Origin of the sequence: Thermus sp. (assembly GCF_037444525.1) — a bacterium.
Taxonomy (GTDB): domain Bacteria; phylum Deinococcota; class Deinococci; order Deinococcales; family Thermaceae; genus Thermus.
In genome coordinates this window covers 1-52624 of the sequence record NZ_JBBIMD010000005.1, presented here as the reverse complement: position 1 = coordinate 52624, position 52624 = coordinate 1, and the positions used below count along the sequence as shown (strand labels likewise).

The following is a 52624-nucleotide window of genomic DNA, read 5'->3' as shown; positions in this document are numbered from 1 at the left end:
CATACCCCCCTGTGCCCTATCTGCTAAAGGCACTTACCCACTTTTAGTATACACCCCCTGTATAGCCTAGGCGCAAGGAAGCTTTCTTGGCTGCTTCCACCACCTGGGGGGCCAGGCGGTGGGCCTCCTTTAGGGTGAGGCGGCTTGCGGGGGCGGAGAGGGAAAGGGCGGCCACCACCCGCCCGTTGGGGCCAAACAGGGGGGCGGCCACGCAACGCACGCCAAGCTCCCGCTCCTCATTGTCCAGGGCGTAGCCCTGTTCCCGCACCGCGCCAAGCTCTGCCATGAGCTCCTCCCAGCGGGTGAGGGTGTGGGGGGTATAGGGGGTGAGGGGAAGCCCCTCCGGCACCCCCCGGAAGGCCAGGAACACCTTCCCCACCCCCGTGGCGTGGAGGGGGGCCCGGGAGCCCGGGGCGGTGAAGAGGCGGACCAGCTTGGGGCCCTCCACCTGATCCACATAAAGGGCTTCCAGCCCCGCGGGCACCGCCAGGTTCACGCTCTCCCCCGTCTCCCGGGCCAGGGCCTCCATCTCCGGGCGCGCGGCCAGGAGGAGGTTCTGGCTCAGGTAGGCCTGGCCCACGGCGAAGGCCTTGGGGCCCACCCGGTACACCCCCTTTTCCTCCTCCACGAACCCGCGCCGCACCAGGGTCTGTAGGAGGCGGTAAAGGGTGCTCTTGGAAAAGCCAAGCCGCTCCGCCAAGGGGGTGAGGCCCATGGCCCTCTCCTCGGCCAGGGCCTCCAGGACCTTAAGGCCCCGCTCCAGGGTGCGCACCTCCTCGGGGCCTTCCTTGCGCCTGCGGGCCATGGCTCCTAGGGTAGCCCATCCCTTCGGGTTTTTCAATATCCGAAAAAAGATTTTGTTTATTGACAAACCCACCCCAACCCCGTAGGCTGAGGCCACCATGAAGGGCGTGGAGATCAGGAAGGACCACCCCCTCTTAGGGGAGGTGCTCACGGAGGAGGCGCTTGGGTTCGTGGTGGCCCTGCACCGGGAGTTCAACCCCGTGCGCAAAGGGCTTTTGGCCCGCCGGCAGGAGCTTTGGGCGCGGTATAAGGCCGGGGAAAAGCCAGACTTTTTGGCGTCCACCCGCTTCGTGCGGGGGGGGAGCTGGCGGGTGGCCGAGGCCCCGAAGGACCTCGAGGACCGTCGGGTGGAGATCACGGGCCCCGTGGACCGGAAGATGATCGTGAACGCCTTAAACTCCGGGGCCAAGGTCTTCATGGCGGACTTCGAGGACGCCCTCTCCCCCACCTGGGACAACGTCATCCGCGGCCAAAAGAACCTCATGGACGCGGTGCGCCGCCAGATTGACTTCGTCTCCCCGGAGGGGAAGGAGTACCGGCTGAAGGAAAAGGTGGCCACCCTGGTGGTGCGCCCAAGGGGCTGGCACCTCCATGAAAAGCACGTGTACGTGGACGGGGAGCCCATCTCCGCAAGCCTCTTTGACTTCGGCCTCTACTTCTTCCACAACGCCCGCGAGCTCTTAGAAAGGGGGAGCGGACCCTACTTCTACCTGCCCAAGCTGGAAAGCCACCTGGAGGCAAGGCTTTGGAACGAGGTCTTCAACTTCGCCCAGGACTACCTGGGCCTCCCCCGGGGAACCATCCGGGCCACGGTCCTCATTGAAACCATCCTGGCGGCCTTTGAGATGGAGGAGATCCTCTACGAGCTCAAAGAGCACGCCGCCGGGCTCAACGCCGGCCGGTGGGACTACATCTTCAGCTGCATCAAGAAGTTCGCCACCACCGCCCCCATCTTCCCCGACCGGGCCCAGGTCACCATGACCGTGCCCTTCATGAAGGCCTACACCGAGCTTTTGGTGAAGAGTTGCCACCTCCATGAGGCCCACGCCATCGGGGGGATGGCGGCCTTCATCCCAAGCCGCAAGGACCCCGAGGTGAACGAGCGCGCCCTAAAGCAGGTGCGGGCGGACAAAGAGCGGGAGGCGGGGCAGGGGTTTGACGGCACCTGGGTGGCCCACCCTGACCTGGTGCCCGTGGCCATGGAGGTCTTTGACCGCTTCCTGGGGGATAAGCCCCACCAAAAAGAGGTGAAGCGGGAGGACGTGAAGGTGGGGGCGGAGGACCTCCTAAACTTCCAGGTCCCCGGGGGGAGGGTGACGGAAGCGGGCTTTAGAAACAACGTTTCCGTGGCCCTCCAGTACCTGAACCAGTGGCTTCTCGGCAACGGGGCCGCGGCCATCTTCAACCTCATGGAGGACGCGGCCACAGCGGAGATCGCAAGGGCCCAGCTTTGGCAGTGGATCCACCGGGAGGCCACCTTAGAGGACGGCCGTCTTGTGACCCCTGAGCTCTACCAGAAGGTGAAGGAGGAGGAGCTCGCCAAGCTTGGGGGCCGGGAAGCGGGCCGGTATCGGGAGGCCGAGGAGATCCTGGACAAGCTCGTGCTTTCCGAGGCGTTCATTGAGTTCCTCACCCTGGTGGCCTACGAGTACATAGACTGATGGCGGGCGTCCTCCTCCTCCACGGCCTTTCCTCCCACCCGGTGCTCACCCTAGGGCCCCTGCCCAGGGCGCTAAGGGGGGCGGGGTACACCCTAGCCCAGCCCGCCCTCCCCGGCCATGGGACCCGGCCCGAGGACCTTAGGGGGGTGCGCTGGGGGGACTGGTACCGGGCGGCCCTCGAGGCCTACCGGGCCCTCCCCAAGCCCAAGGGGGTGGTGGGGCTTTCCATGGGGGCGCTTCTTGCCGCAATGCTCGCCGCGGAGGAGGAGGCCTCCTTCCTGGTGGCCTTAGCCCCTGCCCTGGCCCTCAAGAACCCCCTGGCGGGCCTTGCGCCCTACCTCCACCCCCTGATCCCCAAGGCCCCCCCCACCCGTTCCGTCTCCGACCCCGCAAGGCGGAAGAAGAGCCCCAACTACCCCTGGATCCCCACCTCCGCGGTGGCGGAGCTCATAAGGCTCCAGAAGGCCACAGACCCCCTCCTCCCCAAGGTGAAGGCCCCCGCCTTGGTGGTCCAGGCCCTAGGGGACACCACCGTCTCCCCCAAGGGGGTCCGGCGCTTTTACGAGCGCCTGGGGAGCGAACGGAAGGACCTCATGGCCTACGAGAGCGAGCACGACCTTCTCCTGGACCTAAGGGCGGAGGAGGTGGCGCGGGACGTGACCCTTTGGATACAGGGGGTCCTCCCCCCGTAGACTGGAGGGAAATGGAAGTCCTTAGGGAACTTAAGGCCCTCTTCGGCCCCCGCCTCCTAACGCGGGAGGCGGAGCTTGCCCCTTACGAGTCCGACGCCCTCACCGCCTACCGGGAAAGGCCCTTGGCGGTGGTCCTCCCCGAGCGCAAGGAGGAGGTGGTGGAGGCGGTGAGGATCTGCCGGCGCCACAGGGTGCCCTTCGTGGCCCGGGGAAGCGGCACCAGCCTCTCCGGAGGGTCTTTGCCCGTCCGGGGGGGCGTGGTCATCGCCCTAAACCGCCTGAACCGCATCCTGAGGCTGGACCCGGGGAGGCGCATCGCCGTGGTGGAGCCCGGGGTGGTGAACCTGGAGGTGTCCCGCCGGGCAGCCCCCTTCGGCCTCTACTACGCCCCCGACCCCTCCAGCCAGCCCGTCTCCACCATCGGGGGGAACGTGGCCTTCAACTCCGGAGGGGCCCACTGCCTGCGCTACGGCATGACCGCCAACCACGTGCTGGGCCTCGAGGTGGTGACCCCGGAAGGGGAGGTGGTGCGGCTTGGAGGGGAGGGCCTGGAGGGGGTGGGGCCGGACCTCCACGGCTTCTTCGTGGGGACGGAGGGCCTTTTGGGCATCGCCCTGGAGATCACCTTACGCCTCCTCCCGCGCCCCGAGGCCTACCACACCCTGCTTGCGGCCTACCCGAGCCTCGAGGCCGCCGGAGAGGCGGTGGCCCGGGTGCTGCGCTCGGGCCTCCTCCCGGGGGCCATGGAGATCATGGACCGCCTGGCCATCGAGGCCGCGGAGGCCGCGGTACGGGCGGGCTACCCCAGAGCGGAGGCCCTCCTCATCGTGGAGCTGGAAGGGGAGAAGGAGGAGGTGGCCGAGGGGGCGAGGCGCCTGGCCCAGGTCATCGCGGAAAGCGGGGCGGAGGAGGTGCGCGTGGCCCAGAACGAGACCGAGCGCCAGGCCATCTGGAAGGGCCGGAAGGCGGCCTTCAGCGCCGTGGGCCGGCTCTCCCCGGACTACCTGGTCCAGGACGGGGTGGTGCCGAGGACCCACCTGGCGGAGGCCCTGAAGGAGATCGGAAGGCTCTCCCTGGCCTATGGCCTCCGGGTGGCCAACGTCTTCCACGCGGGGGACGGCAACCTCCACCCCCTCGTGCTCTACGACGGCAAGCGGCCTGGGGAGCTGGAGCGGGCGGAGGCGTTGGCGGGGGAGATCCTGAGGCTTTGCCTGCGCCTTGGGGGCTCCATCACCGGGGAGCACGGGGTGGGGATGGAGAAAAGGGCCTTCCTGGCGGAGATGTTTAGCCCTCTGGACATCGCCGCCATGGAGGAGGTGAAGGCTAGGCTAGACCCCATGGGCCTGGCCAACCGGGGCAAGGTCTTCCCCCCCAAGGAGGAGGCCCATGCTTAGGCCGAGGACCCCGGAGGAAGTGGGGGAGGCTGTCCTCGCCCACCCTAGGCTTCGGGTCCGGGGGGGCGGGAGCAAGCCCGCCCTCTCAAAGCCCGAGGAGGGGGAGGCCCTCCTGGACCTCTCCGAGCTTAGGGGCGTGGTGGAGTACGACCCCGAGGAGCTCGTCCTGGTGGCCCTGGCCGGGACCCCGGTGGCGGAGGTGGAGGCCCTCCTCAAGGCCCACGGCCAGCACCTCCCCTTCCACCCGCCCCTCTTGGGCCAAGGGGCCACCTTGGGGGGCACGGTGGCCGCGGGGCTTTCCGGCCCCCTGGCCCAGCGCTTCGGGGGGGTGAGGGACTTCCTCCTGGGGGTGCGCTTCGTAGATGGCCAGGGCCGCCTCCTAAGGGGCGGGGGCAAGGTGGTGAAAAACGCCGCCGGCTTCCCCTTCCACCGGCTCATGGTGGGGGCCTTGGGGGCCTTCGGGGTCCTGGTGGAGCTCGCCTTCAAGGTCTTCCCCCACCCCCCCGCCACCCGCACCCTCCAGGTGGCCTTCCCCTCCCTGGAGGAAGCCCTTCCTGCCCTGGAAAGGCTCCTCCTTGCCCCCCTGGACCTCATGGCCCTAGATCTCCTTCCCCCGGGAACCCTAGAGATCCGCATCGGGGGCTTCCCGGAGGCCCTCGGCCCCAGGCTGGAAAAGCTGAAGCGCCTCCTCGGGCGGGAAGGGGAGGTGCTGGAGGAGGACGAGGCCCACTGGGAGGGGGTGCGGAACCTGGCCTTCCTGGAAGGCCCCCTCCTCCTCAAAATCCCTAGCCGCCTGGACCTCATCCCCCTCCTGGAGGGCCTCCCCTTGGGCAGGCGGCGCTACCTCATGGGGGGTAGCGTCCTCTACGCGGAAGGGGACAAGGAGGCCCTAAAGGCCCTAAAGGCGGCGGGCCTTGCCCACCTGGTCCTAAAAGGGGCGGAAGACCCCCTCTTTCCCAAGCCCCAAGACCCTTTCTTCCGGAAGGTCAAGGCGGCCCTGGACCCTTTGGGGCGCTTCCCCTTAAGGTGAGACCATGCAACATCGGATCCCCGTGGAAACCCTAGGCCCCTTGGGCGAGCCCATGGCCCACGCCATCGAGGCCTGCGTCCACTGCGGCTTCTGCCTCCCCACCTGCCCCACCTACCAGGTCCTGGGGGAGGAGATGGACTCCCCTCGAGGCCGCATCTTCCTCATGAAGGAGGTGCTGGAAGGGGCCCTCCCCCTGGAGGAGGCCCTCCCCTACCTGGACCGGTGCCTGGCCTGCCAGGCTTGCGTCACCGCCTGCCCGAGCGGGGTGCCCTATGGGGAGCTCATCGGGGCCTTCCGCCTCTACAGCGAGGAGAAGCGCCACCGCTACCCCCTGGAGCGAGCCTACCGCCTGGCCCTCCTCCAGGTCCTGCCCCACCCCGGGCGCTTCCGCCCCCTGGCGGAGCTCGGGGTGCGGCTCAAGCCCCTCCTCGAGCCCCTCCCCTTGCCCGAGCCCCTCAAAGCCCCCCTGAGGCTCCTCCCCCACCGCCTGGAGCGGGAGGAGGCCTACGGGGAGGTCTACCCCGCCAAGGGAGCACGCCGGGCCCGGGTGGGCCTCCTCCTGGGCTGCGCCCAAAGGGCCTTAAGGCCCTCCATCAACCGGGCCACCATCCAGGTGCTCCAGGAAAACGGGGTGGAGGTGGTCATCCCCAAGGCGCAGGGCTGCTGCGGGGCCTTAAGCCTCCACGCGGGGGACAAGGAGGGGGCCAGGGCCTTCGCCCGGGCCACCATGAAAGCCTTCCGGGAGGTGGACGTGGTCCTCTCCAACGCCGCGGGGTGCGGCTCGGGGATGAAGGAGTACCCCCTCCTCCTGGGGGAGGAGGAGGAAGAGGAGGCAAGGACCTTCGGGAAGAAGGTCCAGGACCTAACCAGCTTCCTGGACGGGCTCGGCTTCCTCCCGCCCCCACCCCCCAAGACCCCCCTCCGGGTGGCCTACCACGACGCCTGCCACCTGGCCCACGCCCAAGGGGTGCGGGAGGCCCCCAGGCGCCTCCTTAAGGCCGCTGGGGTGGAGGTCCTGGAGCCAGGGGAGTGGGAGCTCTGCTGCGGGAGCGCGGGCACCTACAACCTCTTCCAGCCGGAGCTGGCCGAGGCCTTGGGGCGAAGAAAGGCGGAGAACCTTAAGGCCACGGGGGCCGAGCTGGTGGTCACGGCCAACATCGGCTGCCTTACCCAGCTCCAGGCCTATCTGGACCGGCCCGTTCTCCACATGGCCGAGCTCCTGGCCCTCCTCTACCAGGGGGAAACCCCCCTGTAGGAGGCCGGGCATGGAAACCCTTCTGGAGGAAGCCTTCTTCCGGGCCCTGAAGGCCACGGACCCCTACCGCCTCACCCTGAAGGCTCTCCCCAGGGAGAGACCCGACCTCATCCTAGCGGTAGGCAAGGGGGCGGCGGCTATGCTGAAGGCGGCCCTGGAGCGCTACGGGCCCGTGCCCTACCACCTCACCCTCCCCTTAGGGCAGGACCCTTTGGGCCTAAAGGCCCGCTTCGCCCCCCACCCCCTGCCGGACAAAAGGAGCGTGCAGGCGGCGGAGGAGGCTTTGGAGCTTCTGCGGGGGCTTTCCCCCAAAGCCCACCTCCTCGCCCTCCTCTCCGGTGGGGGAAGCGCCCTCTGGTGCGCTCCCCTTGGGGTTTCCCTGGAGGAGAAGCGGGCCCTCACCGAGGCCCTTCTCCGAAGCGGGGCCAGCATCGGGGAGGTGAATGCCGTGCGCAAGCACCTCTCCCGCCTCAAGGGGGGGAGGCTCCTCCTCGCCACAAAGGCCCGGGTCACCGCCTCTCTCCTCTCCGACGTGCCAGGGGACGACCCTGCGGTGGTGGCCTCCGGCCCCTTCAGCCCCGACCCCAGCACCTACGCCGAGGCCATGGCCGTCCTAGACCGCTACGGCCTGAACTTCCCCGGGGCGCGGCGGGTCCTGGAGGAGGGGCTAAGGGGGAAGCTCCCCGAGACCCTAAAGCCAGGGGACCCGGCCCTGAAGCGCCTCCGCCTGAGGATCATCGGCAAAAACCTGGACCTCCTCCGTGCGGCCCAGGCCTTCCTGAGGGGGGAAGGGCACCGGGCGGTGATCCTCTCGGACCGCTTTGGGGGGGAGGCGAGGGCCTTAGCCCGCTTCCACGCGGAGCTGGTGGAGGGCATCCGGGTCCATGGGGTGCCCTTCAAAGGGCCCCTTTTCCTCCTCTCCGGGGGAGAGGCCCAGGTGCGGGTCAGGGGACGGGGAAGGGGCGGGCGGAACCTGGAGTTCCTCCTTGCCCTCTACGCCCACCTGAAGGCTCCCCTCTACGCCCTGGCCGCGGACTCCGACGGCCTGGACGGCACAGGCGGGGCCGCGGGGGCCCTCCTCACCCCTGGGGTCTGGGCCCTGGGCCTGGACCCCAGGCCCTACCTGGAGGAAAACGACAGCCTGGGTTTCTTCGCCCAGGCGGGGACCCTCCTCCAAACCGGCCCCACGGGCACCAACCTCAACGATTTCCGCCTCCTCTTTGTAGACTGAGGGGCGCGGCGGCGCCTTCATGCAAAGCCTTTACGTCCACGTCCCCTTTTGCCCCACCCTCTGCCCCTACTGCGACTTCCACGTGGTTCGGCGGGGGCCGGGCTGGGTGGAGGCCTACCTCAGGCGGCTTAGGGAGGAGGCGGAAGCCCTTCACCAAAGGTACCCTGGGCCCCTCACCACCCTTTACCTGGGCGGGGGCACCCCGAGCTACCTCCGGGACCAGGAGCTTTTGGCCCTTTTCGGAAGCCTCCCCTGGGCGCTACAGGAAGGGGCGGAGGTGACCCTCGAGGCCAACCCCGGCACCCTGAACCGAAAGAGGCTCGCCCTCCTCAAGGACCTGGGGGTGAACCGCCTTTCCCTGGGGGTGCAGAGCTTCCAGGACCCCGTCCTGCGCTTCCTAGGCCGGGCCCACGGGCGGAAAGGGGCCCTTAAGGCGGTGGAGGAGGCCCTGGAGGCAGGCTTTAGGGTTTCCGTGGACCTTATCCTGGGCCTACCCATGCAGGAGGTGGAAAAGGACCTTAAGGAGGCTGCGGATCTCGGGGTAGGGCACGTTTCCGCCTACACCCTGCAGGTGGAAAAGGGCACCCCCTTCGCCCTCCTAGGCCTGGAGGAAGACCCGGAAGAAGCGGCCTCGGCCATGGCGCGGGCGGAGGAGGTGCTGGGGGAGGCGGGGCTTTTGCGCTACGAGGTCTCCAACTTCGCCCGCCCTGGGGAGGAGGCCCGGCACAACCTGGTCTACTGGCGGGCCGGCTTCTGGCTCGCCCTGGGCCCTGCGGCCACAGGCCAGTACCCCGAAGGGCCCTTCGCCCTCCGACGCACCAACCCCCCCCTCCCCCGCTGGCTCGCCGGGGAGGCCCCCCGGGAGGAGGCCATCCCCCCCCTGGAGTACGCCAAGGAGGCGCTGATGCTGGGCCTGAGGCTCAGGGAGGGGGTGGACCTGGAGGCCCTTTCCGCCCGCACCGGCCTGCCCCTCCGCCCCCTCCTCTGGGAGCGGGCGGGCACCCTGGAGGCCAAGGGCCTGTTGCGGCGGGAGGGGGCGCGGATCCGGCCCACCCCTAGGGCCTTCGCCCTCCTCCACCGGATTATCCTGGAGCTCTGGGAAGTCCTTGACGGAGCGGCTTTGGGGGATTAAACTTCAACTCAGTATAAAAGGAGGCCCCATGGACCTTAAAGCCCTGGCCCAGACCGTCTTGGAACGCCAGCCCTTCAACCGGCTCCTAGGGATGGAGCTCTTGGAGGCCCAGCCGGGCTCCGTGGCCTTCCGGCTTCCCCTGAAGGAAGCGTTTTACCAACACCTGGGGGCGGTGCACGGGGGGGTGGTGGCCACCCTCCTGGACAACGCCCTCACCTACGCCGCAGGAAGCCTCCTGGGCCCGGGGGTGCTCACCGTGGAGTTCAAGGTGAACTTCCTCAAACCCGGCAAGGGGGAAGCCCTCCTCGCACGGGGCTACGCGGTGAGCCAGGGCAAGCGGCTTGCCGTGGCCCGGAGCGAGGTCTACGCCCTGGAAGGGGGCGCGGAAACCCTGGTGGCCCTGGGCCAGGGCACCATCCTCCGGATCAGCGGGTGAAGGCCAAGGCCGCCCGAGCCCGGTCCGCCAGGGCGAAAAACCGCTCCCGGGTAAGGGGGAGCTTCTCCAGCACCAGCCCCTTCCCCTCCTCGTAATGGGCGTGAAGGTGGGTGTGGGCCCGGGGAAGCCTGAGGCCGATGCGCTTCAAGCGGGCGTGCCGGGGGGAGACATCCGCCAGGAGGAAGGGCTCCCCGAGACCATCGGATAAGGAGGCGGTCATGACGGTGGTGGGGAGGTCGTAGGGGCGCTCCATGCGGTAGATGAAGTCGGGGAAGTCCGCTTCCTTCTCAAAGCGAACGCCCTTCTCCGCCGCGTAGGCCCGCATCCACCCGAGAAGCTCCACCCAGGCCTCGTACAGCTTGGCTTCGTGCGCCGCGCTCATGGGCCCAGTATAAGGGATAAGGCCCGCCTTTCGGCGGGCCCCTTGGTGGGCGCGAGTGGACTTGAACCACCGACCCCTACCGTGTCAAGGTAGTGCTCTGGCCACCTGAGCTACGCGCCCTTGCCTTTGGAGGCGCCGGCCGGATTCGAACCGGCGAATGGAGGTTTTGCAGACCTCTGCCTTACCACTTGGCTACGGCGCCAAGCCGGAAAATATAGTAGCACGCCCCAAGGGTGATGTCAAGAAAAGCCTTTCCCATCGCAAAGGTGCTATCATGCCCTTAGTGGATGAGGTCTTCGTACGCCTGAAAAAGGGGCGCTGGCCCTTTTCCAAGGGGCTTTTGCTGGAAGCCCTTCTCCCCTTGGGCGTGCCCCCGGAGACCGCCCAGGCCCTGGCCCACAGCGTGGAGGAGCGGCTTAGGGCAGAGGGGCGGAGGGAGGTGACGCCCAGGACGCTCAGGCGCCTCTTCCTGGAGGAGGCGGCCAAGGTCCTGGATGGGAGGACCCTCGAGGCCCTCGCCAAGGAAACCCTCCCCTTTGAGGAAATCCTAGTGATGGAGGGCAGGCGAGCCCGGCCCTTTTCCAAGGGCCTCCTCGCCCGGAGCCTGGAGGATGCAGGCTTTTCCCTCAAGGAGGCCCACGAGTTGGCCAAGGGGGTGGAGCGCCGCTTAAGGGCCCAGGGCATCCGGCGCATCACCGCCCGCAGGCTGGAAAACCTGGTGGCCGAGGAGGTCCGGGCCCGCTACGGCAAGGCCGCGGGCCGCCGCTACCGGGAAAGGCTTTTCTACGCTGGGGAGCTCTTCGTGGAGGAGGAGGAAGGGGAGCCTAGGGTGCCTTTCTCCAAGGGTATCCTGGCCCAGTCCCTCATGTCCATCGGCCTTTCCCCCGACCGGGCCTACCGCCTGGCCCGGGAGGTGGAGGCGGGCCTTAGGGAGGAGCGGATCAAGGTCATCCGCCGGGACGAGCTGAGGCGGCGGGTCTACGAAACCCTCCTCAAGGAGGCAGGGGAGGAAATGGCCCGGCGCTACCTCCTCTTAAGGGGCCTCCGCCGGAGCCGCCGCCCGGTGCACATCCTCATCGGAGGGGTTACGGGGGTGGGGAAAAGCGTCCTGGCCTCGGCCCTGGCCTACCGGCTGGGCATCACCCACATCATCCCCTCGGACGCGGTGCGGGAGGTCTTCCGGGCCTCCCTCTCCCCGGGCCTCCTCCCCACCCTGCACCTCTCCAGCTTTGAAGCCTGGAAGGCCCTCCTGGCGGAGGAGAAGGAGTGGGCCCACGAGGAAAGGGTCATGCGGGGCTTTCTGGACCAGGTGGCCCGGGTGGCGGTGGGGCTTAGGGCCATCCAGGAGCGGAGCGCCCTGGAGGGCACCTCCTTGGTGCTGGAGGGGGTGCACGTGGTGCCCCGCTTCCTGGACCACCCCCACAAGGACAGGGTCCTCACCGTGCCCATGCTGGTGGTCCTTCAAGACGAGAAGCTCCACCGGGATCGGTTCCTCCTAAGGGACCGGGAGACGGGCCACGCCCGTCCTCAGGAGAAGTACCTGGCCCACTTCCCGGAGATCCGCCTCATCCAGGAACGCCTCCTCCACTTCGCGGAGGAGGAGGGGGTGCCGGTAATCCCGGGGGAGGACCTGGACGAGGCCGTGGAGAAGGCCCTGGAGGTGCTGGTGAGCTACCTCGAGGCCCAAGGCCGGCTTGCCGCCCATGCCTGACCTCCTCCCCTTCTTCCTCCTCCTCTTCCTGGCCTTCCGCCTTAGGGGGTGGGCCCCCCTCTGGGCCCTGGGGGTTTGGGCAAACCTCCTCTGGTTCCTCTTCCAAACGGAGGTGGGCTCAGGGTGGCTGGCCTACCTCCGGGGCCTGGGGGCGGGGCTTTTCCTGGCCGCGGGCTACGGGGAGGCGGGGCTTGCCTGGGCCCTCCTCCCCTGGCCCCTTCTCCTCTACCTGCACCTGGACCTTAGGGCGCTCCTCCCCTACCTCCCCGCCCTGGGAGAGGGGATGTTCTTCGGCCTCCTCCTCTATCTATTGGGCCTACGGAAGCGGTAGAGGAGGTAGGGCAGGGGGTGGCCGAAGATGAACTGGATCACAGCCAAAACAAGGGCAATCCCCGCGAAAAGGGGCACCACGAAGGGCTTTTCCCCATAGGCCAAGACCGCGCTCCCCAAGATGACGCCGATGGCGAAGGCCATGATCCCCTGGTCCGGCCGGAAGAGGAAGAGGTAAACGTAAAGCGCCGCCCCAAGCAGGGTAAGCCCCTGGGAAAAGCGGCCAGGCTCCATCAGGACCGGACAAAGCGGAGAACGAGAAGCTCCGCCAGTACCAACGCCACCCCACCCCAGGCCACCTGGGGCTCCCGGTCCAGAAACCCCATGGCCGCGGAGAAGACCCCCGCCAGCAAAAAGGCCTTGGCGTACTTGGGGCTCACCGTAAGGCCCAGGACAAAGGCCACCAAAAACCCCGCCACCCCCGGGGGGAGGCTCGCCCCCAAGGCGATGAAGAGGAGCATGAGGGCGAGGGTGATGGCCCCCGCCAGGTAGTAGGCCCCGGGGAAAGGTTCCTTGCGCCGCTTGGTCCGCTCGGCCATGGCCCAAGCCTATCACGAAAGCCCCGCGGCCCGGGCCACCGCCTCCAGGTCTGGGGGCACAGGGGGCGGGAGCTCGGCCACCCTCTCCGCGGTGGCCGGGTCCTTGAGGCCGTGGCCGGTGAGGGTGAGGACCACCGTGCTCCCCTCCTCCAACCTGCCTTCCCTGAGGAGCTTCCAGACCCCCGCCAAGGCGGCGGCGCTGGCGGGCTCGCAGAAAATCCCCTCCTCCCGGGCCAAATAGCGGTAGGCCTCGAGGATCTCCCCGTCCGTCACCGCCTCTATCACCCCCCCCGACTCCTCCTTGGCCCGTATGGCCCCTTCCCAGCTTGCGGGGTTGCCGATGCGGATGGCGGTGGCCAGGGTCTCGGGCCGCTCCACGGGCCGCCCCAGGACCAGGGGGGCCGCCCCTGCCGCCTGGAAGCCCAGCATCTTGGGAAGCCTTTTCGCCTTCCCCAAGGCGTGGTACTCCTTATACCCCATCCAGTGGGCGGTGATGTTCCCCGCGTTCCCCACGGGCAGGGCGTGGTAGTGGGGGGCCTCCGAAAGCTCGTCCACCACCTCAAAGGCCAGGGTCTTCTGGCCCTCCAGGCGGTAGGGGTTTAGGGAGTTCACCAGGGCCACGGGGTAACGCTCCGTAAGGGCCTGGGTGAGGCGGAGGGCCTGGTCAAAGTTCCCCTCCACCTGGACGATGCGGGCCCCGTGGACCAGGCTCTGGGCCACCTTGCCCAGGGCCACATACCCCGCGGGGAGGATCACGATGGAGAGGATCCCCGCCCGCGCGGCGTAGGCCGCGGCGGAGGCCGCGGTGTTCCCGGTGCTGGCGCAGGCCACCGCCTTGGCCCCCGCCTCCACCGCCTTGGAAACAGCCAGGGTCATCCCCCGGTCCTTGAAGCTCCCCGTGGGGTTTAAGCCCTCAAACTTGGCGTAAAGCCGCACCCCCCGCTCCCTGGCCTCTTTGGGCCCCTTCAGGGGGATGAGGGGGGTGGAGCCCTCCAGCAGGGAGACCACGGGGGTGCTGAGGGTAACGGGCAAATGGGCGCGGTAGCGCTCTATGAGGGGCAGGCGCATGGGCTTATGCTCCGGGAAACCCCCGCTTTGGGTCAAGCCTCGGGGAAGGGGCACCCCTCCCCCAAAGGCCCCTTGGCCAGGGGTGCGGGCCGGTGGCCGGGGGCGCCGGAGAGGAAGCGGAAAAGGTCCGCGAGGAGGCCGCTCGCCGTGGCCCCGCCCCCGGCCCCCGGACCAGCGACGAAGACCTCCCCCAAGGGGGCGGCGCGCACCCAAAGGGCGTTCCCCTTGGCCTGGACCAGGGGATGGTCCTGGGGAAGGCGGGCTGGGGCCACCCTAGCCCGCCACCTTCCCCCCTCCCCGTAGAGGCTCGCGAGGAGGCGCACCCGCTCGCCCCTCTCCTGAGCGGCCTCCAGTTCCCCTGGGGTAAGGCCAACGATCCCCCTCACCTCCACCCCCTCAAAGGGGAAGGCGGGGTCCACCAGGAGGCGGGCGAGGAGGGTAAGCTTGTGGGCGGCATCTATGCCCTCCACGTCCAGGGTGGGGTCGGCCTCCGCGTAGCCCAGGTGCTGGGCCTCCTCTAGGGCCTCCCCGTAGGTCTTCCCCCCCTCCATCGCCTGGAGGATATAGAGGGTGGTGCCGTTCAGGATGCCGTAAAGCTCCAAAAGCTCGCTGCCCCTTAGGGTCTCCAGGAGGCTTAGGGCGGGGGTCCCGGCCATGACGCTGGCCTCGTGGTAGATGAGCCCCTCCTCAGCGAAGGGGCGAAGCTCGTTCCAGGCCTCGGCCAGGAGGGCCTTATTGGCGGTGATGAGGGGGATGCCCGCCTCGAGGGCCGGGAGGACAAGCCTCAAGGGCACCTCCACCCCCCCTAGGGCCTCCACCACGAGGTCGGCCTCCAGGAGGTCAAAGGGCTCGGTGCGGAGGAGCTTTTCGGGGATAGCCCGGGGCTTCCCCTTGTCCCGCACCAGGACCCCCAGGAACTCGGGCTCCACCCCCAGGGCTTGGAAGTCCGCCCGGCGCTCCTGGACCAGGGCGTAGAAGGCGCTCCCCACGGTGCCCCCGCCGAGAAGAGCGATCCTCAAGGGCTCCATGGGGGGATTATACGATGGGGGTGTGGAAAGGGCGAGGCGGCTTCTGGAGGAGGCGGCCCTGGAGGAGGGGCTTTTCCCGGCCTGGGCCCCCCTGGACCTCCCGGAGGGGGCCAAAGCCCGCTACCGGGCTTGGATAGGGGCCGGCCGCCACGCGGGGATGGCTTACTTGGCCCGGGGAGTAGAGGAAAGGCTCACCCCCAGGAGGCGCTTTCCCCAAGCGGAAAGCGCCCTCCTCCTCTTCGCCCCCTACGCCCACGAGGATCCCGGGACCCCCCGGGGGGGGCTCAGGGTGGGCCGGGTGGCCCGCTACGCCTGGAGCCGGGACTACCACCTGGTCCTGGGGGAAAGCCTCGCCCGCCTGGAGGGGGTGGCCCGGGGCCTGGGGGTCTGGGCCAAGGGGTACGTGGACCATGGGCCCCTCCCCGAGCGGGCTCTAGCCGCCCTCTCGGGGGCGGGGTGGATCGGGAAAAGCGGGATGTTTCTCTCTTCCCTTTTCGGGGTCCACGCGTTTATAGGGGTCCTCCTCACCGCCTTGGAGGTGGAACCCCCACCCCCCCACCCGAACCGGTGCGGGCGGTGCGCCCGCTGCCTTCCCGCCTGCCCCACGGGGGCCCTCCTCGGGGAGGGGACCCTGGAGGCGGGGCGGTGCGTGAGCTACCTCACCATTGAGCACAAGGGCCTCATCCCGGAGGCCTTCTGGGAGGGCATGGGGGACTGGCTTTTCGGGTGCGACCTCTGCCAGGCGGTCTGCCCCTGGGGACGGTTCGGGAAGGCCTGGGAAAGGCTCCGCCCCGAGCCCGAGCTGGCCCACCCGGACCTTTTGGACTTCTTCCGCCTCTCGGGGCGGGCCTTTGGGCGGAAGTACCGGGGCACCGCCTTTCTCCGGGCAGGCCGGGCCCGCATGGCGAGAAACGCCCTCATCGTCCTCGCAAACCTGGGGCTGGGGGAGAAGCTCATGGAGGAGGCCCTAAGGGACCCCCACCCCCTGGTGCGGCGCACCGCCCTAAGGGCCCTCCACCGCCTGGGGCGAGAGGTGGAAGGGTTTTCCGCCTCCCCCGACGAGGCCCTAAACCTCTTGGGGGAAGCGGCCGGTGCGGTAGACGACCTCCAGGACGGGGGGCAGGTCCCAGGCCCTTAGGTCAAAGAGGAGGGGGCCCAGGTCGTAGGGCACCTTTAGGGCCTTGACCTCCAGGGTCTCCGTGTCCACCAGGAGCGCATCCGCCCCTGGCTCCCCGGAAAGGGAAAGCCCCACGCTGCCGGGGTCAGCCACAAGCCCTAGCCCCACCCGCCGGGAAAGGGGCAGGTGCCGTCCCCCGAGAAGGAGGATTTGGGCCCCGTAGCGGTCCATGAGGCGCTGGAAAACCCGGGCTGGGCCCTGGAAGTCCAGCTGCTCCTCGGGCCGGCCCGGGGTGCCATGGAAGGCCACCAAGCGCCTCTCCCCGTAGGTGCGGCGGTGGGAGGTGCGGAGGGTGCGCAGATAGGCAAGCTCCTTTCCCGAAAGCTGGGCGCGGGTCCACTCCAAGGTGGCCCGGCCCACCCCCTCGGGCAGGGTTCCCGGCAGGGGGTAGGCCACCCGCAGGTCCCAGGCCCCGGCGATGGCGGAAAGCCCCTCGTCCAGGACCTTGCGGATCACCTGCTTGGGGTGGGGGCCGTAGCCCACCAGGTCCCCCAGGAGGAGGATCTCGTCCACGCCCTCCTTTCTCAGGGCCTCGAGGACCGCCTCCAGGGCTGGTAGGTTGGCGTGCACATCCGAGATGACCCCCAGGCGCATGGCCCCATTCTGCCATGCCTCCGGCGAAACCCCTGTGAAAAGGGGGCGGGCGGCCCTTATGGTATAGGGGTGCGCGCCCTGGCCCTCGGCCTCCTCCTGGCCCTAAGCCTCCCCCCCTTTCCCCTAGGGCCCCTGGCCCCCCTCTTCCTGGCCCCCCTCCTCCAGGGGGGATTCCGGGTGGGCTTCCTGGCAGGGCTTGGGTTTTGGGGGCTCCACCTCCTTTGGCTCCCCTGGAGCTTCGCGGAGAACTTTGGGCCCTGGGGGGCGGTGCCTTTCCTCCCCCTGGTGCTCTTTAAGGCCCTCTCCTTTGGCCTCCTCTTCGCCCTCACCCCCACGCCCCTGGCCCGGGTGGGGGGGTGGGTGGTTCTGGAATGGCTCACGGAGCAAGGGGAACTGGCCTTCCCCTGGGGGTTCCTGGGGTACAGCCTCCTCGAGGCCCCAGGCCGCCTCCTGGCGGCCTTTGGAGGGGTCTACCTCCTCTCCCTCCTGGCCCTCCTGGTGGCCTTAGGGCTTAGGCACCGCTTCTACGCCCTCCTCCTTCCCTGGGCGGTGCTCTGGCTTTTCCCCTTGCCCCAAGGCCCCACTCCCCCTGAAAGGGCCCTCCTGGTCCAGGGGAACGTGAACCCCTTGAGGAAGACCCTGGGGGAGCTGGACGAGGCGGTCTACCTGAGGCTCACGGCGGAAGGGCTCATGGCCCACCCCGAAGCCCGGCTTGTGGTCTGGCCCGAGACCGCGGTCTGGCAGATCCCAAAAGGGGTGGACGCCCTCTTGGAAGACCGTTTCCTCCTCACGGGCCTGAACCTCTACGGCCCCAACCGGGCGGTGCTCTACGGGGGCGGGAAGGTCCTGGCCCACTACGACAAGACCCGGCTTGTGTCCTTCGGGGAGCGCTTCCCCTTCCGGGAGGCCTTAGGGGGGGTCTACCGCTTCTTCTTCCAGGCCTTCGGCCTGGGGGAGCTTGCGGACCGCACCCCAGGAGAGGCCCTAAAGCCCCTCGGGCCCTACGGGGCCATGATCTGCTACGAGTCTGCCTTTCCCAGCGTGGCCCGGGGGCTTGTGCGCCAGGGGGCTAAGGTCCTCGTCCTCCTCACCAACGACGCCTGGTTCGGGCCAAGCTTTGGGGGGCTTCAGCACTTCGCCCTGGGACGCCTAAGGGCAGTGGAGACGGGAAGGTGGCTCCTCCGGGCAGGAAACGACGGGGTCACGGCGGCCATAGACCCCTTAGGCCGGGTAGCCGCCCGGCTCCCCCCCAAGGCGGAGGGCTTCCTCCTTGCGCCCTACGCCCATAGGGAAGGGGAAACCCCCTATGTGCGCCTCGGGAACTGGGCGGTGGGGGTGGCGTTGACCTTATTTCTCCTCGGCCTTATCCTTAGGGTGCGCCCGCCGGGGTGGCGGAACCGGTAGACGCGGCAGACTCAAAATCTGTTGCCCGATGAGGGCGTGCGGGTTCGAGTCCCGCCCCCGGCACCACAAGGCCCCTTAACGGGGGCCTTGGCCTTTCTCCCACCGCCCCAGGTAGAGGGCGGGGCGGTTCCCGGCCCTTCGGCCCGCCCGGTCCGCCTCGGGAAAGGGGGGGTGGGCCCCTGGGGCCAGGAAGACCGCCTCTTTCTCGGCCACAGGAGGGTCCAGGAGGGCCTGGAGGTCTTCCCGGGTAAGGAAGCGGGCTCCGTGCCAAGGGGCCACGCCCTTCTCCCCTAGGCGCCGGTAGAGGGCGGCCCAAGGGGAGAGGGCCTCCAGGATCCCCACCACCAGGCCCCCCCTGGCCTCAACACCCGCCGGGCCTCTTCCAGGGCCTTCTCCACGTCCTCCACGAACTCCAAAACGGCAAAGAGGAGGACCCGGTCAAAGCTATTCCCGGGAAAGGGCAGGGCCTCCGCACGCCCCAGGACCCACCCCGCCCCGGGGGTTCGCGCCTGCCCCACGCGGAGCATGGCGGGGGAAGGCTCCAGCCCCACCCTCTTGGGGTAAGGAAGGCGCCTGAGCCACCACCCCGTGCCTGCGCCCACCTCCAAAAGGTTTTCCCCTGAGGGTAAAAGGGCCCTCAGGGCCCGCTCCTCCTCCCCGATGACGAAGGCCCCCAAGGGGTCCCGTACCAGGCCTCGTAGGCCTCCGCCAGGCCGGCGAAGGGGTCCATCACCCCCTCAGTCTAGGCGGAGGACCACCCCCTCGTCGGGCCTCAGGAGGAGCCTTCCCCCCAGCCCCTCCTCCCGGTCCAGGTGGGTGGAGAGGACCACCCGGCCCCCCCGGGGAAGGTCCAGGGCCTTCTCCTTGTCCGTGAAGTTGAGGGCCACAAGCCACCCCTCCCCCCGGAAGTAGGCGTAGACCCCCCCTTCCGCCCGGTGGGTGCGGTAGGCCCCGTAGAGGAGCTCTTTATCCTTCCTTAAGGCGATGAGCCGCCGCACCAGGTTCAGCATGGAGCGGGGGTCTTGTTCCTGAAGGGCCACGTTCCTCTGGGGGTAGTCGGGGTTCACGGGAAGCCAGGGCTCGGCCGTGGAAAACCCGGCGTAGGGGGAAGCGTCCCACTGCATGGGGGTGCGGCAGGGGTCCCGGCCTGGGGGAAGGCCGTGCTCCCCCTTACGGCCCTTTTGCCTAAGGGCAGCCGGGTCCTGCACCTTCTCCCAGGGGATCTCCCCGTTCACCATCCCAAGCTCGTCCCCGTAGTACCAGGTGGGGGTGCCCCGCAGGGTGAAGAGGAGGACCGCCGCCACCCGGGCCTGGGCCTCACCGATCCGGGAAACAAGCCTCGGCTGGTCGTGGTTCCCCAGGACCCAGTTGGGCCAGTCCCAAGGAGTGAGGAGGCTCTCGTACTCCTCCACGATGCGGGCAATGTTTTCGGGCCGCCAGTCGGGCAGGCCCCGGAAGATGAGGTGAAAGTTGAAGGGCAGGTGGCAACCCGCCTGGTAGTACCGCACCAGCTGGGGGAAGGGGAGGTAGATCTCCCCTACCATGACCCGCTCCCGCCCCGGCTCGGAGAACTCGTCCAGAACGTAGCGCATCTCCCGCACATAGGCGTGGGTCTCAGGCTGGTCCTCCATGTGGATGTGGAGGTGGCGGCCCCGGTCCCACATCCCGGGGCGCCAGCCGGGGTTGCCGGGCTCATCCCGGAGGAGGAGGTCTTCGGCGAGGAGCCAAAGGGTGTCCACCCGGAAGCCGTCCACCCCCATCCGGAGCCAAAAGCGCATGACCTGGTGGATGGCCGCCCGCACCTCGGGGTTGCGCCAGTTGAGGTCGGGCTGTTCGGGGAGGAACTGGTGGAGGTAGTACTGGCCCGTCTTCTCGTCCAAGGTCCAGGCGGGGCCGCCGAAGAAGCTCTGCCAGTTGTTGGGGGGGCCGCCATGGGGGCCGGGGTCGGCCCAGATGTACCAGTTCCGCTTGGGGCTTTCCCGGGAGACGCGGGATTCCAAGAACCAGGGGTGCTGGTCCGAGGTGTGGTTGGGGACGAGGTCTATGAGGACCCTAAGCCCAAGGCCGTGGGCCTCTTGCAGGAGGCGCTTAAAGTCCTCCAGGGTCCCGAAGATGGGATCCACTTCGCAGTAATCGGCCACATCGTAGCCGAAGTCCTTCATGGGGCTTTTGTAGAAGGGGGAAAGCCAAAGGGCGTCCACCCCAAGGCCCTTGAGGTAGGGTAGCCGCCTCCTGATCCCCTCGAGGTCCCCGATGCCGTCCCCGTTGGAGTCCTGGAAGCTCCGGGGGTAGATCTGGTAGATCACCGCCTCCTTCCACCACATGCCCGGAGTTTACACCCCGGGGTGGAAACCTTTCCAGCCCTAAGGCTCCTTCCCCACCCGAAACGGGGCCAGGAAGAAGATATCCCCCTTGTAAGGGGGGCATACCCCGGGCCTAAGCTAAGCTCCCCGGCGGGGCACCACCTGGGGGCGGAACTGGGCCTTTTCGGGAAGGAGGCGGCGCTTCTTGGCCTTCCTGTAGACCCCCTCCCACATGCGGCAGAAGGAGCAAACCCCCCCGGTGGTGGGGTAGCCGCAGCGCTCGCACTCCCGGAGAAGGGGCTCCTCCCCCTTAAGGCGGGGCTGGATCTTCTCCAAAAAACCCTCCAGGAAGCGCAGCTTGGCCCCGGGGAGGTTCTTCTCCACCAGGTTCAGGGCCTCCTTATAGAGGAGGCTCTTGGCCCCTTTGGCGTTGGGGCACTCCTCGTGCAGGAAGGGGATGCCCCTTAGGAGGGTGTAGGAGAGGACTTCCCGCTCGGAGAAGCGGTAGAAGGGCTTGACCCGGGCAGCCAGGCCCGGCTTCTCGGGAAGGACCGGCCCCTGGCGCACCAGGGCGTCCTCCTGGGGGTTCAGGAGGTTGCCGAAGAGGACCGCGGCCTCGTCGTCCAGGTTGTGGCCTGTGGCCACCACCCTAAACCCCTCCTCCACGGCCACTTGGTTGATGAGGTAGCGCTTGGAAAGCCCGCAGGCCGAGCAGGCCACCCGGCCCGAGAGCTCCGCAAGCTCCGGCACCCCAAAGCCGAAGGCCTCCTTGAGGTCCACCACCAAAAGGGGTAGGCCCCGCTCCTCCGCGAAGCGGCGGGTGACCTCGAGGCTCCTTTGGGAGTACTCCCCGATGCCGAGCTCCAGGTGGAGCCCCACCGCCTGGTAGCCCAGCCGGTGGAGGACATCCCAAAGGGCCAGGGAGTCCTTCCCCCCCGAGACCGCCACCAAGACCTTTTCCCCAGGGCTTAGCATCCGGTGGCGGCGGATGGCCCGTTCCGTCTCCTTAAGGAACCACTCCAGGTAGTGCTCCCGGCAAAGGGCAAGCCCCCGCCCCTTCAGCTCCACCTGGGCCTTGGCCTCGCAGAACTTGCAGCGCACCTAGCCCCCCGAGATGGCGGAGAGGACCTCCACCGTCTCCCCTTCCCCCACCCAGTCCTCCAGGGTGAGGAGCTCCTCGTTCCGGATGGCCACCACGGTCTCAGGGTTTATCCCCGCCTCTTCCAAAATGGCCCTAAGGGGCCGTCCCCCAGGAAGCTCCACCTCCTTGCGCTCGGGGAGGCGCAGAATAAGCCTCATCCCCCTAGTCTACCAGGTGGGGGGTGGCAAGCTCCAGGAGGCGGCGCAGGGTGAGGCGGTTCCGCTCGGCGATCTCCGCCTTCCTGGGAATCACCGGGTAGGGGCCCTCAGGGTCGTGGAGGGTGGGGGTGAGGGAAACGCCGAGCCGCGCCTCCCAGGTCCGAAGCCAACCTGCGGGCAGGCGCTCAGGCAGGGGGAGGCCGTGGAAGAGGTGGTAAAGAAGGGCCCAGACCCGCACCGTGGCGTCCAGGCTGTACCCACCCCCCAGGGTGACGAGGACCCTCCCCCCCGCGTAAGCCTCGGCATAGTCCAGGATGAGGCGGAAGAGGGCCTCGTAGGCCCGGGTGGTGAGGAGGAGGTCGGCCAAGGGGTCCTGGTAGTGGGCATCCGCCCCCGCCTGGACCACCAGGACCTCGGGGCGGAAGGCCTCCAGGGCCCAGGGGAGGAGGGTCTGGAAGACCTCGAGGTAACTCTCGTCCTCGGTGAAGGGCTCCAGGGGAAGGTTGAGCTTCCGCCCAAGCCCCGCCCCCCGGCCCAGTTCGTGGATATGCCCGGTGCCGGGGAAGAGGTAGCGGCCCGACTCGTGGAGGCTTAGGGTGAGGACCTCGGCCTCCTCGTAGTGGATCCACTGCACCCCGTCCCCGTGGTGGACGTCTATGTCCAGGTAGGCCACCCTGAGCCCCGCCCGGGTGAGGTGGCGGATGGCCACGGAAAGGTCGTTGTAGACGCAAAACCCCGAGGCTCGGTCGTACTGGGCATGGTGGAGGCCACCCCCAAGCTGCAAAACCCTCTTTTCCCCGGAAAGGATCCTCCTCGCCCCCTCCAAAGTACCCCCCACCAGGATCCGGGCCGCCCGGTCCATGCCCGGGAAGACGGGGGTATCCCCCGTGCCCAGGCCGTAGTGCTCCAGATCCTCCACCCACTCCCCCTGGCCCGCCGCCTCCACCCGCCGCACCAGCCGCTCGGAGTGGACCGTAAGGACCTCCTCTCGGGTGGCCTCCGGGGGGGCAAGGGGGGGGCGCCACACCCCCAGGGCCTCTAGGAGGGAGGTGAGCATCTCCAGGCGCACGGGGCTAAAGGGGTGCTGGGGGCCGAAGTCGTAGAGGCGGTACTCGTCCCGGTAGATCACCATGGCTTCTTGGGAGGCCAGACCACCTCGTACCCCGCTTCCCTCAAGGCCTGGGCTAGGCGGTGGGTTTCCAAGGTGTTCACCCGCACCACCGCCCGCACAAAGTCCCTGTCCTCCGGGTAGGAGAGGAGGGAGTGGATGTTCACCCCCTGCCCCGCCAGGAAGCCGGTGAGCCGGGCCAGCTCCCCCACCCTATCGGGCAGGCGGACCTCGAGGCGCCCCGAGGGCTCCGTCACCCCTGTGAGCTTGAGAAGGGCATCCAGGAGGTCAATCCCCGTGACGATCCCCACCACCGCCTCCCCTTCCAGCACGGGCAGGCAGCCGATCTTCCGCTCCCGCATGACCCGGGCCGCCTCCTCCACGGGGTCCAGGGGATGGGCGGTGACCACCCCCTTGGTCATCACCTCCCCCACCTGGGTGCACCCCGGGCAGGGGCCCTTGGGGTTCAAGTGGCTGGTGGCGAGGCGGAGGTCCCGGTCGGTGACGATGCCCACCAGCCTCCCCCCCTCCACCACGGGCAGGTGGCGGATGCCCCGCTCCAAAAGAAGCCGGTAGGCCTCCTCCAAAGTGGTCTCTGGCCCCACGGTGAGGACCGGAGCTTTCATCACGTCCTTCACCAGCATGGCCTAAGCCTAACACCAAACCCCCCGGGGGATTCCCCGAAAGGGTAGGTGCCGCCCACTTCCTTTTGGGGCGAAAGCCGGGGTGGAGCCCTCAGAGGATGTCGTCCCGGATGCAGGCCTTGTAGTGGCCGGGGGCCACTTCCTTAAGCTCGGGCACGATGTGGGCGCACTCCGGGAGGGCGTAGCGGCAGCGGGTTCGGAAGACGCACCCCGAGGGGGGGTTGATGGGAGAGGGGATGTCCCCTTGCAGGACGATGCGCTCCCGCTTCACCGTGGGGTCGGGGATGGGCACGGCGGAGAGAAGGGCCTCGGTGTAGGGGTGCTTGGGGTTGCGGTAAAGCTCCTGGGCAGGGGCGAGCTCCATCACCTTGCCCAGGTACATCACCGCCACCCGGTCGGAGATGTACTCCACCACCGCCAGGTCGTGGGCGATGAAGAGAAGGGTGAGCCCAAGCTCCTCCTTCAGGTCCTGGAGGAGGTTCACCACCTGGGCCTGGATGGAGACGTCCAGGGCAGAGACGGGCTCGTCGGCCACGATGAACTCCGGGGCCACCGCCAGGGCGCGGGCGATGCCGATGCGCTGGCGCTGCCCGCCGGAGAACTCGTGGGGGTAGCGGCGCATGTGGTCGGGGGAGAGGCCCACCAGCTTCAAAAGCTCCGCCACCCTTTCTGTGCGCTCCTTCGGGTCCTTGGCCAGGCCGTGGATGATGAGGGGCTCGGCGATGATGTCCCCCACGGTCATCCGGGGGTTGAGGGAGCTGAAGGGGTCCTGGAAGATGATCTGCATCCGGCGCCGGTAGGGGCGGAGCTTGTCCTTGGGCAGCTCGGTGATGTCCTCCCCCCCGAAGAGGATCCTCCCCCCCGTGGGCTCAATAAGACGGAGAAGGGTCCGGCCCACGGTGGTCTTACCGCTTCCCGACTCCCCCACGAGGCCCAGGACCTCGCCCTTTTTGATGGCAAAGGACACCCCGTCCACCGCTTTCACGCTCCCCACCACCCGGGAGAGGATGCCCCCGCGGATGGGGAAGTGCTTTTTGAGATCCTGGACCTCCACCAGGACAGCGTTATCCTTCATGCCCTAACCTCCCGGATCTCCCGCCAGCGCACGCACCGCACCTGGCGGCCATCCCCCGTGTCCTCCAAGGGGGGCACCTCCCGGTCGCAGAGCCCCGCCACGTAGTGCTTGCACCGGGGGTGGAAGGCGCACCCCGGGGGGAGGTAGAGGGGGTTGGGAACGTTGCCGGGGATGGCCTCGAGGCGCTCCTTGTGCTCCGCGGCCAGGTCCAGCCGAGGCACGGAGTGGAGGAGGCCCTGGGTGTAGGGGTGGAGGGGATCCTTGAAGAGGGGCACCACGTCGGCCTCCTCCACTGCCCGGCCGGCGTACATCACCACCACCCGGTCGGCCATCTCCGCCACCACCCCCAGGTTGTGGGTGATGAAGAGGATGCTCATCCTGAGCTCCTCCTGGAGCTTCTTCATGAGCTCCAGGATCTGGGCCTGGATGGTCACGTCCAAGGCGGTGGTGGGCTCGTCGGCGATGAGGAGGGAGGGGTTACAGGAAAGGGCCATGGCGATCATCACCCGCTGCCGCATCCCCCCGGACATCTGGTGGGGGTAGTTGGAAAGGCGCTTTTTGGGCTCGGGAATCCCCACCAGGTTCAGCATCTCCGCGGCGAGCTCCATGGCCTCCTTGCGGCTTTTCCCCTGGTGGAGCATGATGGCCTCGGCGATCTGGTCCCCCACCGTGTACACCGGGTTCAGGGAGGTCATGGGCTCCTGGAAGATCATGGCGATGTCGTTGCCCCGGATCCTCCGCATCTCCGCCTCGGAGAGCCTGGTGAGGTCTTTGACCTGCCCATCCTTCCCCCGGAAGAGGATCTCCCCGCCCACGATGCGCCCCGGAGGGGTAGGGATGAGGCGCATGATGGCCAAAGAGGTCACGCTCTTCCCCGAGCCCGACTCCCCCACCACGGCCAGGGTCTCCCCCCGGTTGATGTGGAAGGAAACCCCATCCACCGCCTTCACCACGCCGTCGTCGGTGAAGAAGTGGACCTTGAGGTCCTTCACCTCTAAAAGCCGGTTTTCGTCCATGCCTACTCCTTGCCTCTCATGGGCCTAGGCCCCCAAAAACACCTCAACCGTTATACGGCATACCCGGTCAAAAGAGAAGGCCTACTGCCGACGCCTGGGGTCAAAGGCGTCCCGGAGCCCATCGCCCAGGAAGTTCCAGGACAAGATGGAAAGAAAGATAAAGAACCCCGGCCACAAGACCCAGGGGCGGTCGGTGAAGGAGGCAAACCCCCCCTGCTGAGCCGCCTGGAGGAGAAGCCCCCAGCTGGTGTAGGGCTCGGTGACCCCAAGGCCCAGGAAGGAAAGCCCCGACTCCCCCAGGATAAACCCGGGGATGGTAAGGGAAAGGCTCACGATGACGTAGCTGGCGGTGGCGGGAAGCACGTGGCGGGCGATGATGCGGCCATCCGAGGCACCTAGGGCCTTCGCCGCCTGCACGTAGTCCATCTCCCGCACGGAAAGGACGATGCCCCGCACCACCCGGGCAAGCCCCCCCCAGCCGATGAAGCCCAAAAGGCCCACCACCAGGTAGAAGGTGAGGAGAGGGTCAATGTTGGTGGGGAAGACCGCCCTCAAGGAGATGAGGAGGAAGAGGCCGGGGATGGCGGCAATGATCTCCACCGTGCGCATGATGAGGTCGTCGGGGTCTAGGCGGATGGGCTCGAGGAACACCCTCCGCAGCACAGCGTAGGCCCCAAGGAGACCCAGAAGGAGGACCGCCCCGTCCACCCCATAGCTCCAAAGCCCCCGCACCGGGGTGATGCGCACGAAGATCCAGGCCAGGTGCACCATCCCAAGGGCCACCCCCACCCAAAGGAGGAGGCTCAAAGGGCCAAGGAAAGCCCCCACCCCCCGCCAAAGCCTGGGGGGCAGGGAAAGGGCGAAGGGCCGCCCGGAGAAGTAACCCGCTATACCTCCAAGGAGAAGGCCCAGGAAGAAGGACACCACCGCGGAGAGGATGCCGATGGTGAGGGAGACCTGGGCGCCGTAGACGATGCGGCTATAGAGGTCGCGGCCAAAGTTATCGGTGCCCATGAGGAAGATCCGCCCTGGAGGGTCCACCCCGAAGAGGCGGAGGTCCGCCTTGAAGATGCGGAAGACCGTGTAGGGCTGTTCCGGGGTGCGGACGAGGAAGCGGAGGTAAAACTTCCCCTGGGAGGGGTCCTCCTGGTAGCGGGGCTGGAGGGTAACGGGGTCAATGGTGCGCACCGTGGCGTAGACGAAGGGCCAGGTGAGGCGGCCCGTATCCGGGTCTATGAAGTGGATCCGGGTGGGGGGATGGTGGCCCTTGGGGGGGTAGAGCTCGTAGTGGTTGGGGTCGTAGGGGCTGAAGAAGCCGGCGAAGGCGGCCATCAGGTAGAGGACGAGGAGGACCCTCCCCCCCCAGACCGCCAGACGGTGCTTGCGGAACTGGTGCCAGACCAACTGGGCGCGGCTAGCGGCGGGCTTCGCGGTCACAGAGCACCTCCTACTCGTAGCGGATCCTGGGGTCCACCCAGGCGAGAAGCAGGTCCGAAAGCAGGTTGCCCACCATGAGGAGCACCAGGCTCACGGTGAGGAAGCCGGCGATGACGTAAAGGTCCTGGTTGGCCACCGCGTCCAGGAAGAAGGGGGTGATGCCCGGCCAGGCCATGACCACCTCCACAAACCCCGCCCCCGAGATGAGGTTGGGGAGAAGCCCCCCCAGGGTGGCTACAAAGGGGATGACCGCGTTGCGGAAGGCGTGCTTGTAGATGACCACCCGCTCGGAAAGGCCCTTGGCCCGGGCGGTGCGGATGTAGTCCTGGGAGAGGACCTCCAGCATCTGGCCCCGCATGAGGCGGGAAAATCCAGCAATGTCGTTGGCCGTGGCCACGAGAATGGGCACCACCGCGTGCCAGGCGATGTCCAACACCTGGCGCAAGGGAGGCATCTGCTCAAAGCCGCTGCTGGTCATGCCGGACACCGGGAAGATGAGGGCGCCGGTGGCGAACTTGATCTGGAGGAGGATGTAGATGGCGATGAGGGCCAGGAAGAAGCTGGGCACGGAGAGGCCCACGTAGGCCAGGAAGGAGAGAACCCGGTCCCCCAGGGTGTACAGGCGGAGGGCTCCATAGACCCCCACGGGGATGGCCACCAGGTAGAGGAGGAGGGTGGAAGGAATGACGATGACCATGGAGTTCACCACCCGGGGCCAGATGATGTCCAGGACAGGGGCCTGGTACGCAAAGGAGTAGCCCAGGTTGAGGTGAAAGAGGTTGTTCATCCAAAGGAGGTACTGCTCGTAGATGGGGCGGTCCAGGCCGAACTGGGCCCTTAGGCGGGCGATGGTCTCCGGGGTGATTTTGGGGTCCAGCTCCAGCTGGGTGAGGTAATCCCCCGGGGCCATCTGGATGATGAGGAAGGCGAGGAAGGTGGCCCCGAAAAAGGTGGGGATAAGGTAAAGGATGCGGCGGAGGATGTAGGCGGTCATGGCGTCTAAAGGGCCCCCGGGGCCTTTAGGCCCCGGGGATATCCATAGGCTAGATCATTTCTTGATGAAGGTCAGTTCCAGCTCCCGCTGGCCCCAGATGCTGGAGATGATGGCATCCGGGTGCTCCCCGCCCAAGCGGTTATTCCAGGCGGGGTGGTAGTTGGGCCCGGCGATGTAGATGACAGGCAGGAGCTGGGCCTCAATCTCCTGCATCCGGTAGCCAATCTCCACCCGCTTCTTGAAGTCCAGCTCCGTGCGGCCGCGGGAGTAGAGGGCATCCAGCTGGGTCTCCCGGGGGTCCAGGCACTGGCCGGACTTGTTCCACATGTGAAGGTTCCCCTTGCAGGGCACCACGTTGGACCCAAAGGGCCAGTCCAGACCGCCCCCGGTAAGGCCGATGATGATGGCATCAAAGGGCCGGTCAGGCCCCGAGGAGAGGAGCTGGCCCACCAGGGTGTTGAAGTCTATAGCCTGGAAGTTGACCTTCACCCCCACCTTCTTGGCCTCGTCCACGAAGAGCTTGGCGATCTGCTCCCGCTGGTTGTTCCCGGCGTTGGTGGCCAGGTTGAACTCCAGGCGGCGGCCCTTGGAGTCCACCAGGTAGCCCTCCCGGTCCTTCTTGGTGAAGCCAAGCTCGGCCAGGAGCTTGGCCGCCTGCTTCGGGTCGTACTCGTACTTGGGCACCTTGGGGTTCACCCACTGGGTGAGGACAGGGTAGACGCTGGAGTACATGGGGGTGCCGAGGCCCCCATAGACGATGTCAATCACCGCCTGGCGGTTCACCAGGTGGCTCATGGCCCGGCGGAACTTGTCCGAGCGGAAGAGGCTTTGCTTGAAGGGGTCCGAGGCCTTGTTCCAGTTGAAGACCAGGAACTGGCTACTGGCCACGGGGGAGGCGTTCAGCTTGAGGGTGGCGTCCAAGCGGCCCTGCTGAATGGCCTGGCGGATCTGGGAGATGTGGTCCACGGTGGAGGGGGCCATGAGGTCAATGTTCCCCGCCAGGAATTCCGCCAGCTGGGCGTTCACGTCCTTCACGATCTTGATCTCGTACCGGTCCAGGTAGGGGAGGGGGTTCCCCGCCTCGTCCTTGTTCCACTCGCCAAAGGCAGGGTTCCGCTTGAGGACGAGCCTTTCCCCAGGCCGGTAGCTCTCAATGAGCCAGGGGCCGCCGGAGACGATCTTATTAGGGTCCTCATTGAGGCCCCACATCTTCTTGATGCCCTCCGCCCCCTCCTTCTGATACACGGGGCCGAAGACGTGGGCCGGCCAGGGCTCAAAGGCGGCCACGGCAAAGGCCTCGGCGTCCGTCTTGGGGTAGATGAAGCGGATGGTGTAGTCGTCAATCTTCTTCAGGGTGATGGGCTTACCGTCAATGAAGAAGGAATCGTAGCTGTTGGAGCCCACGGCCTTGTCGGTGTGGATGCGCCAGGTGGTGATCCAGTCGTCCGCGGTGATGGGCTGGCCGTCGGACCACTTCATCCCCTTGCGGATCTTGAAGGTGATCTCCAGCTTGTTGGGGCTCACCGTCCAAGATTCCGCCATGTAGGGGATCCAGTCCCCGGTGGTGGGATCGCGCATGACCAGACCCCGCGCACCCGAAATGATATCGGGCACGCTGCCAGCCTCCGCGGTGATGAAGGGGTTGAAGGTGCGGTAGTCGCTGATCACCGCAGCCCGCAGGGTGCCGCCCCGCTTGACCTCGGAGGGCTTGGCCACCGTCCACTTCTGGGGCCAGACAACGGGTTGGGCGCTGGCCAAGCCGCAGAGGGCGATAAGACCGACAAGCCACCACGCTTTTCTCATATCTTGACCTCCTAAGAAAGGGCCTACGTTTGAGAGGCTAAGGGGAAAGGGCAGGGGTTGTCAAGAGAAGTAGCCCCGTGGGAAAATCCCCCCATAAAGGAGGTCCCATGCGCGCGGTGGTCATGGAGGCAAGGGGCGGCCCGGAGGTGCTCAAGGTGAGGGAGGTGGAAACCCCCACCCCTGGCCCCAAGGAGGTCCTCCTTCGGGTGAAGGCCGCAGGGCTCAACCACCTGGACATCTGGGTGCGCAAAGGGGTGGCAAGCCCCAGGCTTCCCCTCCCCCACGTCCTGGGGGCGGACGCGGCCGGGGTGGTGGAGGCGGTGGGGCCCGGGGTCACCGCCTTCAGGCCGGGGGACGAGGTGGTGGTGAACCCAGGGATCTCCTGTGGGCTTTGCGAACGCTGCTTGAGGGGCGAGGACAACCTCTGCCCCCGCTACGAGATCCTGGGGGAGCACCGCTGGGGGAGCTACGCGGAAGGCCTGGTGGTGCCCGAGGCCAACCTCCTTCCTAAACCCCAAGGGCTTTCCTTCGCCGAGGCCGCGGCCATCCCCCTCACCTTCCTCACCGCCTGGCAGATGGTGGTGGACAAGCTGCAGGTGAGCCCAGGGGAGGACGTGCTGGTGATGGCCGCAGGGAGCGGGGTAAGCGTGGCCGCCATCCAGATCGCCAAGCTCTTCGGGGCCCGGGTCATCGCCACCGCAGGCTCAGAGGAGAAGCTGAGAAAGGCCTTGGAGCTAGGCGCGGACGAGGGGGTGAACTACACCCACCCCGACTGGTTCAAGGAGGTGCGCCGCCTCACGGGGGGCAAGGGAGCGGACAAGGTGGTGGACCACACCGGGGCCCTCTACTTTGAAGGGGTCATCAAGGCCACGGCTAACGGGGGCCGGATCGCCATCGCCGGGGCCTCCTCGGGGTACGAGGGCACCCTCCCCTTCGCCCACGTCTTCTTCCGCCAGCTTTCCATCCTAGGCTCCACCATGGCCTCCAAAAGCCGCCTCTTCCCCATCCTGCGCCACGTGGAGGCGGGAAGGCTTAGGCCCGTGGTGGGCCAGGTCCTCCCCCTCGAGGCCGCCGCCGAGGGCCACCGGCTTTTAGAGGAGCGGCGGGTGTTTGGGAAGGTGGTGTTGGAGGTGGCCTAAGGGGGTCGAGCGTCCCTGACGAAAACCCCAGGAGGACAAAGCCCGGGATGTGCGTAGAATGCAAGGGAGGTGAGGGCATGGAGCACACGGATGTGATCGTCATCGGCGCAGGGCCGGCGGGGCTTTTCGCGGGGTTTTACGTGGGTATGCGGGGGCTCTCCTTCCGCTTCATAGACCCCCTGCCCGAGCCTGGGGGGCAGCTATCCGCCCTTTACCCGGAAAAGTACATCTACGATGTGGCGGGCTTCCCCAAGGTCTACGCCAAGGACCTGGTCAAGGGGCTGGTGGAGCAGGTGGCCCCCTTTAACCCCATCTACACCTTGGGGGAGCGGGCGGAGACCCTGGAGCGGGAGGGGGAGGTCTTCAAGGTGACCACCTCCGCCGGCAAGGCCTACACCGCCAAGGCGGTGATCATCGCCGCTGGGGTGGGCGCCTTTGAGCCGAGGAGGATCGGGGCCCCAGGGGAGCGGGAGTTTGAGGGGAAGGGCGTCTTCTACGCCGTGCGCTCCAAGGCCGAGTTCACCGGGAAGAGGGTCCTCATCGTGGGCGGGGGGGATAGCGCCGTGGACTGGGCCCTAAACCTCCTGGGCACCGCGGCCTCCATCACCCTCATCCACCGCCGCCCCCAGTTCCGGGCCCACGAGGCCAGCGTGAAAGCGCTCCTCCAAGCCCACGAGGAGGGGCGGCTACAGGTCCTCACCCCCTACGAGGTGCGCCGGATAGAGGGGGACACCTGGGTGCGGAAGGCGGTGATCTTCCACAACGGCACCCAGGAGGAGAGGGAGCTGGAGGTGGACGCTGTTCTCATCCTCGCGGGCTACCTCACCAAGCTCGGCCCCCTGGCCAACTGGGGCCTGGAGCTTGAGAAGAACAAGATCAAGGTGGACACCACCATGGCCACCAGCATCCCCGGGGTCTACGCCTGTGGGGACATCGTCACCTACCCCGGGAAGCTGCCCCTCATCGTGCTGGGGTTCGGGGAGGCGGCCATCGCCGCCAACCACGCGGCGGCCTACGCCAACCCCGCTCTCAAGGTGAACCCCGGCCACTCCTCGGAAAAGGCGGAGGAGAAGGCCCCTTCCTGAACCGAAGGCACCCGCCTTTATGGACCTGGGCGCGGCTGCTCCTTTAGGATAAGGGCATATGCGGATTGCCCTTTTCATTGACGGTTCCTACATGTACCAGGCGGCCAAGCGCCTGGGCTGGAACGTGGACCACCGCCGGGTCCTCACCCAGTTCGCCACGTCCGAACAGCTTTACAACGCCTTCTACTACGCCCCCATCACCGACCCCGAGGACGAGCGGCAGCAGCGCTTCATAGATGCCCTGGTCTTCATGGGCTACACGGTGCGGAGCCGCATGGTGCGGGGGGAGGCCCGCTTTGAGGCTATGATGGCCACCGATCTCCTCACCACCGCCCCCCGCTGGGACCGGGCGGTGGTGGCCAGCGGCTCCGGCGACCTGGCCTACACCTTCGGGGTCTTGCGGAACCTGGGCAAGGAGATCCACCTCCTCGGGGCCCATGAGCTCGTGGACCTGGAGCTTAGGAACCAGGCGGACCGCTTTCTGAACCTGTCGGAGTGGCGCGAGGTCCTAGAAAGGACCCCGGGAGGGCGCCGCACCTACGCGGGCTACCCCGTGGAGGCCACGGTGGAGGTCCCTGCCCCAACGGTGGAAGACGCGGGCGAGTAGGCCCATGCTCCGGGGCCCCTGGGTCCTTCTCCTCCTCGTGGGGGCCCTTTTCCTCCTTTTGCCCGAACCCAACGCACCCCCTAAGGCCCCCTCCCTTAGGGCCCTCCTCCCCTACCCGCCCACCAGGCGGGAAGCCCTGGTGGCCCTGCACCTGGCCAACAAGGCCAGCCTGCACCTCCTTTTGGGCGAAAAGGCCGCCCGGGCCTACGACCGCCTCCTGCGGCTGGAACTCCTCAACCAGGCCACGGGCCGGCGCTCGGCCTACCAGGATGGGGAGAAGGCCCTTCTGGACGCCAGGAGGTGGATCCTGGCCTTGGGGCAGGCGGTGCGCAGGGGGCCCGTCTCCTTAGAGGGCCTTCCCACCGCTCCCTGGCACGTCCTGCCCCACCGGGAGGCCATCCGGGCCGCGGGGTACGCCCTCAGGATCCCCCCAGGGGTGCTGGCGGCCATCGTGGACAACGAGCAGTACGGGGGGGATAAGGCCCTGGGGCTTTCCCGGGGGGTGCGGGAAGCGGCGGACGGGCTGGCCCTGGGGCTTTCGGAACTGCGGGGAGAGGCCCCCTTAAGCCGCACCCTGGGCCTGGCCCAGATGAGCTGGGAGGATGCCCTCAAACAGGAGGTGCGCCTCCGCCTCTTTGGGGCCTGGGACCCGGCAAGACCCTTTCCCAAAACGGAGGCCGAGGCCAGGAAGGCCCTGGAGGACCCCTATCTGAACCTCCTCTTCACCGCAAGCCGCCTCCGGGGCTACTTCAATGCCCTCCTGGGTCTTCCCCGGGAGGACACCCGGCCCCTGGAAGACCCTTGGCTGTACCACCTGGGCCCCGCCTGGCACAACTACCCCTTGAGGGCACAGAGCCTCGAGACCTGGGAGGACAGCTTCCACGGCTTTTTCAAGGGGCTTCTCTACAGCGTGGTGCTGGAAGGGCGCTGGTGGGTGAAGGGGAAGAGGCTTTACCCCTTGAAGGCCTCGGGACCGGGGCTTTCCCCCGGAAGGGGACAGGAGCCCGCCTTTTTCCCCTAGACCCGCTCCATCCAGGGCAGGGGCTCCCCTGGGGGTAGGACGGGCCAGCGCCTTTCTTCCATGTGCTGGAAGATGGCCTCCACCGCCCGCTCCGCCTCCTCCACCCAGGAGGCCGGGTAAAGGGAGCGCTTGAGGAGGAACTCCTCCCGGTCAAAGACTTGGCAGGTGTGGTCGGCCCGGCACTTCACGTCCAGCTCGAGGTCGTACTGGCGGAAGCCCCGGCCCGTCCACTCCGCAGGGGTCTGGACGTTCCAGTAGTACTCCAGGACCCGGCCCGCCCGTACATCCGGCCCCCCAGAGTACCAGGCCCCCGGGAAGAAGGCCACGTAGGCCTCGTGGTCTAGGACCACCCGCCGCCCCTTGGCCACGTGGTGGAAAACCCCCCCTTGGGGCAGGAGGGTGAGCACCCCTTCGGGCCGCACCTCCACCACCTCCGCCTCCCAGAAGTAGTGGAGGCGCTCCTCGGGGTATTTCCAGAACTCTATCCGGACCCGCTGGCCAGGGGTGGGGTTCACCGCTTGGTGCTAATGCCGAGGAGCTTGTATAGGGCGCAGAAGCCCGTGAGGGCGGTGAAGAGGAGGACTACCCCCACCACGATGAGCACCCAGTTCCAGGGGCTGGCCGCCTGAGCCCCGAAGTAGAAGAGGAGAAGGGCCAGGATAAAGCGGATGATCCGGTCAGCAGTGCTCTCGTTCACCGTCATGCTTTCACCTCCGCACCCATCTTACCACCTTACCCCGGGGACCTATGTCTTTTCCCTTAGCATGAGGGGCATGCGCCTGGCGGTGCTCCTTTCCGGGGTGGCCTTCTACGGCGCCCTTTACGCGGTGGTGCCCCTCCTGCCCCTTTTGGAAGGGCTTTTTAGGGCTCCTCCGGGGGCCGCAGGGCCGGGGATGGGCCTGCCCCTTCTCCTCCTGGTCCTCCTCTCCCCCCTGGTGCCCCGCCTGCCCTGGCCCCCAGGGGTCCTCCTGGGGAGCGGCCTCCTCCTGGTGGGCCTGGGCGGGGTGCTGGGGGCTGTCGCCCCAAGCCTACCCTTCTGGACCCTGGCCCGCCTCCTGCAAGGGGTGGGGGCGGCCTTGGTGCCGGGGCTTTCCATCGCCCTCATCCCTCTCCTCTTCCCCCAGAAGGCCCTGGAGATGGCCGGGGTGTACATGGCGGGGAACGTCCTAGGGGGTGGGCTCGGCCGGGTGCTGGCGGGGCTTTTGGCGGAAGGGGTGGGGGTGCGGGGGGCCCTCCTCCTCCTCTCCCTCCCCGCCCTCCTCCTTGGAGGGCTGGTCTTAAGGGGCCCCAGGGCCCTTCCCCCCCTCGGGGCCCCCCGGTACGACCTAAAGGCCCTGGACCTCTACCTGGTAGGGGCCATCCTCCTTTTCCTGAACCTCTTCCTGGCCAACCTCCTCCCCTACCGCCTCCTGGAGCTGGGCTTCCGCCCGGCCCAGGTGGGCCTGGTCTACCTGGCCTACCTCTTTGGGATTCCAGGCAGCGCCCTCTCCGGGGTCCTGGCCCGCCGGTGGGGGGCGGTGGCCACCTTCCGCCTGGCCTTTCTCCTGGTTCTCTTGGGGATTGGCCTCCTCCTGCCCCCGCCCTTTTTGGTCCTGGGCTTTGTCCTGGAGATGGCCGCCCTCTTCACCGCCCAGAGCCTGGCCTCCGGCGCCGCGGGGCGCCGGGGGGCGGGGGTGAGCGGGACCTACGTGGCAAGCTTCTACCTGGGGGGCACCTTGGCGGGCTTTCTCTACCCCTTTTTCCTCCACAGCTTCCCCCTGGGGGTGGGCCTAGCCCTCCTCCTGGCCCTCCTGGCCCTTCTCCTCGCCCCCGTGCGCTAAGGTATCCCCATGGAGGTCCACGCCGCCGACCAGTACCTGGTGGCCGAAGGGGAGCGGGGGCTTTTGGAGGTGTACGAGGCCCTAAGGGGCACGGGGCTTTTCCCCCCCTTTCCCCCGGTGGAGCTTCCAGGGGGCGTGGGGGGGCTGGTGGAGCGGGGCGGGTTCGCCCAAACCTTTTTCTTCCCGGCGGAGGTCTTAGGGGTGGCCTTCCTCACTCCGGCGGGCCTACGGGTGCGGGCCGGGGGGGTGGTGGTGAAGAACGTCCAGGGGTACGACCTGGTGCGCCCCTTCGTGGGAAGCTTCGGCCTTTTGGGACGAGCCTTGGAGGTCGTCTTCCGCTTGAGGCCGGGCCGGGCCTCGGCCTTCTTAAGAAGGCCCTGGACGGGGGGCTTCCCCGAGCTTAGCCTCCCCCCCCGCTTCCTCTTCCGGCTTGGGGATGGGCTTTACGCCTTCCACTTTGGCTCCGAAAGGGAGGTGGAACGCTTCCGGAGGGCCTTCGGGGGGGAGGAGGTGGGGCCTTTGGACCTACGGCCCCTCTTCCCCCGGGGGATGGGAGTGGGGAAAGGGCCTCTAGAGGACCTCCGCTTTGCTTGGGCCGACGGGGCCCCTCCGCCCCCAGTGCCCCCCGCTTTCCAGCGTTTGGTGGAGGCCCTAGGGGGCTAAACACCCCGGCATTGAAAAATCCTCACGAGGCCTGTGAGGAAAGGCGGGCTGGGCCTTTCTTCTAGGGCCCCTGCTGAAGCTTTCGCCTCGGCAGAGTACTTAAAGCCAGGTGAGGTCCAGATGGGCCTCGAGGCGCCCCACCTCGAGGCCCCGGTGGTTCCTAAGGACCGGGCGGTCCCAGGGGGTCTCCCCCGGGTCCAGGCCCAAGAGGCGGAGGAGGGCCACCACCGCCACTTCCCGGGCCTGAGTGGAGCCGTCCTCCACCTTAAGGGCCACCCCCAAGGGGCCATGGGGGGTCTCGGGCAGGGCCAGGCCGTAGTACCCATCCGCCCCCCGCTTGGCCAGGAGGGGCAGGCGCTCCATGAGGAAGGTGTCTAGGCTCCCGGGGCCCGCCACCAGATGGGGGTGGCGGCGCATGGCCTGGGCCACCCGGCGGAGGGGCTCCCGGTAGGACGGGGGCGCCTCCTCGGGCCGGGCCAGGAGGTAGAAGGCCCGAGCCGCCCGGGCCAGGGGCAGGGCGAAGGTGGGCACGCTGCACCCGTCCGTGGCCAAAAGGGGCTCGGTCCCGGCGAGGTCCAAAAGGGTCTTCCGGTTCAGGCGCTGGACGGGATGGTCCGGGCGCTCATACCCCTCCAGGGGGGCTCCCAGGGCCAAGGCCGCGGCCAACATCCCCGCGTGCTTCCCTGAGCAGTTGTGGTGAAGGGGGGTGGGTTTCAGACCCTTTTCCTCCAGGGCCTTCCGGGCCTCCTTGGAAAAGGGGGGATGGACGCCGCAGGCCAGGTGCTCGGGGCCGAGGCCGAGCTTTTCCAGAAACCCCCGGACCACCGTCACGTGGGCCTCGGTGCCGTCGTGGCTGGCGGTGGCCAGGGCCACCTCTTCCTCGGAAAGGCCAAAGCGCTCCACCGCCCCGCTGAGGAAAAGGGCTAGGGCCTGGAAGGGCTTGGCGGAGGAACGGAGGTAGGCCACCCGGGCCGGGTCTCCCCCATAGGCCAAAACCCCTTCCCGGCCGAAAAGGACTAGGGAAAGGGCGTGCCGGTTCTCCACAAACCCGCCGCGGTAGGCGAAAACCCAAGCGCTCACTCCCCAAGTCTACGCCGGACCTCCCCAAGAAGGGCCTCCCAGTCCACCCCTAAGTAAGGGCAGGGGAGGCCTTTCAAGCGGGCCTCGGCCTTCCTGAAGTTCCTCAAGCCCGCCCTCCCCAGGGCCTTCTGGTGCAGGACCGCGGCCAGGAGGATGAGGCCCTGGAGGAAGCGCCTTTCCTCCCCCTCCGCCTCCCGCCAGGCCTCCTCCAAGACCTCGTGCACCTCAAAGTGGCGCCCTTCCGCCCACAGGCGCAGGGCCTCCTCAAGGGTCTCCATGGCCTTAAGCTAAGGGGCATGCGGCTCCTTGGACTCCTCCCCTTCCTCCTTTTGGCCCAGGCCCTGCGCCTGGCCACCACCACCAGCGTGTACGATTCGGGCCTCCTAGACCGCCTCCTCCCCCTCTTTGAGAAAGCCACAGGGGTGCGGGTGGAGGTGGTGGCGGTGGGAACGGGCCAGGCCCTGGTCCTGGCGGAACGGGGAGATGCGGAGGCGGTGTTGGTGCATGCCCCCGACCTCGAGGCCGAGGCTTTAAGGAAGGGCTACCTTTCGGAACGGCTCTGCCTAGCCCAAAACGCCTTCCTGTTGGTGGGGCCCCCCCAAGACCCAGTCCGGGTACGGGAGGCCAAGGAGGTGCGGGAGGCCTTGAGGCGCATCGCCCGCGCCCAAGCCCCCTTCGTCTCCCGGGGAGACCGCTCGGGCACCCACCTGAAGGAGCTCGCCCTCTGGCAGGCCGCGGGGGTGCAACCCACCTCCCCTTGGTACCTGGAATCGGGGGCAGGCATGGGCCAGACCCTGGTCCTGGCGGCGGAGAAGGGGGCCTACACCCTCTCCGACCTGGCCACCTACCTCACCGTGGGGCGGAAGCGGAGGCTTGCCGCCTTGTACCAGCGGGAGGACCCCCTCCTTCTCAACCAGTACACCTACTACCTGGTCCCCAGGGGGGCCCGCCCCGAGGAGGCCCGGAAGCTCCGCGCCTTCTTGGCCTCGGAAGCGGCCGCCCAGGGCATGGAGGCGCTTAGGGTGGAGGGTACGCCCCTCTTCCGACCCCTACGGGGGCGGTGTATCCTGCCCCTCGGTGGAAGCCGCTGAACTTTGGGAAATCACCCTGCGAAGCCTCCTGGTGGCGGGAACAGCCGCTCTTTTGGCAGCCCTGCCCGCCGTTCCCCTAGGGCTTCGGCTGGCCCTAAAGGGTGGGGGCTTTCTGGGGCGGGCTCTCCTCTACGCAGGCATGGCCCTGCCCTCGGTGGTGGTGGGGCTTTTCCTCTACCTTCTCCTTTCCCGCTCGGGGCCCTTGGGGTTTCTGGGCCTCCTCTACACCCCCTTCGCCATGGTGCTGGCGGAGGCGGTCTTGGCCTTTCCCCTCATCGCCGCCTTCGTTTTCTCGGGGGCCCAGGGGCGAGCAGAGGAGGTGCGGCTTTTGGTGAAAAGCCTAGGGGGCCGGGAAGGCCAGGTCCTTCCCACCCTCCTTTGGGAAAGCCGGCGCACCCTGGCGGCCGCCTTGGCCGCGGGCTTTGGCGGGGCCATCAGCGAGGTGGGGGCGGCCACCTTGGTGGGCGGGGACATCCGCCACCACACCCGGGTCCTCACCACGGCCATCGTGGTGGAAACCCGAAAAGGGGAGGTGGAGGCCGCCTTGGCCCTGGGGCTCGTCCTTTTGGGGGTGGCCCTCCTGGTCACCGCCTTGCTCGTTATCCTGGAGCGGGAATGAAGCCCCTATTGGAAGCGGAAGGGCTCCGCCACCGGGTGGGGGGGTTTGGCCTCGAGGTGCCCCGCTTTCAGGTCTTCCCGGGGGAAATCCTGGCGGTGCTTGGGCCTTCGGGGAGCGGCAAGACCACCCTCCTCCGCCTCCTCGCGGGCCTCCTCCCCCTAAAGGAGGGCAGGGTGGAAGGGGCCTTTAGGGCCTACCTCCCCCAGAATCCCCCCCTTCTTCGGCGGAGCGTCCTGGAAAACGCCGCCTTTGGCCTTTGGCTAAGGGGGGTGCCCAGAAAGGAGGCCAGGAAGCGGGCAGAAGCCCTGCTAGAGCGGGTGGGCCTAAAGGACAAGGCCCGCCAGCCCGCCCACCTCCTCTCGGGCGGGGAGGCGGTGCGGCTGGCCCTGGCCCGGACCCTTTTGGTGGAACCTGCGGTCCTCCTCCTGGACGAGCCCACCGCTAGCCTGGACCCGGGGAACACCGCCCAGGTGGAGGCCCTCCTAAAGGAAGCCGCGGAAGAGGGCCGGGGGGTGGTCCTGGCCACCCACGACCTCTTCCAGGCCCGGCGCCTGGCCCACCGGGTGCTCTTCCTCTACCTGGGGGCAGTGGTGGAGGAAGCCCCCGTGGAGCGCTTCTTCCAAGACCCTAAGGATCCAAGGAGCCGGGGGTTCCTCGAGGGGCGGCTCTAGGGAAGGGCCCCTAGCCCCCGCCCCGGCTGGCGGCCAGGGCAATGCGCTCCGCCCAGCTGCCGGCCTCCTCCCCCTCCACCTCCACCCGGAGCTGGGGGATGGAAAGGCTCCCCACCCGGAGGGGCTCCACCTCAGAAAAGCGCACCCAAGCCCCCTTAAGGCGGTATACTCCCTCCCCCTCCTTCACCCCGCCCCAGGCGCGCAGGTACTCCTCCAAAAGCCAAGGCGGTAGCGCCCCGTAGTCCCGGACAATCCTCCCGCCCCCCGCCACCGGGGGAAAGAGGTCCAGGGTGGCCTCCTCCGCCAAGGGGGTGGCGAGGCCCTCCAGGTAGCGCACGTCCCGCCCATCCAGGAAGACGGAAACCCGCTCCGAAAGCCCTTCCCCCTCAAACAGCTCCGCCCGCATGGCCGGGTAACGGGCCACCAGGTTTTCCAAAACCTCCCCCACGGTCCGGCCCTCCACCTGGAGCTGGCCCTTTCCCGTGAGGTCGCGGAAGGTGGCGTACAGGTTGACCTTGGGCATAGGAAGAAGTATATGGGGCCCGGAAGCCCCGGGCCCCCTCTGGGTGTCCTTTTAGTCCGCCTGGCCCAGGATGCCGAGGGCCTGGAGCTTCTCTGGGGGCACCACCCCCTTCACCCAGCCCCGCTCGCGGTAGTACTCCTCCAGCATGAGGTCCAGCTCGGTGGTCTGTCCCTTGGAGCCCTGGCAGTCCGAAGGCTCCTTCAGGAAGCGCTCGGGCAGGTAGTCCGAGCCCTCAGCCCAGCCCGCCAGGTTATTGTAGTAGCGCTCCAGGTTGTAGATGCATTCTCCGATAAGGAGGATCTCCTCCGGGGTCACGGGCCGGCCCCAGTAGGCGGAAAGCTGCTTGGCGTACTCCTCAGGGCCCTCGGCGAACTGGCTGAACTTGCAAAGGTCTAAGGAATCGGTGAAGGCCGAGAGGTCTTGGAAAAGCTTGGTGAGCTTGCCCTTCCCCTCCCAGGCCAGGGGATCGGTCTTGTAGGGCACGCCCAGGATCTCTGAAGCGGGGGTGTAGGCCCTAAGGTGGCAGGCCCCCCGGTTAGAGGTGGCGTAGGCAATGCCCATGCCCTTGAGGCCCCGGGGATCGTAGGCGGGGATGGACTGGCCCTTCACCTCCAGGGCGATCTCCGGGTGGCCGATGGCCTTGGCGAAGCGGGCCGGCCCCTCGGCCAGGAGGTCCCCCACCCCCTTGCGGCGGGCGATGGCCTCGAGGACCCGGACCTCCCCCTCCTTATCCCCGAAGCGGACCCCGTCCTCTCCCTTGTAAAAGCCCTTCTCCGTGGCCTCCATAAGCACGGCGATGGCGTTTCCCGCCTCTATGGTGTCCATGCCGTAGGCGTTGCAGAGGTAGATGGCGTAGCCCGTCCAGTCGGTGTCCGTGTGGCCAGAATGGGCCCCCAAGGCCCAGGCGGACTCGTACTCGTAGGACTCAAAGCGGATGGTCTTCCCGTCTATGTGCACCTCCACCATCTTCTTGCAGGCCACGGGGCAGGCGTGGCAGGTGTTGTCCTTGATGAGGCGGTGCTCGCGGATGTACTCCCCGGAGATCTTCTCTGCCCCTTCAATGCAGGTGTGCTGACCGTTGAAGGTGGGCAAGGCCCCCATGACGTTGGTGATGTTCATGAGCACGTTGGTGCCGTAGAGGGAAAGCCCGCCCTTCTTGGGCGCGGTCACGTTCTTGGGGTCGTTGATGGTGGCCGAGGCCAGCCGGTCCGCCTCCCGCCAAAGCTCTGGGTCCTTGGGTTGGGGCATGGCCTCCTGCCGGCCCACCACCACGATGGCCTTGAGCTTCTTGCTCCCCGCCACCGCCCCTGTGCCCCCCCGGCCTGCGGCCCGCTCGTCGTTGTTGATCCAGTTGGCAAAGCGCACCAAGTTCTCCCCCGCAGGGCCGATGGCCATCACGTCCGCGTCCTCCCCGTGGCGCTCCCGTAGGATGCGGTGGACCTCGTGGGTGGTTTTGCCCCAGAGATCGGAGGCGTCATGGACCGAGACCTCCCCGTCCTTCACCAGAAGGTAGACGGGCTTTTCCGAGGCCCCCTTGATGAGAAGCCCATCAAAGCCCGCCCACTTCAGCTTGGCCGCGGTCCAGCCCCCCATGTGGCTGTCCGTGACCGTGCCCGTGAGGGGGCTTTTGGTCACCACCGCAAGCCGCCCGGACATCTTGGCCCGGGTCCCGGAAAGGGGGCCGTTCATGATGCAAAGCAGATTCTCGGGGCCCAGGGGATCCACCTGGGGGCCGTTTTCAAACACGTACTTCACCCCAAGGCCCCGGCCCCCCACGTACATCTCCAGGTCCTTGGGATCGGGAGCGAAGTACTCCACCCGGCCGCTGGTCAGGTCTATACGGGCCAACCGGTGTGCATACCCTCCAAGCATCCCTAACACCTCCTTACGGGCGGGATAGACCGCGCAAGACGGCAAGGATTTACCCCAACGTACGCCCTGGTTCGGGGAAATTGTACCACCTTCTCCAGCCAAAAAGGTGAGCCCTGGAATAATGGGGGCATGCTGGCCCTGGTGGGGGAGGTGCTCCTGGACCTGATCCTGGAAGAGCACCAAGGGGAGGCTCTGGGCTTCCGAGGGGTCTTAGGGGGCTCGGTGTTGAACACCGCCAGCACCCTGGCGCGGTTGGGCCTTCCAGTCCGCTTCTTCTCTGAGGTGGGGGCGGATTTCCTTTCGGAATGGGTGGAAGAAGCTATGCGGAAAAGGGGCTTAGACCTAAGGCTTTTCCGCCATGAGGCCCCCATGCCCTTGGCCCTGGTCCAACTGGACGAAGGGGGAAACGCCCGCTATAGCTTCCACCGCCCCTTCCAAGAGGCCTTCCGGCCGGAACCTGGGGGGCTTAAGGGGGCCTGGGGCTTCCACTTTGGCTCCCTTTTCGCCCTGGAGGAGCGCACCGCAAGGGGCGTGGAGGCCCTGCTGGAGGAGGCGGAGGGGGAAGCCCTCCTCTCCTACGACCCCAACCTGCGCCAGGCCCCAAGCCCAAAGGCGCGGGCCCGCATCCTGGCCCATGCGGGAAGGGTCCAGATCCTGAAGCTCTCCCTCGAGGACGCCCGCCTCCTCTTCCCCGAAGCTCCCCTGGAAGGGGTAAAGGCCCTTCCCACCCCCCTCAAGGTCCTCACCCTGGGCCCCGAGGGGGCGGTGGCCTTCTTTGGGGGTGAGGAGGTGCGGGCGCCGGGGGAAAGGGTGCGGGTGGTGGACACCGTGGGGGCGGGGGACACCTTCACTGCGGGGCTTCTCGCCCTCCTCCACCGAAGGGGCTATGGCCGGCCCACCCTCTGGGCCCTGGCCCGGCCCCACCTGGAGGAGGCCCTAAGGGGCGCGGTGGCCCTTTCCGCCCTGGCCTGCACGGTGCGGGGGGCAGGGCTTCCGGAAGAGGGGCTTAGGGCCTGGAAGGCCCGCTTTCTAGGGGATTAGGAGGACCTTGCCCACGGTCCTCCGCCCCTCTAGGGCCTCGTGGGCCTCCCGGGCCTTTTCCAGGGGGAACTCCGCCCCGATCTTCACCCGCAGCCACCCCTCCCGGGCAGCGCGGAAGACCTCCCCCGCCCGCCAGAGGAGCTCCTTCCGGTTTTGGGTGTAGTGGTGCAGGGTGGGGCGGGTGAGGAAGAGGCTTCCCATGCGGTTCAGGACCTGGGGGTCCAAAGGGGGCACGGGCCCCGAGGACTGGCCGAAGAGGACCAGCGTCCCCCGGGGTCTTAGGGCCTCGAGGCTCCCCCCAAAGGTCTCCTTTCCTACCCCGTCGTAGACCACGTCCACCCCCCCGCCGGAAAGGGCCTTCACCGCCTGGGCGAAGCCCTCGTAGGGCAGGGCGTAGTCCGCCCCCAAAGCCCGGCAAAGGGCGCGCTTCTCCTCCGTGCTGGCGGTGGCGTAGACCGTGGCCCCCTTGCGCTTGGCCCACTGGATGAGGAGGCTTCCCACCCCTCCGGCCCCCGCGTGGACCAGGATCTGGTCCCCGGGGCGGACGGGGTAGGTGCTTTCCAGGAGGTAGTGCACGGTCATCCCCTGGAGGAGGAGGGCCGCGGCAAGCCTCGAGTCCAGGCCCTCGGGGATGGGAACGAGCCTCTCCGCGGGCACCACCTGGTACTCCGCGTAGCTCCCCTGGACATTGGCGAAGGCCACCCGGTCCCCGGGGCGCACCCCCACCACCCCCTCCCCCACCTGCTCCACCACCCCTGCCCCCTCCTCCCCCAGGGTAAAGGGGAGGGGAACAGGGTAGAGGCCCTTCCGCTTGTAAGTGTCAATGTAGTTCACCCCAATGGCCTCCAGGCGCACCAACACCTCCCCCAGCCCCGGCCTTGGGGTGGGGAGCTCCTCCAGCCTCAGGACCTCAGGCCCGCCCGTTTCCCGTACCCGTATGGCCTTCATGGGAAAAGTCTACTAGACTGGGTTTGTCACCGGGCTAGGGACCGGCTGGCCCAGGCGGAAAGGGACCCGGGGACGGCCGAGATCGCCCAAAAGGCTGGCCGCCACCAGCGAGCTTGCTCCCGCGGCCCAGCAAGGGGCGGAAAAGGCCGTCAAAGCCCTCCACCTGGGCCAGGAGGCTTGGGGCCATCTCATCGCCCGCCTCCTCAAGGAGCTTCCCTTGCCGGTTCCGGAAGCGCTGATAGGAAAGGCCCAGTATCTGGATAGCCTCTCCATCCCAACCCGCTACCCAGAAGCCTTCCCAGAAGGTCCCTCTGCGGAACACCACGGCCCCTTACAAGGCCAGGAGGCCTTGGCGTATGCCCGTGCGGTCCTTGCGTTCACCCGTGCACAGATGGCCAGGCCGTGAAGCGGTGGAAGCCGCCCTAAAGGCCTGGCTCCAACACCACGCCCCCCCGTGGTGTACTTCGGTTCCTACGCCCGGGGCAAGGCGGGGGTGGGAAGCGACCGGAACCTGGTCCTTCTCGCCAAGGAAAGCGCCCTTCCCCTCTGGCAAAGACCTGCCCAACTGCCCCTAGAAGAGCTCCCCGCGCCGGCGGAGGCCCTGGTCTACACCCTGGAGGAGTGGCAGGCCCTTCCCCAAAAAAGCCCCCGGTTCGCCAAGACCCTCTGCCGGGAAACCCGCTGGGTCTTCGGAACCGATCCCTCGCACCCCTAGGCAGGCCTGGGGGAATGTTGACTTGCCAATAGCTTTGTAGTCCAAAGTTATTGGAGGCAAAAATGAAGCGGCTGGTCGCCCTCCTCTTCCTTTCCCCCCCGGCCCTGGCGGGCTCGGTGGGGTATGGCTTCCTCGGTTATGGCCCTGGCCTCCACGGCGGGGGCGGGGGCCTCGAGGCCCAGGGCGGGGCCCTCCTCGTGGGGGTTCCCTTCGTCCCCGAGAGGGGGCTTTTGGTCCTCCCTGCCTTGGGCTTTGGGGGCGGGGCCTTCGGGCAGGGGGGGTTTTCGCCTGGACCTAGGGGTGCGGGCCTTCCTCTTCCTGAACCCCGAAGGGGGCTGGGCCCTGGTCCTTTGGGGAGAGCTTTGGGTCTTGGGGAGCTTTCTCCTGGCCCTGGATGAAGCCTTAGGCGGCCGGTTCTGGGCCTTGGCTGGCCCCTTGGGGGCCCACCTCACTTTCCACCTGGGCTGGCGGCAGGGGGTGCGGGTGCAGATCCTCCTGGGGCTTCAGACCTTGGCCCTATGGGGCCTCCTCACCCTCTTCACCCTCCTCCACTGGCTGCCCCTCCTTCCCCCCTCGGAACTTAAGGGGGAGAGCTTTTTGGTGAGCCTGGTGGCCTTCGGCCACGCCTACATGGGGGTACTCTGGCGGATCCCCGGGCTTTTGGGGGTAGGGGCAGGGCTTTTCCTCCTGGACCTTCTCCTCTACCGCTTCTTCCCCGGCCTCTTCCACCTGGGGATGGGCCTTCTGGGCCTCCTGGCCCTGGGGCATGGGGGGTATGCCTTTGGCGCTGGACCCGGTGATCCACCAGGAGACCCGGCTCCGCCTCATGGCTCTCCTGGCGGGCCTCGGGGATGGGGCGCGGGTGGAGTTCAGCTGGCTCAAGGCGGCCCTCAAGGTGACGGAAGGCAACCTCTCCAGCCACCTCAGCCGGCTGGAAGAGGTGGGCTACGTGGAGGTGGAAAAGGGCTACCAGGGGAAGCGGCCCAGGACCCGGGTCCGGCTTACCTCCAAGGGGAAGGCGGCCTACGAGGCCCATCGGAGGGCCCTCCTCGCCCTCCTCCAGGGGTAGGCCTTAGGGCGGCACTTAAAAGACCCGCTGGTACTGCGGGGGCACCTCGGGCTTCAGGCCCAGGGCCAAGGCGGCCCGGTGGGGCCAGTAGGGCTCCCTGAGGAGGACGCGCCCCAGGAGGACGAGGTCGGCGCTTCCCGCCTGGAGGATAGACTCCGCCTGCTCCGGGACGGTGATGAGGCCCACGGCCCCCGTCCTAAGGCCCACCCGCTTGCGCACCGCATCGGCAAAGGGCACCTGGTAGCCGGGGGCCACGGGGACCCTCACCCCCGGGACCACCCCGCCGCTGGAGACGTCCAGGAGGTCCACCCCCAGGGCCTTGAGCCTTTCGGCGAAGGCCAGGGTGTCCTCGAGGCCCCATCCCCCTTCCGCCCAGTCCGTGGCTGAGACCCGCACGAAGAGGGGCACCTCCTCGGGGAGGACCCCCCGCACCGCCTCCGCCACCTCCAGGGGAAAGCGCATGCGGCCCTCCCGGCTTCCCCCATACCCGTCCTCCCGGCGGTTGGAGAGGGGGGAGAGGAAGGAGGAGAGGAGGTAGCCGTGGGCCATATGGAGCTCCACCACCTGGAAGCCCGCCTTTAGGGCGCGCCTTGCCCCCTCCACGAAGGCCTCCAGCACCCGGGCCATCCCCCCTTCGTCCAGTGGCTCGGGCACGGGGTAGCCCTCGGCGAAGGGGATGGGGCTTGGGCCCACCACCTGCCAGCCCAGGGGCCTCCCCCCCTCCCAGGGCCGGGCGGTGCCCGCCTTGCGCCCCGCGTGGGCCAGCTGGATCCCCGGCAGGGCCCCCGCCTCGCGGATCCTCTGGGCCAGCTCCTTTAGGCCCGGCAGGTGGTCCTCGGACCAGATGCCGAGGTCAAAGGGACTGATCCGCCCCTCGGGGAGGACGGCGGTGGCCTCCACCAAGACAAGCCCCACGCCCCCTAGGGCCCGGGTGGGGTAGTGGAGGAGGTGCCATTCCGTAACCTCCCCCCTGTCCGTAGCCGAATACTGGCACATAGGCGACATGGCCAGGCGGTTCTTAAGCCGCTTTCCGCGGAGCTCCAAAGGGGAAAAGAGGAGGGCCATGCCCCCATTATGGGGTAGAATCTTCCCATGGACCCCGGGCTTCAGGCGGCCTTCCGCCACGTGGAGCGGCTCCTCATGGGGGATATGGCCCACCCCGGCCTCACCCTACACGAGCTGGAACGCCTGGTGGGCTATCCTGCCAAGGGTCCGGGCCCCTTGAGCTACACCCTGCCCCCTAGCCCCGAGCTCCAGGGGGTGCAGGCGGTGCGCCTCTACTACTACCCCAAAGACCCGGCCCTCCAGCTCATCGTGGAGGTGGAGGAGTTTTCGGGCAGGCGGCACCTGCGCCACTTTCGCTGGAACGGCTACACCTGGGAGATGCCTGAGGGGCACAAGGACCTGAGGTCCACGGAGGAGCTCTTGGGCTTCCAGAAGGTGGGGGAGGACTACTTTCTGGGCTTCGGCCGGGAGGAGGCGGTGGAACTTTCCGGGGCCCTCCGCCGGGGGGAGGCCCCCGGGGCCAAGTACCTCCTCTGCCCCAGGTGCAGCGCCCGGGTCTTCTACGCCCCCGGCACCAACCCCGTGGGGGTGGCCTGTCCGGCCTGCGGCAACCCCACCCTCCTCTTCAAGACCCTAAGCCTCCAAGAGCGCAAGGACCCCCTGGAGGCCCTGGCCGAGGAGCAGAAGGCCCTGAGGAAAGCCTTGGAAGAGCTCCTGGCCTACCTCAAGCGCAAGCTCGGCCCCTAGATGCTCCTCCTCCTAGGCCCCACAGACGTGGGCAAGAGCACCCTGGCGGGAAGGCTCCTTGAAGGGTTGGGGGAAGCCTACCTCCTGGACCTGGACCCTGGGCAGGGGGACCTCCCGGGGACCTTCACCCTCTTCCGGGCGCAAAGGGGAACCCTTACCCCCCTAAGGCGCTACCTTCTGGGGGGGCTTTCCCCCAGGGGCCTCGAGGCCCGGGCGGTGGTGGGGGCCCTGCGCCTCGCCCGCCTCATCCCGCCGGGAAGCCCCGCGGTGGCGGACACAGACGGCCTCCTGGACCCCACCTTCCGCCTCCTCCAGCTGGAAGCCCTAAACCCGGTGGAGGTGCTGGTCCTGGGCTCGGAAGCGCTTTACCAGGCCCTAAGCTGGCGGAAGGACCTCAAGGTGAGGCTCGCCCCACCCCTTCCCGGGGCCCGCCGCAAAACCCCAAAGGAGCGAAGGGAAAACCGCCTAAGGCGCCTCCTCGCCCACTTCCAGGGGGCGAGACCCCGCGTCCTCCCCTTGGAGGAACCCCCCCTCCCCGACCGGCTCTATGGCCTCCTGGACGGGGAGGGGTTCTTCCTGGGCTACGGGCGGCCCCTAGCCTGGGCAGGGGGGGAGGGGCTTTTCCTCACCCCCGCGAAAGGGGAGGTGGCCCGCCTCGAGGCCACCCGCCTCCCCTTCCCTACCCCCGCACTACCAGGTTGAGGATCTTGCCCGGCACGTAGATCTCCTTGACGATCTCCTTGCCCTCCAGGTGGGCCTGGACGTTTTTCACCTTCTTGGCCTCGGCCAGGGCCACCTCCAGGGGGGCGTCCTTGGGGAGGCGGACCGTGCCCCGCACCCTCCCGTTCACCTGGACGGCCACCTCCACCACCTCCTCCTCCAGGGCCTTCTCGTCCAGCTCCGGCCAGCCCGCCTCAAAGAGGCTATCGGGCCAGAACCAGTGCCAGATCTCCTCCGCGATGTGGGGGGCGAAGGGAAAGAGCATCTGCAGGTAGTAGCGGACCGCGGTGCGGTAGACGGGGGTCACGGGGTTTTCCCGCCGGTACTCGTAGAGGGCATTCAAGAACTCCATGAGGGCGGCGATGGCGGTGTTGAAGCGCAGGGCCTCGAGGTCGTCCGTAACCTTCTTCAGGGTGCGGTGGAGCTTGGCGTAAAGCTCGCGCTCCGCCCCCGAAAGGGCCTCCGCCTGGAAGGTGCCGGGGATGGAGGAGAGGGCCTCCCGGTCCTCCGCCACCCGGCGCCAAACGCGGTTCAGGAAACGCCATGCCCCCTGAACCCCCTCCTCCGTCCAGACCATCTCGTTCTCGGGGGGCGCGGCAAAGAGGATGGTGATGCGGGCGATGTCCGCCCCCTCCTCCTTCACAAAAGGCCCCACCATGACCCCGTTGCCCTTGGACTTGCTCATCACCGCGGGCTTCCAGAGGTGAACCGTACCGTCCGGGTGGGGGCGGAGCTCGGCCCCCATCTTCCGCACCTCCTCCAGGGAAAGCTCCCTCTGGGGGATCTCCAGGAGGATGCGGGTGGGCTCGGGGAGCAAGACCCTCTCCCCCTCCACCCTCACCTCCCCAAAGTCCGTCCAGGCCATCACCATCCCCTGGGTGAAGAGGCCCTGGAAGGGCTCCTCCACCTTCACCATCCCCAGGTCATGGAGGAACTTGGTGAAGAAGCGGCTATAGAGGAGGTGCAGCACCGCGTGCTCCACCCCGCCGATGTACTGGTCCACGGGCATCCAGAAGTCCGCCTTCTTGGGGTCAAAGGGGAGACGGTCATTCTTGGGGTCGGTGTAGCGCAGGTAGTACCAGCTGGAGTCAAAGAAGGTGTCCATGGTGTCCGTGTCCCGCCGGGCGGGGCCGCCGCACTGGGGGCAGGAGGTCTCGTAGAACTCGGGGTGGGCCTCCAAGGGGCTTTTCCCCTTGGGGCGGATGTCCTCCACGTCCTTGAGGTCGGGGAGGAGGACGGGAAGCTCCTCCTCCGGCACGGGCACCACCCCGCAAGCTGGGCAGTGGACCATGGGGATGGGGGTGCCCCAGTAGCGCTGGCGGCTGATGAGCCAGTCCCTTAGGCGGTAGGTGACCCGGGCCCGCCCGAGGCCCCTTTCCTCCAGCCAGGCGATGACCTTCCCCTTGCCCTCCTCGCTCGGGGTGCCGTCAAAGGGCCCCGAGTTCACCATGACCCCAGGCTCCTCGTAAGCCGCCTCCAAGGGCTCGGGGAGAGGGTTTCCGGGCCGCTCAATGACCTTGCGGATGGGGAGGCCGAACCTTCTAGCGAACTCAAAGTCCCGGGCGTCGTGGGCGGGCACGGCCATGATGGCCCCGGTGCCGTAGCCGTAGAGCACGTAGTCCGCGGTCCAGATGGGGATGCGCTCCCCGGTGGCGGGGTTTAAGGCGTAGGCCCCCAGGAAGACCCCCGTCTTCTCCCGCCCCTCCGCCTGGCGCTCAATCTCCGTTTTGCGCTTGGCGGCCTCCACGTAGGCCTGGACCTCGGCCTTCCGCTCGGGGGCGGCAAGCTCCAAGGTGAGGGGGTGCTCGGGGGCCAGGACCATGAAGGTGGCCCCGAAGAGGGTGTCGGGGCGGGTGGTGAAGACGGTGATGGCCTCCTCCCGCCCCTCTATGGGAAAGCGGATCTCCGCCCCTTCCGAGCGGCCGATCCAGGCCCGCTGCATGGCCTTCACCTTCTCCGGCCAGTCCAGGCCCTCGAGGTCCTTAAGGAGCCTTTCCGCGTAGGCGGTGATGCGCAGGTACCACTGCTCCAGCTCCCGCTTCTCCACGGGGGTGTCCTCGTGCCGCCAGCAGCGGCCCTCCACCACCTGCTCGTTGGCGAGAACGGTCTGGCACTTGGGGCACCAGTTCACGAGGCCCTTGGCCCGGTAGGCCAGGCCCTTCTCCCACATCTTGAGGAAGAGCCACTGGTTCCAGCGGTAGTAGTCGGGCTCGCAGGTGGTCACCTCCCGGTCCCAGTCGTAAAGGATGCCCATGAGCTCCAGGCTCTCCTTGGCCTGGCGGATGTTCTGGTAGGTCCAGTCCCGGGGGTGGAGGCCGAACTTAAGGGCCGCGTTCTCCGCGGGGAGGCCAAAGGCGTCCCAACCCATGGGGTGGAGGACCTGAAAGCCCTGCACCCGGCGGAAGCGGGCCAGGACATCCCCCATGGTGTAGTTCTTCAGGTGGCCCATGTGCAGGTCCCCCGAGGGGTAGGGGAACATGACCAGAACGTACTGCTTCCTCCCCTCCTCCTGGGCCTTCAGGAAGCCCTTTTCCTTCCAGAAGCGCTGCCACTTGGGTTCTATGGCGTGGGGGTTGTACTTTTCCATCCTCTCCTCCCAAAAAAACCCTTCCCCCTTAGGGAAGGGACGGCCAAGGCCCCTCCCCGTCTAGGGGCGTAGCCTGGCCGGGCGCATGATTCCATCATACGCCTTTTCGCCAGGGGGTGAAAAAACCCCCGGGGAAACCCCGGGGGCCAGGAAGGATGCCCCTTACTTCTCTTCCTCGAGGCCTAAGCTCGCCAAAAGGTCGCCGTAGAGATCGCCCAGCTTCACGCTGGCGCTTGCGGTGGGCACGGCCGAGGCATCGTAGAGGTTGTACTCCGCCACGGCCCCGTACTCGTACTCCCGCCTTTCCTCCCGACGGGTGGGCTTGCGCTTGCCCCGTTCCTTGCCCTTTTGGGGCCTGCGGGGCCTCTCCTCCACCTCCCTGGGAGGCGGTGGAGGCAGGAGGCGCTTGCGGGAAAGGGAAACCCGCTGCTCGGTGGGGTCTATGTTCAGGACCACCACCTCCAGCTCGTCCCCCTTCTTGAAGAGGGCGGCAGGGTTCTCCACCCGCTGGTGGTCCAGCTCGGAGACGTGGACCAGGCCCTCGATGCCGGGCTCAATCTCCACGAAGACCCCAAAGTCGGTCACCCCGGTGACCCGGCCCTTGACCACGGTGCCGGGCGGGTACTTCTCCACCAGAAGCTGCCAGGGGTCGGGCTGGGTCTGCTTGAGGCCCAGGGAAAGCCGCCTTTCCCCGGGGTCCAGGCGGAGGACCACCACCTCCACCTCGTCCCCCTCCTTCACCACCTCGGAGGGGTGCTTGGGCCGCTTGGTCCAGGAGAGCTCGGAGATGTGGACGAGGCCCTCGAGGCCCGGCTCCACCTCCACGAAGGCCCCGAAGGGGGTGAGGCTCACCACCTTGCCCCGCACCCGGGTGCCCACGGGGTATTTCTCGGCCACCGTGGTCCAGGGGTCGGGGATAAGGGCCTTGATGGAGAGATTGACCCGCTCCTTTTCAGGATCCACGGAGAGAACCTTGGTCCGGACCCTCTCCCCCTTGCGGATGACCTCCCGGGGGTGGTTGAACCGGCCCCAGGTGATCTCCGAGCGGTGCACCAGCCCGTCCACGGGGCCGAGGTTCACGAAGACCCCAAACTCGGTCACGTCGGCCACGGTGCCCTCCACCTCCTGGCCAGGCTGAAGGCTCTCCAAGAAGGCCTGCCTTGCCTTCTTCTGCTCCTCCTCCAGAACCGCACGGCGGGAGAGGATCACCCGGCCTTTCTTCCGGTGGAACTCAATGATCTTGGCCAGGATGGTCTGGCCCACGTACTCGTCCAGATTAGGGATGCGCCTCAGGTCAAGCTGCGAGGCGGGGATGAAGGCCTGAACGCCGTCCAGCTCGGCGACCACGCCCCCCTTCACCTTCTCCTTTACGGTGACGGTGACCGGCTCGCCCTTTTCATACAGAGCCTGGATGTGGTCCCAGTGCTCGGTGGACTCCACCTTCTTCCGGGAAAGGATCACCTGCCCGGTCTCGGGGTCCACCCGAAGAACCTGGACCCGGACCTCATCCCCAGGCTTCAAAAGCCCCTTAAGCTCCTCCTCGGGGAGGGGCTTGGAGGTGATTTGGTTGAAGGGGATGATGCCCTCCACCTTGGTGCCGATGTCCACCGCCACACCGTCCGAACCCACAAAGACCACTTGGCCCGTGAGGATCTGGCCGGGGCGCACCCGCTTGTCCAACCTGGCCCCGGTCTCCTGAAGGGCCTCTTCCATGCTGAAGGTCTTTTCTGGGGTCTGGGTCGCCTTGTCTTCCATCCGCCTCGTTCCTCCTCTTCGCGCCTTCTCCTGAAGGCGGGCGCCTTAGCGCTCGTCCACACGAAAAGGATGGGGAGAACCCCAACTCCCCTCGCGTGAACCGGCCCCGAAGGGCATACCCTTCCCTTATATCATGGGCGAAGCCTTTTGCCAAGGGGTGGGCCCGAAACCCTGTGCTCGGACAAACACATGTGAGACTGCCCCAACTAAAATGTGGGGACCACTCCAACATGAAGGAGGTCCCCACGAATGCAGCTTACCACCATCGGCCAGGAGATGTGGAAGGGAGCCCGGCTGGC

The 52624-nt window shown here is 67.7% G+C and carries 55 protein-coding genes, 3 tRNA genes and 1 pseudogene; 29 read left to right on the top strand and 30 right to left on the bottom strand.

From position 1 onward, the window contains the following. Positions 1-43: 43 nt before the first annotated feature. Complete coding sequence (locus WKI94_RS01485; RefSeq protein WP_337844002.1) at positions 44-805, bottom strand: IclR family transcriptional regulator; 762 nt, start codon at positions 803-805, stop codon at positions 44-46. A gap of 97 nt (positions 806-902) precedes the next feature. Here WKI94_RS01485 and aceB point away from each other — a divergent pair, with 97 nt between their 5' ends. The 8 genes from aceB to WKI94_RS01445 are packed head-to-tail and all read left to right on the top strand — an operon-like array spanning position 903 to position 9635. After that, positions 903-2465 (top strand): malate synthase A, encoded by a 1563-nt coding sequence (gene aceB / locus WKI94_RS01480; RefSeq protein ID WP_337844001.1) that lies wholly within the window; start codon positions 903-905, stop codon positions 2463-2465. Then, the gene (locus tag WKI94_RS01475) at positions 2465-3157 is read left to right on the top strand and encodes an alpha/beta fold hydrolase (RefSeq protein WP_337844000.1); all 693 of its coding nucleotides are present in this window, start codon (positions 2465-2467) and stop codon (positions 3155-3157) included. The genes aceB and WKI94_RS01475 overlap by 1 nt, the downstream gene beginning before the upstream one ends. An 11-nt stretch (positions 3158-3168) precedes the next feature. After that, complete coding sequence (locus tag WKI94_RS01470; protein WP_337843999.1) at positions 3169-4551, top strand: FAD-linked oxidase C-terminal domain-containing protein; 1383 nt, start codon at positions 3169-3171, stop codon at positions 4549-4551. Continuing rightward, positions 4544-5581, top strand: a complete 1038-nt coding sequence (locus WKI94_RS01465) for an FAD-binding protein (protein WP_337843998.1) — start codon at positions 4544-4546, stop codon at positions 5579-5581. Before WKI94_RS01470 ends, WKI94_RS01465 begins: the two co-directional genes overlap by 8 nt. 4 nt (positions 5582-5585) lie before the next feature. Next, complete coding sequence (glcF, locus tag WKI94_RS01460; protein WP_337843997.1) at positions 5586-6836, top strand: glycolate oxidase subunit GlcF; 1251 nt, start codon at positions 5586-5588, stop codon at positions 6834-6836. A 10-nt stretch (positions 6837-6846) separates the two neighbouring features. Then, positions 6847-8067, top strand: a complete 1221-nt coding sequence (locus WKI94_RS01455; RefSeq protein ID WP_337843996.1) for a DUF4147 domain-containing protein — start codon at positions 6847-6849, stop codon at positions 8065-8067. A gap of 19 nt (positions 8068-8086) precedes the next feature. Beyond that, a complete protein-coding gene (gene hemW / locus WKI94_RS01450; RefSeq protein WP_337843995.1) occupies positions 8087-9199 on the top strand; it encodes a radical SAM family heme chaperone HemW in 1113 nt (370 codons plus the stop codon). Positions 9200-9227: 28 nt separating this feature from the next. After that, the gene (locus WKI94_RS01445) at positions 9228-9635 is read left to right on the top strand and encodes a PaaI family thioesterase (protein WP_337843994.1); all 408 of its coding nucleotides are present in this window, start codon (positions 9228-9230) and stop codon (positions 9633-9635) included. Here the strand turns inward: WKI94_RS01445 and WKI94_RS01440 are convergent. The 3 genes from WKI94_RS01440 to WKI94_RS01430 all read right to left on the bottom strand — a co-directional run bounded on the left by WKI94_RS01440 (position 9625) and on the right by WKI94_RS01430 (position 10219). Further along, a complete protein-coding gene (locus WKI94_RS01440; RefSeq protein WP_337843993.1) occupies positions 9625-10017 on the bottom strand; it encodes an NADH-quinone oxidoreductase subunit 15 in 393 nt (130 codons plus the stop codon). The genes WKI94_RS01445 and WKI94_RS01440 overlap by 11 nt on opposite strands. Positions 10018-10060: 43 nt before the next feature. Beyond that, positions 10061-10137: transfer RNA gene (locus tag WKI94_RS01435), tRNA-Val, on the bottom strand. Positions 10138-10144: 7 nt separating this feature from the next. Continuing rightward, positions 10145-10219: transfer RNA gene (locus WKI94_RS01430), tRNA-Cys, on the bottom strand. Positions 10220-10300: 81 nt separating this feature from the next. Here WKI94_RS01430 and WKI94_RS01425 point away from each other — a divergent pair. Beyond that, positions 10301-11728: an ATP cone domain-containing protein gene (locus WKI94_RS01425; protein ID WP_337843992.1), complete on the top strand. Its 1428-nt coding sequence runs from the start codon at positions 10301-10303 to the stop codon at positions 11726-11728. Beyond that, the gene (locus WKI94_RS01420; protein ID WP_337843991.1) at positions 11721-12059 is read left to right on the top strand and encodes a hypothetical protein; all 339 of its coding nucleotides are present in this window, start codon (positions 11721-11723) and stop codon (positions 12057-12059) included. Before WKI94_RS01425 ends, WKI94_RS01420 begins: the two co-directional genes overlap by 8 nt. Here WKI94_RS01420 and WKI94_RS01415 read toward each other — a convergent pair. Genes WKI94_RS01415 through WKI94_RS01400 form a run of 4 tightly spaced genes read right to left on the bottom strand, consistent with a single transcriptional unit; the run spans position 12032 to position 14693 of the window. Next, entirely contained in the window at positions 12032-12292 is a 261-nt protein-coding gene (locus WKI94_RS01415; RefSeq protein ID WP_337843990.1) for a hypothetical protein, read from the bottom strand. The genes WKI94_RS01420 and WKI94_RS01415 overlap by 28 nt on opposite strands. Beyond that, positions 12292-12597 carry a hypothetical protein gene (locus WKI94_RS01410; RefSeq protein ID WP_337843989.1) on the bottom strand — a complete coding sequence of 102 codons (306 nt, stop codon included), beginning with the start codon at positions 12595-12597 and terminating at the stop codon, positions 12292-12294. The genes WKI94_RS01415 and WKI94_RS01410 overlap by 1 nt, the downstream gene beginning before the upstream one ends. A gap of 12 nt (positions 12598-12609) precedes the next feature. Then, the gene (thrC, locus tag WKI94_RS01405) at positions 12610-13665 is read right to left on the bottom strand and encodes a threonine synthase (RefSeq protein ID WP_337843988.1); all 1056 of its coding nucleotides are present in this window, start codon (positions 13663-13665) and stop codon (positions 12610-12612) included. A 32-nt stretch (positions 13666-13697) separates the two neighbouring features. After that, positions 13698-14693 (bottom strand): homoserine dehydrogenase, encoded by a 996-nt coding sequence (locus WKI94_RS01400; protein WP_337843987.1) that lies wholly within the window; start codon positions 14691-14693, stop codon positions 13698-13700. Here WKI94_RS01400 and queG point away from each other — a divergent pair. Then, a complete protein-coding gene (queG, locus tag WKI94_RS01395; protein WP_337843986.1) occupies positions 14692-15831 on the top strand; it encodes a tRNA epoxyqueuosine(34) reductase QueG in 1140 nt (379 codons plus the stop codon). The two genes, WKI94_RS01400 and queG, sit on opposite strands and share 2 nt — an antisense overlap. Here queG and WKI94_RS01390 read toward each other — a convergent pair. Further along, entirely contained in the window at positions 15760-16464 is a 705-nt protein-coding gene (locus WKI94_RS01390; protein ID WP_337843985.1) for a metallophosphoesterase family protein, read from the bottom strand. The two genes, queG and WKI94_RS01390, sit on opposite strands and share 72 nt — an antisense overlap. A gap of 69 nt (positions 16465-16533) precedes the next feature. Here WKI94_RS01390 and lnt point away from each other — a divergent pair, with 69 nt between their 5' ends. Together lnt and WKI94_RS01380 are read left to right on the top strand one after the other, a co-directional pair. Beyond that, complete coding sequence (lnt, locus tag WKI94_RS01385) at positions 16534-17868, top strand: apolipoprotein N-acyltransferase (protein ID WP_337843984.1); 1335 nt, start codon at positions 16534-16536, stop codon at positions 17866-17868. Then, positions 17847-17934: transfer RNA gene (locus WKI94_RS01380), tRNA-Leu, on the top strand. Before lnt ends, WKI94_RS01380 begins: the two co-directional genes overlap by 22 nt. A 9-nt stretch (positions 17935-17943) precedes the next feature. Here WKI94_RS01380 and WKI94_RS01375 read toward each other — a convergent pair. The 11 genes and pseudogenes from WKI94_RS01375 to WKI94_RS01325 form a co-directional block, all read right to left on the bottom strand. Continuing rightward, positions 17944-18598, bottom strand: a pseudogene (locus WKI94_RS01375) (methyltransferase domain-containing protein). Positions 18599-18605: 7 nt separating this feature from the next. Next, complete coding sequence (locus tag WKI94_RS01370) at positions 18606-20192, bottom strand: alpha-amylase family glycosyl hydrolase (protein WP_337843983.1); 1587 nt, start codon at positions 20190-20192, stop codon at positions 18606-18608. Between the two features lie 117 nt (positions 20193-20309). Continuing rightward, positions 20310-21272, bottom strand: a complete 963-nt coding sequence (locus tag WKI94_RS01365; RefSeq protein WP_337843982.1) for an ATP-binding protein — start codon at positions 21270-21272, stop codon at positions 20310-20312. After that, positions 21273-21470, bottom strand: a complete 198-nt coding sequence (locus WKI94_RS01360) for a MoaD/ThiS family protein (RefSeq protein ID WP_337843981.1) — start codon at positions 21468-21470, stop codon at positions 21273-21275. A 4-nt stretch (positions 21471-21474) separates the two neighbouring features. Further along, entirely contained in the window at positions 21475-22602 is a 1128-nt protein-coding gene (locus WKI94_RS01355) for an acetoin utilization protein AcuC (protein ID WP_337843980.1), read from the bottom strand. Next, complete coding sequence (locus tag WKI94_RS01350; protein WP_337843979.1) at positions 22596-23222, bottom strand: acetoin utilization AcuB family protein; 627 nt, start codon at positions 23220-23222, stop codon at positions 22596-22598. Before WKI94_RS01350 ends, WKI94_RS01355 begins: the two co-directional genes overlap by 7 nt. Positions 23223-23313: 91 nt before the next feature. Continuing rightward, positions 23314-24297: a dipeptide ABC transporter ATP-binding protein gene (locus WKI94_RS01345; RefSeq protein WP_337843978.1), complete on the bottom strand. Its 984-nt coding sequence runs from the start codon at positions 24295-24297 to the stop codon at positions 23314-23316. Beyond that, a complete protein-coding gene (locus WKI94_RS01340; RefSeq protein ID WP_337843977.1) occupies positions 24294-25313 on the bottom strand; it encodes an ABC transporter ATP-binding protein in 1020 nt (339 codons plus the stop codon). The genes WKI94_RS01345 and WKI94_RS01340 overlap by 4 nt, the downstream gene beginning before the upstream one ends. Positions 25314-25394: 81 nt before the next feature. Continuing rightward, positions 25395-26750, bottom strand: a complete 1356-nt coding sequence (locus WKI94_RS01335; protein ID WP_337843976.1) for an ABC transporter permease — start codon at positions 26748-26750, stop codon at positions 25395-25397. 10 nt (positions 26751-26760) lie between these two features. After that, positions 26761-27744 (bottom strand): ABC transporter permease, encoded by a 984-nt coding sequence (locus WKI94_RS01330; RefSeq protein WP_337843975.1) that lies wholly within the window; start codon positions 27742-27744, stop codon positions 26761-26763. Positions 27745-27798: 54 nt separating this feature from the next. Continuing rightward, positions 27799-29547, bottom strand: a complete 1749-nt coding sequence (locus tag WKI94_RS01325) for an ABC transporter substrate-binding protein (protein ID WP_337843974.1) — start codon at positions 29545-29547, stop codon at positions 27799-27801. Positions 29548-29654: 107 nt separating this feature from the next. On the opposite strand from WKI94_RS01325, the gene WKI94_RS01320 reads away from it, so the two are divergent. The 4 genes from WKI94_RS01320 (at position 29655) to WKI94_RS01305 (ending at position 33399) form a co-directional block, all read left to right on the top strand. Next, positions 29655-30686 carry a zinc-binding dehydrogenase gene (locus tag WKI94_RS01320; protein ID WP_337843973.1) on the top strand — a complete coding sequence of 344 codons (1032 nt, stop codon included), beginning with the start codon at positions 29655-29657 and terminating at the stop codon, positions 30684-30686. Between the two features lie 77 nt (positions 30687-30763). Next, positions 30764-31771: an NAD(P)/FAD-dependent oxidoreductase gene (locus WKI94_RS01315; RefSeq protein WP_337843972.1), complete on the top strand. Its 1008-nt coding sequence runs from the start codon at positions 30764-30766 to the stop codon at positions 31769-31771. 58 nt (positions 31772-31829) lie between these two features. Next, positions 31830-32378: an NYN domain-containing protein gene (locus WKI94_RS01310; RefSeq protein ID WP_337843971.1), complete on the top strand. Its 549-nt coding sequence runs from the start codon at positions 31830-31832 to the stop codon at positions 32376-32378. Positions 32379-32382: 4 nt separating this feature from the next. Beyond that, positions 32383-33399, top strand: coding sequence for a hypothetical protein (locus tag WKI94_RS01305; RefSeq protein ID WP_337843970.1), 1017 nt, complete (start codon positions 32383-32385; stop codon positions 33397-33399). Here WKI94_RS01305 and WKI94_RS01300 read toward each other — a convergent pair. Both WKI94_RS01300 and WKI94_RS01295 read right to left on the bottom strand, forming a co-directional pair. Beyond that, the gene (locus WKI94_RS01300) at positions 33396-33914 is read right to left on the bottom strand and encodes a DUF402 domain-containing protein (RefSeq protein WP_337843969.1); all 519 of its coding nucleotides are present in this window, start codon (positions 33912-33914) and stop codon (positions 33396-33398) included. The genes WKI94_RS01305 and WKI94_RS01300 overlap by 4 nt on opposite strands. Beyond that, positions 33911-34102, bottom strand: coding sequence for a DUF2892 domain-containing protein (locus tag WKI94_RS01295; RefSeq protein WP_337843968.1), 192 nt, complete (start codon positions 34100-34102; stop codon positions 33911-33913). The genes WKI94_RS01300 and WKI94_RS01295 overlap by 4 nt, the downstream gene beginning before the upstream one ends. Positions 34103-34172: 70 nt before the next feature. Here WKI94_RS01295 and WKI94_RS01290 point away from each other — a divergent pair, with 70 nt between their 5' ends. Together WKI94_RS01290 and WKI94_RS01285 are read left to right on the top strand one after the other, a co-directional pair. Next, positions 34173-35219: an MFS transporter gene (locus WKI94_RS01290; RefSeq protein WP_337843967.1), complete on the top strand. Its 1047-nt coding sequence runs from the start codon at positions 34173-34175 to the stop codon at positions 35217-35219. Positions 35220-35228: 9 nt separating this feature from the next. Next, a complete protein-coding gene (locus tag WKI94_RS01285) occupies positions 35229-35882 on the top strand; it encodes a DUF5639 domain-containing protein (RefSeq protein WP_337843966.1) in 654 nt (217 codons plus the stop codon). Between the two features lie 99 nt (positions 35883-35981). Here WKI94_RS01285 and WKI94_RS01280 read toward each other — a convergent pair whose 3' ends face one another. Further along, positions 35982-36962 carry an asparaginase gene (locus WKI94_RS01280; protein WP_337843965.1) on the bottom strand — a complete coding sequence of 327 codons (981 nt, stop codon included), beginning with the start codon at positions 36960-36962 and terminating at the stop codon, positions 35982-35984. Continuing rightward, entirely contained in the window at positions 36959-37240 is a 282-nt protein-coding gene (locus tag WKI94_RS01275; RefSeq protein ID WP_337843964.1) for a DUF309 domain-containing protein, read from the bottom strand. Before WKI94_RS01275 ends, WKI94_RS01280 begins: the two co-directional genes overlap by 4 nt. An 18-nt stretch (positions 37241-37258) precedes the next feature. Between WKI94_RS01275 and WKI94_RS01270 the strand changes: the two genes are divergently transcribed. From WKI94_RS01270 to WKI94_RS01260, 3 genes are read left to right on the top strand one after another with little or no spacing between them, the layout of a single operon-like run. After that, entirely contained in the window at positions 37259-38053 is a 795-nt protein-coding gene (locus WKI94_RS01270; RefSeq protein WP_337843963.1) for a substrate-binding domain-containing protein, read from the top strand. Further along, a complete protein-coding gene (locus WKI94_RS01265) occupies positions 38040-38672 on the top strand; it encodes an ABC transporter permease (protein WP_337843962.1) in 633 nt (210 codons plus the stop codon). The genes WKI94_RS01270 and WKI94_RS01265 overlap by 14 nt, the downstream gene beginning before the upstream one ends. After that, positions 38669-39343, top strand: coding sequence for an ATP-binding cassette domain-containing protein (locus WKI94_RS01260; RefSeq protein WP_337843961.1), 675 nt, complete (start codon positions 38669-38671; stop codon positions 39341-39343). The genes WKI94_RS01265 and WKI94_RS01260 overlap by 4 nt, the downstream gene beginning before the upstream one ends. Before the next feature lie 10 nt (positions 39344-39353). On the opposite strand, the gene WKI94_RS01255 is transcribed toward WKI94_RS01260, so the two are convergent. Continuing rightward, positions 39354-39866, bottom strand: coding sequence for a ubiquitin-like small modifier protein 1 (locus WKI94_RS01255; protein WP_337843960.1), 513 nt, complete (start codon positions 39864-39866; stop codon positions 39354-39356). A gap of 51 nt (positions 39867-39917) precedes the next feature. Continuing rightward, the gene (locus WKI94_RS01250) at positions 39918-41738 is read right to left on the bottom strand and encodes an aldehyde ferredoxin oxidoreductase family protein (protein WP_337844004.1); all 1821 of its coding nucleotides are present in this window, start codon (positions 41736-41738) and stop codon (positions 39918-39920) included. 129 nt (positions 41739-41867) lie between these two features. Between WKI94_RS01250 and WKI94_RS01245 the strand changes: the two genes are divergently transcribed. Continuing rightward, positions 41868-42779 (top strand): carbohydrate kinase, encoded by a 912-nt coding sequence (locus WKI94_RS01245; protein WP_337843959.1) that lies wholly within the window; start codon positions 41868-41870, stop codon positions 42777-42779. Here WKI94_RS01245 and WKI94_RS01240 read toward each other — a convergent pair. Next, positions 42768-43727, bottom strand: a complete 960-nt coding sequence (locus WKI94_RS01240; protein WP_337843958.1) for a quinone oxidoreductase — start codon at positions 43725-43727, stop codon at positions 42768-42770. The two genes, WKI94_RS01245 and WKI94_RS01240, sit on opposite strands and share 12 nt — an antisense overlap. 94 nt (positions 43728-43821) lie before the next feature. Here WKI94_RS01240 and WKI94_RS01235 point away from each other — a divergent pair, with 94 nt between their 5' ends. The 4 genes from WKI94_RS01235 (at position 43822) to WKI94_RS01220 (ending at position 45511) form a co-directional block, all read left to right on the top strand. Then, positions 43822-44133, top strand: a complete 312-nt coding sequence (locus tag WKI94_RS01235) for a HEPN domain-containing protein (protein WP_337844003.1) — start codon at positions 43822-43824, stop codon at positions 44131-44133. Between the two features lie 51 nt (positions 44134-44184). Further along, a complete protein-coding gene (locus WKI94_RS01230) occupies positions 44185-44442 on the top strand; it encodes a nucleotidyltransferase domain-containing protein (RefSeq protein ID WP_337843957.1) in 258 nt (85 codons plus the stop codon). Positions 44443-44504: 62 nt separating this feature from the next. After that, complete coding sequence (locus WKI94_RS01225) at positions 44505-44840, top strand: hypothetical protein (protein WP_337843956.1); 336 nt, start codon at positions 44505-44507, stop codon at positions 44838-44840. Between the two features lie 377 nt (positions 44841-45217). After that, positions 45218-45511 (top strand): transcriptional regulator, encoded by a 294-nt coding sequence (locus tag WKI94_RS01220; protein WP_337843955.1) that lies wholly within the window; start codon positions 45218-45220, stop codon positions 45509-45511. A 15-nt stretch (positions 45512-45526) separates the two neighbouring features. On the opposite strand, the gene WKI94_RS01215 is transcribed toward WKI94_RS01220, so the two are convergent. Then, complete coding sequence (locus WKI94_RS01215; RefSeq protein WP_337843954.1) at positions 45527-46576, bottom strand: NADH:flavin oxidoreductase/NADH oxidase; 1050 nt, start codon at positions 46574-46576, stop codon at positions 45527-45529. A 27-nt stretch (positions 46577-46603) separates the two neighbouring features. On the opposite strand from WKI94_RS01215, the gene WKI94_RS01210 reads away from it, so the two are divergent. Together WKI94_RS01210 and WKI94_RS01205 are read left to right on the top strand one after the other, a co-directional pair. Beyond that, positions 46604-47263 carry a hypothetical protein gene (locus tag WKI94_RS01210; protein ID WP_337843953.1) on the top strand — a complete coding sequence of 220 codons (660 nt, stop codon included), beginning with the start codon at positions 46604-46606 and terminating at the stop codon, positions 47261-47263. Then, positions 47264-47965: a Clp1/GlmU family protein gene (locus tag WKI94_RS01205; protein ID WP_337843952.1), complete on the top strand. Its 702-nt coding sequence runs from the start codon at positions 47264-47266 to the stop codon at positions 47963-47965. It abuts the gene before it with no gap. Here WKI94_RS01205 and leuS read toward each other — a convergent pair. Both leuS and WKI94_RS01195 read right to left on the bottom strand, forming a co-directional pair. Further along, positions 47943-50570 carry a leucine--tRNA ligase gene (gene leuS / locus WKI94_RS01200; protein WP_337843951.1) on the bottom strand — a complete coding sequence of 876 codons (2628 nt, stop codon included), beginning with the start codon at positions 50568-50570 and terminating at the stop codon, positions 47943-47945. The genes WKI94_RS01205 and leuS overlap by 23 nt on opposite strands. Before the next feature lie 162 nt (positions 50571-50732). Next, complete coding sequence (locus WKI94_RS01195; protein ID WP_337843950.1) at positions 50733-52325, bottom strand: 30S ribosomal protein S1; 1593 nt, start codon at positions 52323-52325, stop codon at positions 50733-50735. Positions 52326-52624 lie beyond the last annotated feature (299 nt).

Bases quoted from the DNA above. Each gene is read 5' to 3' on its own strand.
- WKI94_RS01485 (WP_337844002.1), bottom strand. From the start codon at position 805: ATGGCCCGCAGGCGCAAGGAAGGCCCCGAGGAGGTGCGCACCCTGGAG.
- aceB (WP_337844001.1), top strand. From the start codon at position 903: ATGAAGGGCGTGGAGATCAGGAAGGACCACCCCCTCTTAGGGGAGGTG.
- WKI94_RS01475 (WP_337844000.1), top strand. From the start codon at position 2,465: ATGGCGGGCGTCCTCCTCCTCCACGGCCTTTCCTCCCACCCGGTGCTC.
- WKI94_RS01470 (WP_337843999.1), top strand. From the start codon at position 3,169: ATGGAAGTCCTTAGGGAACTTAAGGCCCTCTTCGGCCCCCGCCTCCTA.
- WKI94_RS01465 (WP_337843998.1), top strand. From the start codon at position 4,544: ATGCTTAGGCCGAGGACCCCGGAGGAAGTGGGGGAGGCTGTCCTCGCC.
- glcF (WP_337843997.1), top strand. From the start codon at position 5,586: ATGCAACATCGGATCCCCGTGGAAACCCTAGGCCCCTTGGGCGAGCCC.
- WKI94_RS01455 (WP_337843996.1), top strand. From the start codon at position 6,847: ATGGAAACCCTTCTGGAGGAAGCCTTCTTCCGGGCCCTGAAGGCCACG.
- hemW (WP_337843995.1), top strand. From the start codon at position 8,087: ATGCAAAGCCTTTACGTCCACGTCCCCTTTTGCCCCACCCTCTGCCCC.
- WKI94_RS01445 (WP_337843994.1), top strand. From the start codon at position 9,228: ATGGACCTTAAAGCCCTGGCCCAGACCGTCTTGGAACGCCAGCCCTTC.
- WKI94_RS01440 (WP_337843993.1), bottom strand. From the start codon at position 10,017: ATGAGCGCGGCGCACGAAGCCAAGCTGTACGAGGCCTGGGTGGAGCTT.
- WKI94_RS01420 (WP_337843991.1), top strand. From the start codon at position 11,721: ATGCCTGACCTCCTCCCCTTCTTCCTCCTCCTCTTCCTGGCCTTCCGC.
- WKI94_RS01415 (WP_337843990.1), bottom strand. From the start codon at position 12,292: ATGGAGCCTGGCCGCTTTTCCCAGGGGCTTACCCTGCTTGGGGCGGCG.
- WKI94_RS01410 (WP_337843989.1), bottom strand. From the start codon at position 12,597: ATGGCCGAGCGGACCAAGCGGCGCAAGGAACCTTTCCCCGGGGCCTAC.
- thrC (WP_337843988.1), bottom strand. From the start codon at position 13,665: ATGCGCCTGCCCCTCATAGAGCGCTACCGCGCCCATTTGCCCGTTACC.
- queG (WP_337843986.1), top strand. From the start codon at position 14,692: ATGGGGGGATTATACGATGGGGGTGTGGAAAGGGCGAGGCGGCTTCTG.
- WKI94_RS01400 (WP_337843987.1), bottom strand. From the start codon at position 14,693: ATGGAGCCCTTGAGGATCGCTCTTCTCGGCGGGGGCACCGTGGGGAGC.
- WKI94_RS01390 (WP_337843985.1), bottom strand. From the start codon at position 16,464: ATGCGCCTGGGGGTCATCTCGGATGTGCACGCCAACCTACCAGCCCTG.
- WKI94_RS01370 (WP_337843983.1), bottom strand. From the start codon at position 20,192: ATGTGGTGGAAGGAGGCGGTGATCTACCAGATCTACCCCCGGAGCTTC.
- WKI94_RS01360 (WP_337843981.1), bottom strand. From the start codon at position 21,470: ATGAGGCTTATTCTGCGCCTCCCCGAGCGCAAGGAGGTGGAGCTTCCT.
- WKI94_RS01355 (WP_337843980.1), bottom strand. From the start codon at position 22,602: ATGGTGATCTACCGGGACGAGTACCGCCTCTACGACTTCGGCCCCCAG.
- WKI94_RS01350 (WP_337843979.1), bottom strand. From the start codon at position 23,222: ATGCTGGTGAAGGACGTGATGAAAGCTCCGGTCCTCACCGTGGGGCCA.
- WKI94_RS01345 (WP_337843978.1), bottom strand. From the start codon at position 24,297: ATGAAGGATAACGCTGTCCTGGTGGAGGTCCAGGATCTCAAAAAGCAC.
- WKI94_RS01340 (WP_337843977.1), bottom strand. From the start codon at position 25,313: ATGGACGAAAACCGGCTTTTAGAGGTGAAGGACCTCAAGGTCCACTTC.
- WKI94_RS01330 (WP_337843975.1), bottom strand. From the start codon at position 27,744: ATGACCGCCTACATCCTCCGCCGCATCCTTTACCTTATCCCCACCTTT.
- WKI94_RS01325 (WP_337843974.1), bottom strand. From the start codon at position 29,547: ATGAGAAAAGCGTGGTGGCTTGTCGGTCTTATCGCCCTCTGCGGCTTG.
- WKI94_RS01320 (WP_337843973.1), top strand. From the start codon at position 29,655: ATGCGCGCGGTGGTCATGGAGGCAAGGGGCGGCCCGGAGGTGCTCAAG.
- WKI94_RS01315 (WP_337843972.1), top strand. From the start codon at position 30,764: ATGGAGCACACGGATGTGATCGTCATCGGCGCAGGGCCGGCGGGGCTT.
- WKI94_RS01310 (WP_337843971.1), top strand. From the start codon at position 31,830: ATGCGGATTGCCCTTTTCATTGACGGTTCCTACATGTACCAGGCGGCC.
- WKI94_RS01305 (WP_337843970.1), top strand. From the start codon at position 32,383: ATGCTCCGGGGCCCCTGGGTCCTTCTCCTCCTCGTGGGGGCCCTTTTC.
- WKI94_RS01295 (WP_337843968.1), bottom strand. From the start codon at position 34,102: ATGACGGTGAACGAGAGCACTGCTGACCGGATCATCCGCTTTATCCTG.
- WKI94_RS01290 (WP_337843967.1), top strand. From the start codon at position 34,173: ATGCGCCTGGCGGTGCTCCTTTCCGGGGTGGCCTTCTACGGCGCCCTT.
- WKI94_RS01285 (WP_337843966.1), top strand. From the start codon at position 35,229: ATGGAGGTCCACGCCGCCGACCAGTACCTGGTGGCCGAAGGGGAGCGG.
- WKI94_RS01275 (WP_337843964.1), bottom strand. From the start codon at position 37,240: ATGGAGACCCTTGAGGAGGCCCTGCGCCTGTGGGCGGAAGGGCGCCAC.
- WKI94_RS01270 (WP_337843963.1), top strand. From the start codon at position 37,259: ATGCGGCTCCTTGGACTCCTCCCCTTCCTCCTTTTGGCCCAGGCCCTG.
- WKI94_RS01260 (WP_337843961.1), top strand. From the start codon at position 38,669: ATGAAGCCCCTATTGGAAGCGGAAGGGCTCCGCCACCGGGTGGGGGGG.
- WKI94_RS01255 (WP_337843960.1), bottom strand. From the start codon at position 39,866: ATGCCCAAGGTCAACCTGTACGCCACCTTCCGCGACCTCACGGGAAAG.
- WKI94_RS01250 (WP_337844004.1), bottom strand. From the start codon at position 41,738: ATGCTTGGAGGGTATGCACACCGGTTGGCCCGTATAGACCTGACCAGC.
- WKI94_RS01245 (WP_337843959.1), top strand. From the start codon at position 41,868: ATGCTGGCCCTGGTGGGGGAGGTGCTCCTGGACCTGATCCTGGAAGAG.
- WKI94_RS01240 (WP_337843958.1), bottom strand. From the start codon at position 43,727: ATGAAGGCCATACGGGTACGGGAAACGGGCGGGCCTGAGGTCCTGAGG.
- WKI94_RS01225 (WP_337843956.1), top strand. From the start codon at position 44,505: ATGAAGCGGCTGGTCGCCCTCCTCTTCCTTTCCCCCCCGGCCCTGGCG.
- WKI94_RS01220 (WP_337843955.1), top strand. From the start codon at position 45,218: ATGCCTTTGGCGCTGGACCCGGTGATCCACCAGGAGACCCGGCTCCGC.
- WKI94_RS01215 (WP_337843954.1), bottom strand. From the start codon at position 46,576: ATGGCCCTCCTCTTTTCCCCTTTGGAGCTCCGCGGAAAGCGGCTTAAG.
- WKI94_RS01210 (WP_337843953.1), top strand. From the start codon at position 46,604: ATGGACCCCGGGCTTCAGGCGGCCTTCCGCCACGTGGAGCGGCTCCTC.
- WKI94_RS01205 (WP_337843952.1), top strand. From the start codon at position 47,264: ATGCTCCTCCTCCTAGGCCCCACAGACGTGGGCAAGAGCACCCTGGCG.
- leuS (WP_337843951.1), bottom strand. From the start codon at position 50,570: ATGGAAAAGTACAACCCCCACGCCATAGAACCCAAGTGGCAGCGCTTC.
- WKI94_RS01195 (WP_337843950.1), bottom strand. From the start codon at position 52,325: ATGGAAGACAAGGCGACCCAGACCCCAGAAAAGACCTTCAGCATGGAA.